Raw genomic sequence first — 44,362 nt, forward strand, 5'->3', positions numbered from 1 at the left:
GAGGTTCCTTCGGGGTTCGCGTTCCAGGCATCTTAAATGACTGCCCACGCTAGCTTGACACTGACCACTCTTGCGGCAAGCTTGTCTAAATACGTATAAAGATGGTATATTTAATGTTAATATTCGGATTTTAACTTAAAATGCCGACTTGTTGAGTAAACGGTCAGAGGTGTGTCATGAAAAAATTAAAACGCAGTGCAAGATTAGTGGAGATGACGCAATACTTGCTGTACCGGCCTCATTCCTTGATTCCGTTAACCACTTTTGCTGAGCGTTATCAAGCGGCCAAGTCCTCCATCAGCGAAGATTTGGCGATCATTAAGGAAGTGTTTGAAGCGGAGGGCTTCGGTGAACTGCAGACTTTGGCAGGGGCGGCCGGGGGTGTAATATTCATCCCCAAATACCCGAAAACGGCCTCTTTGGAATTGATCCGCAAGCTGTGCGGAATGCTGGAACAACCGGAACGGATCCTTCCGGGAGAATATTTATATATGTCCGATCTTTTGGGTAAGCCGGCGATTATGAATGAAATCGGCAAAATTTTCGCCACGGCGTTCGCCGACCGTGATATTGATGTGGTGATGACGGTAGAGACCAAAGGAATCCCTCTAGCCTATGCGACCGCGACTTTCCTTAATTTGCCGGTCGTTATTGTGCGCAGAGACAGTCAGGTCACGGAGGGGTCGACCGTAAGCATCAATTACGTATCGGGCTCCAACCGGAGGATTCAGACTATGTCATTGGCAAGACGCGCATTGAAGGAGCAATCCAAGGTGCTGATCATCGATGATTTCATGAGAGCCGGCGGGACGATCCAGGGAATGATGGACCTTCTTCAGGAGTTTAAAGCGACTGTGCAAGGCGTTGGAGTGTTGGTTGAATCGGAAGATGTGCGGGAACGACTCGTTACCGACTATGTGTCGCTAGCCAGACTGTCCGTCGATTCGAAAGCGAGAAGTCTGACTGCTGTTCCCGGTAATTATTTTGACTAGAAGGAAGTGATGGAATGAAACCGATCCAAATTGCAACGGAGAAAGCACCGGCCGCCATCGGCCCCTATTCTCAGGCCGTTCAGTTCGGGAATGTACTTTTTACATCCGGACAAATTCCCCTAGGGCTGGACGGCAAGATTGTAGAGGGTGGAATCCGGGAACAAACCCATCAGGTCTTCCGGAATCTTAAAGAAATCCTTGGCGAGGTGGGAGCCGATTTCCAGCATGTGTTGAAGGCGACCGTCTATTTGAAGGACATGGGTATGTTCTCTGAGGTCAATGAAATTTATGCCGAATATTTCGGCAACCACAAACCGGCGCGTTCCACCGTCGAGGTGGCAAGGCTTCCCAAGGATGTTCTTGTCGAAATCGAATTGATTGTAGCGATTGGTGTCGAATAATAACAACTCGGGAAAATATTTTAGAAAATGCCATTTTTTTATCATTGAAAAGAAGGATTTTCCAACAAAATGTGGAAGTCTATACCAAGTCTTTTTGATGATAAAAGGTGGTGAACTTGAGTGCAAATTACAGATGTAAGACTCCGCCGAGTCAACACAGAAGGAAGAATGAAGGCGATTGCATCCATTACGATTGACAACGAATTTGTCGTTCACGATATTCGTGTCATCGACGGGAACAACGGGATGTTCGTAGCTATGCCTAGCAAGCGTACGCCCGATGGAGAGTTCCGCGATATCGCCCATCCGATTTCTTCGACCACTCGCGAAAAAATTCAGGTGGCTGTACTGGCCGAGTATGAAAGAGCCGCTATTGAGGAAGAGCAAGTAATAGAAGAAGGGGCGTAATGCATTTCAGCCCCGCGAAGAGAGCCCGGAATGGGCTCTCTTTTCTTTTTGCAGAAAGTGAGCTATATTCTATAGTGAACCTTATATTAGCTTGGAGTGGTCTGATTTGCAGATAAACAGCATCATATTGGCTGCCGGCTTGGGGAAGCGGATGAAATCTAAGCTGTACAAGATGCTTCATCCGGTTTGCGGAAAGCCGATGGTCGGTCACGTCCTGGATTTGTTGGAAAAGATCGAAACAAAGCGCAAAGTCGCTATCGTAGGCAACGGAGCGGATGAAATTAAAGCCTACTTGGGAGACCGGGCAGAATATGCGTTTCAGGCCGAGCAGCTAGGCACTGGACATGCAGTGCTACAAGCCAAGCCCCTTCTTGAGAATGAACAAGGAGTCACCATTGTAATATGCGGGGATACCCCTTTGGTTAGAGAAGAAACTCTGAGGGAGATGATCCGTCTTCATCAGGAGAGCGGAGCGGCGGCAACGATCTTGACCGCGGAAATGGAGAACCCCCACGGATACGGCCGGATCACAAGAGACGAACAAGGGCTTGTGACCGGAATTATCGAGCAGAAGGACTGTAACGAGTCCCAGCAATTAATCAAGGAAATCAACGCGGGGACTTATTTGTTCGATAACCACAAGCTGTTCAAAGCTTTGGACCGCGTGACTAATCATAATGCTCAGAACGAATACTATTTGACTGATGTCATAGGTATTATGAAAGCCGATGGCGACCGGGTAATCGGTTATTGCACCCCCGATCCTTCGGAAGCGGCCGGAATTAACGACCGCATTGGACTGGCGGAAGCGGAGAAGCTTATGAGAGATCGAATTCTCCGGAAGCATATGATTAACGGCGTTACGATTCAAGATCCGGCTCAAACCTATATCGAACCGGATGTGGAGATAGGCCAGGACACGGTACTGCTGCCCGGAACCGTTTTGAAAGGGAAGACCGTCATTGGTGAAGACTGTATTATAGGGCCTTATTCTGAAATTATCGATTCCACCATAGAGCATGGCGGGACGGTCAAGCAGTCCGTGCTGCAGGAAGCGACGGTAGGAGAGCATTCCCATGTCGGCCCGTTCGCCTATTTGCGTCCGGGAGCCCGATTGGGAAGAGACGTTAAGGTCGGCGATTTTGTCGAGATCAAAAATTCAACGCTTGGCGACAACACCAAAGTATCTCATTTGAGCTATGTGGGCGACGCAAAGGTTGGAAAAGATGTCAATATTGGCTGCGGTGCCATTACGGTAAATTATGATGGCTATAAGAAGCACCTGACCGAGGTGGAAGACGGAGCTTTTATCGGCAGCAATGTCAACCTGATTGCTCCTGTCAAAATCGGCAAGGGCGCTTATGTGGTGGCCGGTTCCACTATTACCCATCCCGTAGAGGAAGGGGACCTCGCCATTGCCAGGGAACGACAAACCAACAAACCCGGGTACGCTCAGTTATTGCGCAACCGAATCAAAGCCAGAAACAGTAAAAAAGACTAGCACCGATCTGCCAAGGAGGAACGGCTGGAAATGCCATATTGCGATTCAAAACTTAAAGTGTTTACCTGTAACTCCAATCCTCAGTTAGCCCAGGAAATTGCCGACTATATAGATGTTCCGCTCGGAAGCGCGGATATTGTGCGGTTCAGCGATGGAGAAATCCAAATTAAGCTGAATGAGAGTGTCCGGGGCTCTAATGTATTTCTAATCCAGTCCACATGCAGCCCGGTTAACGACCATCTGATGGAAGTGCTGGTGATGACCGATGCTCTCAAGCGGGCATCGGCCAGAAGCATTAATGTCGTTATTCCGTATTACGGCTATGCACGACAGGACCGCAAGGCAAGATCCCGTGATCCGATCACGGCCAAGCTGGTAGCGAATTTGATTGAGACGGCCGGAGCTCATCGGGTCATTACTATGGATTTGCATGCGATGCAGATTCAAGGATTTTTCGATATTCCGGTCGATCATTTGCTCGGAGTTCCCATATTGGGACAATATTATCGGGATAAAGAATTAAGCAATGTGGTCGTTGTATCTCCAGACCACGGCGGAGTGGTTCGGGCGAGAAGGCTTGCGGACTATCTTAAAGCGCCGTTGGCTATTATCGATAAGAGAAGGCCGGAGCCCAATGTCAGTGAAGTGATGAATATCATTGGAGACATTGAAGGGAAGACCGCCATTCTGATAGACGATATTATCGATACTGCCGGTACGATGACTTTGGCTGCCAACGCACTGATGGAGTATGGCGCCAAGGAAGTTTTCGCTTGCGGAACCCATGCGGTTCTGTCGGGTCCGGCTATGCAGCGGATCGAAGAATCTCCGATTCGCGAGCTGCTGGTAACCAACACCATTCCGATTTCTCATCGCGAGCCATCCCCCAAGATCAAGGCGCTTTCGGTTGCGCCGCTGATGGGAGAGGCCATTATTCGTGTGCACGAAGAACAGTCGATAAGTAATTTATTTGAATAGTTTTGGTTTTGAACCTCCAATATATGGGTAAAGTAACGAGTGAGTATTCTTTCACAAGGTGGTGCTGAGAGTTCTTCTGGGCGGAGCAATCTCCCCATAAGGACTCTGCTATCGCCTCCTTCAGAGAGTCTGCGGTACTCGCTCGCTCTTAAACCTATGCTTGGAGGTATTTGATTATGACCGCTACATTGATAGTGAAGGAACGCCCGGAATTAACGAAGTCTGGACGAAAGCAAGTAAGGAAGGAAGGTTTCGTGCCGGGAAGTGTATATGGCAAGACTATAGGCAGCGTATCGGTCCTGGTGGATAACAAGGAAATTGGGCAGCTTCTAAGGACAAACCCTCATGGAGTCATTGAGATGTCCATGCCTGACGGAGGGAAGCAGCCGGTGATGATCCAGCAGGTGCAGAAGGACCCGCTTTCCGGGGAGCTGCTGCACATCGATTTTCACCTCATCCGCATGGACGAGCCTGTCCGTTCCATGATTCCGGTAGAAATTACCGGAGAGGCGATTGGAGTCAAGGAAGGCGGAATTTTGCAGATAAGGGCTCATGAAGTGGAGGTTAAGTGCCTTCCACAGCATCTTCCCCCGACCATTTCCGTAGACGTATCGAGATTGGGAGTAGGGGAGAATTTGACGGTCTCCGAAATAACCGTACCGTCTGAGCTGGAGATTATTTCAGACCCCCATGAAGTAGTGGTAACTATACTGGCTCCTCAGAAGGAAGAGGCTCCCGATGATACGGAGGCCGAGGAGACAGCCGGAGAAGCACCTGGGCAGCAGGGTGAGGAATAAGATTTCAATTAGGGACACGCCTGATCCGATTCACGAGGCGTGTTTTTTGTCGTTTGATATCATTGCGATATAGTCGGCAGGTGCTATTCTGCCATTAAAAATCCGCCGACCCAAAGGCTTTCCGGCCTTGCCGATTTGATCTTGCGCAAGTTCCCGATTAAAATAGTAAGATAATCATTTATTTACGAAGGTGGATATACGGCTATGAAATGTTTTGTCGGTCTCGGCAATCCCGGAAGGTCCTACGAAAACACCAGGCATAACATCGGTTTTATGGCGATCGATTGGTTTGCCCGTGAGTGGGGAATTCCCATCAAGCAAAATAAGTGCAAAGCGATGATCGGGGAAGGTGTCGTTCAAGGGACTAAAGTATGGCTGATTAAGCCGACGACCTATATGAATCTGTCCGGCGAATCGGTGCGGGCTTTTCTGGATTATTATAAAGCGGAGTTGGAGGATGTTACAGTATTGTATGACGATCTGGATACGGCCTTCGGCAAATTTCGCCTTCGTTATCAGGGAAGCTCGGGTGGACATAACGGAATCAAATCCATCATTCAGCATACGGGGACACAGACCTTCGACCGAATAAGAATCGGAATTTCGCGTCCCGCCCCGGGTTCGGATATTGCCGATTATGTGCTTTCCTCTTTCACCAAGGAAGAATTTAAGCAGCTTCCCGATATATTGGACCGCGTGAGCGAAGCGATGCTTTATTCGATAAGCCATACCTTTGAACAAACGATGGCGAAATTTAACGGTTAGTTACATAATGCCGTCGCCATGGATGGCGTTTGGTCATAATTTTGAATTAAGACCCCGCCAGGCTGACTGGTCAATAACAAACAGTGTGCCCCAACGGTTATCCTATGCTTAATTGCTGCAGAATTGGGCATAATAAGTTGGTATAGGATGACTCCGGGAGGCATAGATATGTCAATACTTTACATTTGCAGGCACTGCCGCAGCCATGTCGGGCAGATTGATAGGGATACGGTGGACGAAGCCCGCCTCGGGTTTCAATTCTTGACCCCCGGCGAGCGCAGAGATATAATATCGTATAACCCGGATGGCAATGTTATTGTCAAGGTTACATGTGATTACTGCCGGGAAGCGCTGGAAGCCAATCCTGAGCTGTCCTTGCTGAGCAATCCGCTGCAATAATCGGAATATGTCAATATATAGAGCGTCTATTACTAAGGAATGTTAATGGCCTTGGCAGTTCCGCCGAGGCTTCTTTTTGATGGTCGAGAGGAGTGAATTCATTGCGATCGCTAATACAAGCGCTGTCTCAAGACACCGATTTTCAAACCGTTATATCCGGATTGAAGTCCGGAATGAAGGAACAATTAATAGCTGGTCTGGCCGGTTCTTCGCGTCAGGTGTTGATCGCAGCATTGGCCGATGAGCTTAAGCAGCCGATCCTTGTTGTAACCCACAATATGTTTGCGGCACAGAAAATTGTAGAAGATTTATCCGAGTTCCTTCCTCCGGAGGATGTGCTGTTGTTCCCGGCCCAGGAGCTGATGGCTGCAGAAACCGCTGTGTCCAGCCCGGAGACTCTTGCTCAGCGGATTGATGCGTTAACCCGCTTATCAACCGGATTCAGAGGGGTTCTCGTCACTCCCTACGCCGGCTTGAGGAAGCTGCAGCCGTTGAAGTCCGTATTTGCCGAAGCTCAAGTAACGGTTAGCGTGGGTGAAGCGCTCGAACTGGAAGCCTTCCTGACCCGGATGACGGAGATGGGCTACGAGCGTGTGGATCAAGTAGAGAAGAAGGGCGAGATGAGCGTCAGGGGCGGAATTATCGATATCTTTCCGCTGACATCGCCAAATCCTTACCGAATAGAGCTGTTTGATGTCGAAGTAGACTCAATCCGAACATTTGACGTTGCCAATCAACGATCGATAGACAAAATAAATAAACTGATTATTCCTCCAGGTAAAGAGATTATTGCCGAAGGAAAGCGTTTCCAAAATGCGGCCGAACATGCCTTCGACCTGCTGCAGAAGCAACTGGCAAAAATGACGGACCGTCAAGCCAAGGAGAAGCTGGAAGAGGAGATTCGCAGCGACATAGAACGGCTCAGACAGCAGCAGTCGTTCCCGGGAATCTATAAATATATTTCTTTGCTGTATCCCGAGAGACATACTCTGGCTGATTATATGGACAAAGACACACTGCTGATTCTCGATGAGCCATCCCGTTTGCTGGAAACCGCCAAACAACTGGAAAGAGACGAGGCGGAATGGGTGACCGGGCTGCTGCAGGAAGGTAAAACTCTGCCGGCTTTTGTGCTGTCCAAGACATACGACGTCTTGTTGTACCGACAGCCGTTTCCTACTCTATATGTCTCCTTATTCCTTCGCCAGGTTCCGCAGACCCAGCCGCAGAATATTGTTAACTTCATGAGCCGGGCCATGCAAAATTTCCATGGTCAAATGAATCTGCTCAAAGCGGAAACCGACCGTTGGAAAAAAAGCGGCTATAAAGTGGTTATGCTCGCCAGCGGCGAGGAGCGGATGGAGCGGGTCCGCCGGGTGCTTCATGATTACAAGATTGAAGAGCCGATTTTGCTTGATGGAAATTTACAGAGCGGATTTGAATTGCCTTCGGTTCATTTGGTCGTGCTGACGGAGGGAGAGATGTTCTCCCAGAAGCAGCGCAAGGCCCGTAAAGTAGACAAGAAAATAGAAAATGCGGAACGGATTAAAAACTATCAGGAGCTTAGAGTGGGCGACTATGTCGTCCATGTTAATCACGGGATCGGGAAATATGTGGGCATTGGAACCCTGGAAATCAATGGGATCCATAAAGACTATTTGCATATTCTCTATGCCGGCGGAGACAAGCTGTCAGTTCCTATTGACCAGATAGAGCTCATCCAGAAATATGTAGGCTCTGAAGAGAAGGAGCCCAAGATCTATAAGCTGGGCGGTACGGAATGGAACCGAGTTAAGAGCAAGGTGCGCTCCTCCGTTAAAGATATTGCCGATGATTTAATCAAGCTCTATGCAGACAGGCAGTCCACGCCGGGATATCCTTTCTCCAAGGATACGCCGTACCAGCAGGAATTCGAGAGTCTCTTCCCCTACGATGAGACCCCCGATCAGATACGGGCCATCGAGGAAATCAAGATGGATATGGAGAAGCCTCGGCCGATGGACCGGCTGCTATGCGGTGACGTAGGCTACGGTAAAACCGAGGTCGCTATTCGTGCTGCCTTCAAGGCGGCAATCGACGGCAAGCAAGTGGCCGTACTGGTGCCGACAACGATACTGGCCCAACAGCACTATGAAACGTTCAGGGAAAGATTCTCGGAATATCCGTTCAATATTCAGGTGCTCAGCCGTTTCCGCTCCAAGAAGGAACAGAACGAAACGATTAAAGGAATCAAAACCGGTACGGTTGATATTGTTATCGGGACCCATCGGTTATTGTCCGCCGATATCGTCTTTAAAGAGCTGGGTCTTCTTATAGTGGATGAGGAGCAGAGATTCGGGGTTTCCCATAAAGAGAAGCTAAAGAGGCTTAAAACAAACGTGGATGTTCTTACATTGACGGCTACTCCTATTCCACGGACACTGCATATGTCGATGCTCGGTGTCCGGGATTTGTCGGTCATCGAAACCCCTCCGGAGAATCGCTTCCCGGTTCAAACCTATGTGGTAGAGCATAGCAACACTCTTGTGCGGGAAGCCATTGAGCGGGAATTGGCGAGAGAGGGACAAGTGTATTATTTATATAACCGGGTGCAGGGCATTCAGCAAATGGCCGATCAGATCTCCATGCTGGTGCCGGACGCCAAGGTGGCCGTCGCTCATGGTCAAATGTCGGAGCAGGAGCTGGAGAGGACGATTCTCGACTTCCTGGACGGGGAATACGATGTGCTGGTTAGCACAAGCATCATAGAAACCGGAGTAGACATTCCCAACGTCAACACTCTGATCGTTCATGATGCCGATAAAATGGGGCTCTCCCAGCTGTATCAGCTTCGGGGTAGAGTTGGCCGCTCCAACCGGATAGCTTATGCCTATTTTACTTATCAGCGGGATAAGGTACTTACGGAAGTGGCTGAAAAACGGCTGCAGGCGATTAAAGAGTTCACAGAGCTCGGTTCCGGCTTTAAAATTGCGATGAGAGATTTGGCCATCCGCGGAGCGGGTAATTTGTTAGGAGCGGAGCAGCACGGCTTCATTGCGTCTGTCGGCTTCGATCTGTATTCCCAGATGCTGGGGGAAGAGATCGCCAAGCGGAAGCAGGAGCTGGATGGCGAGGATAAGACCGAGCCCGAATTCTGGAGTACCCAGTTGGATCTTCATATTGACGCCTACCTACCGTCCGATTACATCTATGACAGCATTCAGAAGATCGAAATTTATAAAAAAGTAGCCAATGTGACTACGCTGGAAGAGGCGGGAGATCTTCATGAGGAGCTGGTAGATCGTTTCGGCGATTTGCCGCCGGCAGTCGAAAATTTATTGGCGGTGGCGAGACTAAAAGTTTACGGTTCCATGTATGGGATAGAATCGATTGTGCAGAAGGGAGACGATTATATCCTCAAGATCGATCCCAAGCGGAACAAAGCACTGGAAGGCAAGAAGCTTGTGGCTCTGGCCAAAGAATTTGAAGGCCGTCTGAAGGTTAATCCCGGGGCGCATATCGAGATCGTCGTCAAATGCAAGGGTCTCAAACCAGAACAATCCATAGCATTGTTAGAGCAGTTTTTGGTACAATACAGGGAGGCTTATAAAGAGAAGGGAGAATTGCAAAATGCTGCTAAATAAACCACGCAAGACTAGAGCGCTTATCATAAGCCTCGTCCTGATCGTGATTGTAGCCATGCTGAGCGCCTGTGGGGATAAGAACAAGTCCGGAGCGCAAGGGGAAGTCCTGGCCACTTACAAGGATGGCTCCATTACTCAAAGCGAGTTTGACAAATTTTTCAATACCGTTTCTTTCTTTAATGCCCAGTTCGCCGCAGCCAAAGACATTCCGGGATTCCAGGAATATTTGCTGAAGCAAATGGCCGCACTCGATTTGATGCTTGGACAAGTTTCTGATGAGAGCAAGAAGAATGCGGAAGAGGAAGTCAAGAAGCAGATGGATGAAATCAAAGCCTATTATGAATCTAAAGGGAAAAGCGCTTTGAAGGATCATCTGAAAGAGCTTAACATTACGGAGAAGGACCTGGAGGATTACATTCGTAACAGTCTGGTTGTCATGACGGATTTGGACAGCAAGGTAACCGACGAACAAATCCAGCAATATTACGATAATCTGGTCAATGAGAAAGTATTGGACGTTGTTACGGTGAGCCACATTCTCATCGGAATCAAAGATATGGAAGGTAAGGATCTTCGCACTAAAGAAGAGGCTCTGACTATCGCCAACGAAGTTAAGGGCAAGCTGGACAGCGGAGCGGATTTCGCCGAGCTGGCCAAGGAATATTCCGATGATCCCGGTTCCAAAGATAACGGCGGTAAGTATGAAAATGAGCCGCTATCTGCCAAGAGGTGGGTTCCTCAGTTCCAGCAGGCGGCCGAAGAGCTTCCGTTGAACACCATCAGCGAACCGATCGAAACGGATTATGGATATCATATCATGAGGGTTGATTTCAGAGGCCCGCGTCCATTGGATGATGTAAAGACCAACATTCGCGAAGCCATTACTTCAGAGCAAATTGGCGAGTTTATCGAGTCGGAGCTACCTAATTACGACTTCAAAACCAATCTGCCTGAACCGGAGCCGTCCGAAGCCCCGGATTCTACCGGTACCCCTGAATCCACGGATACGCCGGAATCGGACAAGCCTGCCGATGCCAATGCGGAAACTCCTTCCGAGTCTCCTGCTCCTTCAGCATCGCCGGCCGCTGAATAATATCGATAAACAAGCACTCTCTTCAAGGGAGTGCTTTTGTTTTTTAAAATATAAGAAAGTATAAGTTTTCATCTATACCTGTTCTTATATTTCATCGGTAAACGCGCCCGTCCTAAGGACGGCGATAGCCGTTTATCCTTGGGAGAGAAATAGCGCTATTGGTCCGTCCAGACTAGAAAATTCGAGGGTTCCTGCAATGGAGATTCAAACCCATGTTACTAAGTCACCGTTATTCGTGCGCTCTGTCGAGACTGGCGAAAACATGGAATTGCCCCGGCTTACTAATGTATAAGTTTTTGGAAATCGAAGAATACTTTAAATACACTTTTACTCCAGTGAATCTGATTTCATCAAAGGAAAGAGAGGCATCAGAGACTTATGAAAGCAACTGGAATCGTTCGTCGAATAGACGATTTAGGCCGAGTGGTCATCCCGAAAGAAATACGCCGTACCCTTAGAATCCGGGAAGGAGATCCGTTAGAAATTTTTGTAGATCGGGATGGAGAAGTTATTCTCAAGAAATATTCCCCGATCGGCGAGCTCGGCGATTTCGCTAAGGAATATGCGGAATCATTGTACGAAAGCACTAACCACATCATTCTTATCTCCGACAGAGATACCATTATCGCCGTATCCGGAGCCTCCAAGAAAGATTATATGGAGAAGCAAATCGGTGCATTGGTCGAGAGCTCCATGGAGGGCCGGAAGTCGGTGTTGGAAACCAATCCGGGGCAGCACGACATCTGTAAAGATGTCAAGGAAAGCTACAGTTCTTACGTAATTTCCCCTATCGTTGCAGGAGGGGATCCGATTGGAGCTGTAATTATAACCAGCAAGGATGAGTCTGCCAAGATGGGGCAAATGGAGCTTAAGATGGCTGAGACAGCGGCAGGGTTTCTCGCTAAACAGATGGAGCAGTAATCACGGTTTCAATCATACTCACAGCTTCCTTAAGGCAAGGTGCTCTCACCTTCTGTACAGGAGGCTTTTTCATTTTGCAGTTTGATCAGTTATAATAAGGTCATCCGTTTTATGGAAATGGCATGGAAGTTGGTAATTGTATGGATGACTCTCGCAAACCGTCCTCTTCTGGCCACAGTCTGCTTAAGGGGGCCGCAGTCCTCGGGATAGCTGCGGTCATTTCGAAGCTGCTGGGAACCCTGCAGAAAATTCCGCTGCAAAATATGGCCGGGGACGGAGTATTTGGAATTTATAATGCTGTCTACCCGTTGTATATTCTCATACTGACCATTGCAACCGCCGGTATTCCGATAGCGGTATCCAAATTCGTCTCCGAGCAAACCGTCATGGGGCGTCCCGCGGAAGCAAGAAGAATCCTTAAGCTGGCCAGCGGGGTATTGACTTTGACGGGATTGCTCTGTTTCATTGCCCTGTATGCCGGGGCCGGCGTGATTGCCGGCTGGATGGGAGTTGGGCAGACCGAGAAGGCGATTCGCAGTGTTTCCTTCGCCCTCCTGCTGGTCCCCGTAATGGCCGCGCTAAGGGGCTATTTCCAGGGGATTCAGAATATGATACCCACCGCCGTCTCCCAAGTAGTCGAGCAGCTGGTCAGAGTCGCAACCATGATCGGATTGCTGCTGTATTTCATCGCCCTCGGCATGAGCGAAGAATGGATTGCCGCCGGCGCAACGTTCGGCTCGGTCGCTGGAGCAGGGGCCGGATTGGTCGTCATGCTTCTCTATTGGTGGAAACGAAAAGAGCCCGCTCTGCCTGCAGCCGGGTCGGGAAATCCTTCTTCGCCGGAACCGGCGGCTGCGGGAGATACAGTGCGGAGTGCCGTGGCGGGTAGAATGGATGACGTCGGGGGACAAGCAGCTCGGGCTCGGGAGATGCCTCCGGAACCGGCGCTATCGCTGATCCGACGGTTTTTGCGCTATGCCCTGCCGATATGTTTGGGATCGTTAGTCGTACCGCTGCTGACGCTAGTTGATACGTTTACGATGCCCCGACTGCTGATTTACGGCGGCTTGGACGAAGCCGGGTCCATGTATGCCTTCGGTTTATATAACCACGGGCTGCCGCTCGTGCAGCTCGTATCCATGATCGCGACATCGATGTCCACCGCCCTGATTCCGGCCATAGCGGCAGCGAAAATACGCAACGAGCCCGAAATTATACGAGTTCGCTCGGAATTGGCGATTCGGTTCACCTGGCTGGTCGGTCTGGCCGCTTCCTTCGGTCTGGCGGTGACCGCCGTTCCGCTAAATATCATGTTCTTCAAATCCGCCGAAGGCTGGGAGGCCATGTCTTTGCTGGCCTTCACCGCCGCATTCAGCACGGTAAATATTGTTACATCGAGCATTCTGCAAGGTCTGGGAGCCGTTAAGGTTCCGGTCATTCATCTTTTGATCGGTGTCGTGTTGAAAATAGGCTTCAATCTGCTTCTGATGCCGTTGTGGGGAATTCAAGGCGCGGCTGTGGCGGCAGTGATTGCTTATGGGACCGCCAGCGGCTTGAATTATCGCTACCTGCGCAAGAATATCGGGGTACGAATCACTTTCCGCTCGGGATTGTTTAAGCCGCTGCTGGCAGTAGTATGTATGTGTGCAGGAATTCTGGTTCTTTACTTAGGGCTGGAGCTTGCATTAGATTATCTGGCCCCCGGATTATCGTCGAGAATTCGCTACTCGATTATCGGATTAGCTACAGTCGCCGTTGGAGGATTGATTTACCCTCTGGCCTTGTTGAGGACGGGAGCTGTCAGCCGCTCGGAATTGGCGGCCGTACCGAGCTTCGGGAAAAAAATCGAGCCTTGGTTGGTCCGAATCGGTTTATGGAAGTAAAATTGGTTTAATAGACAAAGGAGGGATGCCCGTGTCCGCTCAAATCACAGTTGTAGGATTGGGAACAGGGGACGAAAACCAGATGACCTTGGGCATCTGGAATAAGCTTCAGACAGCAGCGAGAATATTTTTGCGTACAGAGGAGCATCCGGTTGCGGGGTACATACGCAAAAAAGGAATAGCTTACGAATCCTTTGATGAGATCTACAAGCAATCGCCCACTTTCGAAGAAGTCTATGGCCAGATCGCTGCCCTGCTTATGGAAGAAGCAGTCCGGAGCGGGGAAGAAATCGTCTATGCATTGCCGGGCCATCCTTCGGTTGCCGAGCGAACGACCCAGATATTGAGAGAACGCTGCCCTGACGCGGGAATCGGACTGGAAATTCTGGGCGGTGAGAGCTTCCTCGACCAGGCTTTCCTGCGGTTCGGCTTCGATCCGATTGAAGGCTTCCAGCTGCTCGATGGTACGGCTCTGGATTCCGCTCAGCTGAATCCGATGCTGCATACGGTTGTTGCTCAGGTCTACGACTCCTTCACCGCATCGGATGTGAAGCTCACTCTAATGGAGCTCTATCCGGATGATTATAAAGTCTATGTCGGACATGCCCTCGGAATTGCCGGTGAAGAATCGATTCATGAGATCCCTTTGTTCGAACTGGACCGCCTGAACGGATACGGGAATTTGTCTCTGGTTTGGGTTCCCAAAGCGGAGACGAATGAGCTGGCTAACCGCACCTTCGCCCGGCTGAAGGAAATCGTAGCCATTCTCCGCAGTCCCGAAGGTTGTCCATGGGACCGCGAACAGACACATGCGAGCATTCGCAGCAATCTTATTGAGGAAACCTACGAAGTACTGGAAGCCATTGACGATGATGACCCCGTAGGAATGTGTGAAGAGCTTGGGGATCTGCTGCTGCAGGTAGTCATGCACGCGCAGATGGAGGACGAGGCCGGTTCGTTCACTATTGTCGATGTCATTCAAGGCTTGAACGAGAAGCTTATTCGCCGCCATCCTCATGTATTCGGCGAAAGATCCGCACAAGATGCCGAAGAGGCTCTGTCCAATTGGCAGCAGATCAAGCAGGAGGAGAAGCGGAAACGGGGAGAAGCTCCTGGTCAGCAATCTGTATTGTCGGGTGTCCCCAGAGACCTTCCTGCATTATACAAAGCGGTCAAGCTGCAGAAGAAAGCAGCCAAGGTCGGATTTGATTGGCCGGACCTGCAGGGGGTTTATGACAAAATAACAGAGGAATTGCAAGAGCTGAAAGAGGCGCATAATCAGGATAGCGAGGCCCTGAAATCGGAGTTGGGCGATTTATTGTTTGCGGTTGTTAATCTGGCCAGATTCATGAAGATCGATCCGGAGGAAGCCCTCACGGCAACCAACCGAAAATTCGTGCAAAGATTTGAATACATCGAGAATCAACTGCGTTTAAATGGAAAAACTTTTGACCAAACTGATTTACAAGAGATGGAAGCCTATTGGCAAGAAGCGAAAAAAGTTTAATAAATTGGGTTTTGTCAGCAGGATTTTCCGTTTCCACAAAGAATAACTTATGGCATATCCTTATATGCACTATGTAATTACAGGAGGTAACAACCATGAATAAAACCGATTTGGTAAATAACATTGCACAAAAAAGCGGACTGTCCAAGAAAGACGTGGAGTCTGTATTAAACGGACTTCTGGGTGAAATCACCGACGCACTTTCCAGCGGCGATAAGGTTCAACTGATCGGGTTCGGTACTTTCGAAACCCGTAAGCGCTCCGGCAGAGTAGGCCGCAATCCGCAAACCGGTAAAGAAATCACCATTCCTGAATCTGTCGTTCCGGCCTTCAAAGCAGGTAACAAGCTTAAAGAAGCCGTGAAGTAATGCGACTGGACAAGTACTTGAAGGTTTCCCGTCTGATTAAGAGACGCACTGTCGCCAAAGACGTTTCGGAACAAGGAAGAGTGTGGATCAACGGACGGGAAGCCAAGCCAAGCAGCACCGTTCAGGTAGGTGACGAGCTGACCATTCAATTCGGTCAGAAGTATGTGGTTGTGAGGGTGGACCAGCTCTCGGAATCAACCCGTAAAGAAGATGCTGCTCTTATGTATACTTTATTGCGGGAAGAAGCCCGAACGAATGGTTGAGAGAAAGATTAAGAGACTAACCACAGTTTAGTCTCTTTTTCTACCTTTGCGGTTTCCATTATTTAACCGTATAGGAAGGAACAAGTCCGTGGCAAGGTAAGGTCATTTTCCATAAGATGTATTGGGTCCTGCCAATTAGTGTACCCCTCCGGTTGGCCTCCGATAAACACTCTGTACGTTTTTTTTAAGGCAATCTATCTTTTCCCCGGTTCTAAAATCGGACATCCCTCCATAATGTAGTGTTAGAAGGAGGGGTACATGCCATGGTGGAACAGGGAAAAGTGAAACGTCAGGAAGTCAAGATGCTGAATCGGAAGCTGTTGGAAATCTCCGGTGTGCTGAATGTGGAAAGCTTTGACAGCGAAGAGTTTCTACTCGAAACCGAATGCGGATTTCTTACGATCAAAGGCCAGAATCTGCATATTAAAAATCTCAGTTTGGAGCAAGGCCTTGTAGCGATTGAAGGCTTGGTCCATGCACTAGCTTATTTAGATTCAGGAACCCAGGGAAAATCTAAAGGTTTGTTCGGTAAACTGTTCAAGTGACACTGCACGTCCAGTTTCTCACCATGGGTATGATGTTTGCCAGCGGAGTCGGTATGGGTATTCTATTTGAAACCTATCGCGTGCTGACTGGGCAGCTGCGCGCACCGCGCTGGCTTATTTCCATCCTTGACTTGGTCTATTGGAGCGTTATGACCGTACTGGTCTTTCGTGCCTTATATTTCAGCAATCAGGGTCAGCTTAGGCTGTTCGTATTCATCGGCCTGCTGGCAGGCGGCAGCTTCTATTGGGCCTTCTTGAGGGAAGGGACCGTATGGGTTATCCGTGCATTAATTCGATCGGTTCTATGGCTGGCCGGTTTGATTCGCAGACTGGTTGAGCTTATGATTGTCAAGCCGATTCAACTGCTTTATAAATGTTTAATGATGGTTATCGGGTTTCTTATAGCAGTAGCTATATTCCTCTACAAAATTGTGGTAAAATTACTTTACCCTGTCCTGTTTATATTTATTCGTCCGTTGCTGTTTATTTGGAAGAAGATTCGTTGGCCGCAGTGGATAGCTAACGGTTGGCGAATCATCCGGCAGTTGTTTCAAAAATGGTTCCGAAAATCATAGGAGGAACATTATTCCATGGTACAGGCAAAAAATACAACTAAGAAGAATACTTCCACAATCGGCGCTCGTCGGCGGATTCGTCTGTTGATGATCGTTGTTTGCTGTGTATTGTTGTGGGCAGGCATAACGATCTTGGACCAATCGGATAAACTGGCTGAGAATTCAGCTAAACTTGTGACGCTCGAAACCAAACTGGCGGAAGTAGAGAAAATAAACGAGGAATCCAGAATGGAATTGGACCGTTTGAACGATCCGGAATACCAGGAAGAGAAGGCTCGTAAGGATCTTCAGGTTGCCCGAGAAGGCGAGACCGTATTTGATGTTGTGAAACCGGCCCCCTAGACCTTTGCCTTGTTGACCTCTAATTCCGCTTCATGTATAATCTCCATAGCCAGTCTTTTGAATTTTTTAAGGGAGGAACTTAATCATTTATGGCAATTGAAGTGGGCACCAAGTTAGAAGGAAAGGTGACAGGGATAACTCACTTTGGAGCTTTCGTCGAGCTACCAGAAGGAGGGACCGGCCTCGTTCACATCTCGGAGATAGCCGATAACTACGTCAAGGACGTTAACGATCATTTAAAGCTGGACGATAAAGTCCTCGTTAAGGTGATTAATGTCGATAAGGACGGCAAAATCGGTCTATCCATTAAGCAAGCTGTTGATAAGCCCCTGGCAGCTGAAAGGCCCGCTCGACCTGAACGACATGGTGGGGGATCGTACGGGGATCGAAGAGAAGGCGGCGGAGGGTACCGCGGTCATGACCGAGGCGGACGCCCATTTAAACCTCCCATTGGCAAATCTTCCTTCGAGGATAAAATGATCAAATTTCTTAAAGATAGCGAAGAACGCATCTCGTCTCTTAAGAAGAACACGGAATCGAAGCGTGGAGGGAGAGGCGCAAGACGCGATTAATATACGAAATTATGTCCGCAAGCCTGATTTATCGGGCTTGCGGTCTTGTCTATTCGGGAGTTTCCCGAATTAAAATTATAAGTTGTCACTACCGCTTGACTTCCATATACATCTTGGTATATAGTATTGCTTGTTATGGCGGCGTAGCTCAGCTGGCTAGAGCGTACGGTTCATACCCGTGAGGTCGGGGGTTCGATCCCCTCCGCCGCTATTGTTATTACTCCATTCCGACAGTATGGAGACCATTAATTAAAGAATAGAGGCATCCGTGAGGATGCTTCTCTTTTTTACCATTTTCTACCACAAAGGAATCTTTAAGTTCTTACCGTTTTAATACGATGAAGAACAAGGATTCCTATTGGCATAGAAAGCTACCTTTAAAACCGGGTTATTCGACTTCGAAAAGGCTTCGTTTTAGAAGCTTTTTTTATTTTTTTCAATGCGAAGACTTCGACACGAACGCTCGGCAAGTTCGGCACCATCCCTCGCCTAAAAATGGCAAAGGCTACTATGAACCCGCAGGATTAGGGAAAGCCGACGCTGTTTTTTTGCACAAAACGGGATAGGTCGGGAAGGTTTTTGTCGGAAATTTTTTTGAATCTACCTTCTCATTCTGACAAACTTCCTGATAGATTCTTTCTATAATAGAGGACACAAGAAAACCGGTTAGGTGGTGTCCGATCTATGCAAAAGCAATCTGGTGTACAAGGGGTGAAGGGCCATTGCTCTTCATGGGTGAAGCAGGTTAAAGAAAACACAGGCAAGAGATTGGCCGATAGCCGTATCATTCAGGCCTGGATGGTGAAACGATGGGCCGTGCTGCTTGTCGTCATTGCTTTCTTGTTGGGAAGAGCGACGATTCTCGATGAACTTTCTCCTTTCGCCCTTGCTTATTTCGCCGTCTTCTATTATCTCCGCAAAGATTTGCTTCATTGGGTCGGAGTGGCGTTATGCGCGGGAAGCTTATTATCCGCACACGGCAGCGCAGGATACATCGTGGCCCAGATGCTGGTATTTCTCCTTATTCAAAAAGGGCTGGAGAAATATGAGAAAGCCGAGCTTTCTTATGTACCGCTATTGGTATTTATGACCGGGTTCTCCGTCAAATTGTTCAGCCATCTGGTAGCGGCCAATCTATCTTGGTATACGTTGATGATGACCGGAATTGAATCGACATTAAGCTTGATTCTTACGCTTATATTCATCCAGGCGGTTCCCGTGTTTACGATTGCGAGAAAGAAGCATGGGCTCAAGACGGATGAAATAATTTGTCTGATCATACTGCTCGCATCCGTCATGACGGGAACGGTGGGCTGGGTAATTGGAAACGTAACGGTAGAGCATGTCCTGTCAAGATACTTGATCTTGTTGTTTGCTCTGGTGGGAGGAGCGCCCCTGGGGGCTTCTGTCGGTGTGGTAACTGGCCTCATTCTCAGCTTGGCGAATGTAAACGCTATTTACCAGATGAGTTTGCTTGCTTTCGCAGGAATGCTTGCCGGGCTCATGAAGGAAGGCGGGCGCTTGGCCGTGGCGCTGGGCATGCTCATTGGTTCGTCCATTCTTTCCATCTACATCGGGGACCAGACAGCTTTTCTCCAATCCACCTGGGAATCCGCGGCGGCGGTCGTTCTGTTCTTGCTCACGCCTAAGAGTATCGTCTATACATTGGCAACTTATATTCCGGGAACCCAGGAAAATATGAAGTCCCATTATGATTATGCCAGAAGGGTCCGGGATATTACGGCCGAAAGGGTGCAGCAGTTCTCCGAAGTATTCCGCCAGCTGTCCCGCAGCTTTAAACAGCTGACGACAGAAGGCTATTCGGCTAACCGTGAAGGGGAAGTGGAGCATTTCATGAGTGCCGTATCGCAGAAATTTTGTACCAATTGCGGCAAGCGGGATGCTTGCTGGAGCCGTGATTTTGCCAAAACCTATACATTTATGACGGAAATGATGACCGCCATTGATAAGAATGAAGCCCCTGCCAAGCGGGATATCCCGAAGGAATGGACTCGCGCCTGCATTAAAACGGAGCGGGTGCTGAACACAATGCTTCATGAATATCAGCTCTACAAAAATAATTTGCACTGGAAAAAACAAATACTGGAGAGCCGGCAGCTTGTAGCGGATCAATTAACAGGCGTATCTCAGGTCATGGAAGATTTGGCCAAGGAAATCAAAAGGGAGGGTCAGGAGCTATTTTTGCAGGAGGAGCAGATCCGCAGCGCTTTGGAAGAACTGGGGTTGTCGATTCACAGTATTGATATTATAAATCTTGAGGAAGGAAATGTTGAAATTGAGGTGGTGCATCAATATTTAAAAGGCTATGATGAATGCCGCAAGATTGTCGCTCCTCTATTATCAGACATTATTGGCGAAAATATAGCGGTTAAGAGAGAAAGACCGTCCGAAAGGGGAGAAGGCTACTATACGGTTATGTTCGGGTCCGCCAAGGAATATGAAGTCGAGACGGGTATTGCCGGAGCGGCCAAAGGAGGGGATTTGCTGTCCGGGGACAGCTTCAGCACCGTGGAGTTGGGAAATGGAAAGTTTGCGGTTGCTCTAAGCGATGGAATGGGCAACGGCGAGCGGGCCCGGGCGGAGAGCAGCACGGCTCTCAATATTTTGCAGCAGCTTCTGCAGTCGGGCATGGACGAGAAGCTGGCGATCAAATCGGTCAATTCGGTCTTGATGCTTCGCTCGCCGGACGAAATTTTCGCTACGGTGGACATGGCTTTGATCGATTTGTACAGCGCGCAAACGACATTTATGAAGATAGGCTCGACCCCCAGCTTTATTAAGCGGGATAATGAAGTGATTTCCATCATGGCAAACAATCTGCCGGTAGGAATTTTGCAGGAAATTGATGTCGATCTCGTCAGCGTTCAGCTGAAGCCGGGTGACGTTCTAATTATGATGACGGATGGTATTTATGATGCTCCCGGATATGCGGTTAACAAGGAGCTATGGATGAAACGGGTCATTCAGGAGATGGATTTGTCCGATCCGCAGGAATTTGCAGATTGCCTGCTGGAGAGAATCGTACGCTATCAGCAAGGGGACATTGCCGATGACATGACGGTTATCGTTGCCAAAATAGAGCGCTTCCAGCCGGAGTGGGCTACCTTTAGCTGGCCCGGTGTTTCCCGCATCGAGCGCCCCAAGGTGGTGAGTTAATAAAGGAGAGACTCAAGTAATCATGCTGAACGAAAGACCTGCAAATCGGCAGGTCTTTCGTCATTTTAAAAAAAGAGAGATCTACTCCCTATTTTTTTATCCTGCCTCCTATATTTACTTACATTAGATATGAGCTTGCTTTAACCCCTCTCCGTATAAAGTCTAGCAAACGGGCAACACTGGTTAATAGGTTGGTAGAAGCAGCCATTCTACTTTATTCAAATCAGGGGAGGGGCATGATGAAACAGATTATTTTGATCACGGACGGTTGCTCGAATGTTGGTATAAGCCCTGTCGCAGCAGCGGCCAGAGCTTTGGCCGAGGGGATCGTGGTGAATGTTATCGGAGTGATTGACGAAGGGGAAACCGGTCATTACGGAATAGAAGAAATCAACGACATCGCCCGGGCTGGAGGGGGCTTAAGCCGTATGGTCGTGCCAAGTATGGTGGCTCAGACGATGCAGATGATGACCCGCAAGACGATGCTGCATACGATTCACGATGCCGTCAATCATGAGCTCAAGCAGATTGTCGGACCCGGAGCCGCTTTGGAAAAGCTGCATCCCGAACAGCGCTCCCAGGTTGTGCAGGTGATCGACGACCTCGCGGAAACGTCGGAGATGAAGGTGGCGCTGTTGGTGGATGCCAGCGCCAGCATGAAGCCCAAGCTGGAGACGGTAAGAGAAGCGATCGGCGATCTTATGCTAAGTATGCAGGCTCGTAAAGGGAAAAGCGAAATCGCCGTGTTTCATTTTCCGGATGCGAAAGGACAGAGGGAAGTGTGCATGGACATGGATTGGACCACCCGGCTTGCAAATGTACGCGATTTATTTTATAAAATAAACATGAAAGGTACGACTCCCACCGGCCCCGCCCTGCTCCATGTTATCCGTTTTCTGTCTGGAGAGCGTAACGGCGAAATGGATGGTGGAGAACCGGCTGCGGGAATAACCCATTCCCGGCAGCCGGGCAAGGACGGGATGCTGAGTGACTACGTCGTCTGAGATGGAGTTTATACAAGGGACGCCGATCATTGGCAAGTGGAAGCGAAATACGTACGTGGTGGAGAGAAAGCTCGGGGAAGGAGCGAACGGCAAGGTTTACCTGGTTCGCCGGGACCGCTGCTGGTATGCTTTGAAGCTGGGCTTCAATGCCGTTGATTTGCAATCCGAGATCAACATGATCCGGAAGCTGTCGCAGGCCCCCGGCGATTTCCGCAACTTCTTCGTCGATGCGGATGATGCCGAACATGCCGGGCAGGTCTATTCCTTCTATGTAATGAGATATGTCCGGGGAGACCCTCCGGATGTATTTCTGAAGAATTCCGGAAGGGAATGGATGCAAGTGATCGGGCTTCACCTGCTGAGGAAGCTCGTTGACCTCCATCGGCAAGGGTTTGTCTTCGGCGATTTGAAGCTGGAGAACGTGTTGGTATCCCGGTACGGTGAAGTAGAGCTGATTGATTTTGGCGGTGTAACCGTCATGGGGAACGGGGTCAAGCAGTTTACCGAGGTTTATGACCGCGGTTATTGGAACGGCGGGAGCCGGAAGGCGGATGATGGATACGACTTGTTCTCGTTCGCTATTCTTTGCATGAGATTGCTTGGAGGGCACAACAGCTGCATTACTCCCCAACTCATTCCCCAGAACCGGAACATCGATGTGCTGCTGGAAGAACTGGATAACCCTGCATATTCCGGGTACGAGGATTTCGTGCGAAGATCGCTCATCGGGGAGTTCCGCTCCTCCGAAGAAGCTTTCGCGGAGTGGAAAGCACTGCCGATTTCCGCCATGGCATCCCCGAACAAGGCCCTTGGCTTGCCTCCGGGTGCAGGACATTGGGTAGCCTGCAGCTTCGCCGCATCCCTTCTTATATTTGGATTGGCGCTATATTTTGTCTGGTCCTGACCTTCTTGCCCGCCGAAAGGAAAGAGTGCATAATGGAGCTTATCCGCAGAGTGGAAGACAAGATTAATAAGGAACGATGGTTTGATCCAGGAGAACGCATAGTTGTCGCGGTATCGGGCGGTCCCGATTCGGTCGCGCTGCTGCATCTCCTGTTTCTGCTTTCTAAGCGGCACGGCTGGAAGCTTCTGGTGGGCCATGTCAACCATCAGTTTCGCGAAGAATCGGAGGAAGAAGCTGAATTTGTCCAAGAGTGGGCGGCTTCACTCGGCTTGCCCTGCAAGGTTGGAGTGATCAATGTGCCCCGTTATATAGAAGAAACTGGGGATAACCCGCAGAACGCAGCCAGGGAGCAGCGCTACCGGTTTCTGACCTCCATTGCGAGGGAATTCGGGGCCCGCAAACTGGCGCTGGGACATCATGCGGACGATCAGGCGGAAACCGTGCTGATGAGGCTGATTCGCGGAACGGGTCCGTCTGGGCTTGCGGGCATACCTGCCGCCAATACGATGGATGGCGTCGAGCGGATACGCCCTCTGCTCGAAGTGTACAAGGCCGAGCTGGTGAATTACTGTACGGAGCATCATCTGACCTATTATGTCGACCGCAGCAACGAAGAACGCAAATATGCCCGGAATCGGGTCCGGTTGGACGTCATCCCGGAGCTGACGAAGTATAATCCGCAATTTGTAGAATCACTCAATCGTCTGTCCTTAATGATCCGGGAAGAGGACGATTACATGGATCGGGAAACCGCCGCGGCATATAAACGCATCGTCCGCTCCACCCCGGAAAACGGCGAAATATCATTTTCCAGAAAAGAGTTCATAAGTTTACATGTTGCTTTACAAAGGCGTTTGATTAAACTAATATTAAATTATCTCAATTTTTGTGCGGATTCCGTTGAATTTACGGGCGTGGAATTGCTGCGAGAGGCGATTTTACAGGAGCGGAGCTCCACCCTTACCTTGGAAGCAGGCGACCGGATCCGCTTTTTTAAAGAATACGACCGGATCGGGTTTGTGCGGAACTATTCACCTTCCCGCCCGTTCCATTACCCTGTAGAGCTGAACCGGAGCTCGCTGTACTTGCCCGAATCGGGCATGTCTATGGAGTATTTCATTACCCGTTCTTGTGAAGATTGTCACGGCTTTGGACAGAGGACCAGGGATTGCGCGATGTTCGACCTGGATCTGCTGGAGCTGCCGTTGACGGTCCGAAGCCGGCTAGCCGGCGACAGGATGCAGGTTCTTGGTTTAAACGGTTCTAAAAAGGTAAAAGATATTTTCATCGATGCTAAAATTTCTCCAAGGGAACGGGATCGTGTTCCTTTAGTCGTCGATGGGGCCGGTCGGATTATATGGATACCAGGAATTAAACGATCCGAGCATGCTGTTGTGACGAACCGGACCGCCCGATACTTATATATGAAGGTTACCCGGGAATCCACTTAATGAGATCAGTATGTACGCATTCGTTTTTTCATAGTATAAAGTAGGAGGTTTCATTGTTGCATAACGACATAAAGGAAGTGCTGTACACCGAGCAGCAGCTCGAGCAGAAGGTGCAGGAGCTTGGCCGCAAAATTAGCGAGGATTACCAGGGCCGCAACTTGTTCGTCATCTGTGTTCTGAAGGGCGCATTTATTTTTATGGCCGATCTTGTCAAACATATTACTGTACCGCTTGAGCTTGATTTCATGGCGGTGTCCAGCTACGGGCAATCGACTAAATCATCGGGGGTTGTCAAGATTATTAAAGACCTGGATGTACCGCTGGAAGGCCGTGATGTCCTCATTGTCGAAGACATTATCGATAGCGGCTTGACCCTGAGCTATCTCATCGACATTCTGGAGAGAAGAAATGCTCATTCCGTTTCGGTGGTCGCCCTGTTCGACAAGCCCGCGCGGAGAACGGTCGAGTTAACGCCGGATTATACAGGATTTACCCTGCCGGACGAATTTATAGTCGGGTACGGGTTGGATTACGCGGAGAAATACCGGAACCTGCCTTATGTCGGCATCTTAAAAGAAGAAGTATACTCTAAAGCTTAGGCTGCGAAGTCAATATTACGCTCTATTGTGAAGCCGAGACCTGCTGTGGTAAAATAAAACAAGTGTGCCGCTTGAGAGGAGGTAGGGGATGAATCGGGTCCTCCGAAATACCGGATTTTATCTAATTCTCTTTTTAGTTGTCATCGGTATTGTGCGTTTTATCAGCAATCAGAATGAAATTGAAGAGCAGATAACGTACAATCAATTCCGCGAAGAATTAAAGAATGCAGCAGCCCAAACGACGGGGGATAAGATTGAAAGAGTCATCGTCAAGCCGGAAGGCTATACCTACGTCATAAAGGGAAAGTTTGAATCGGGCAAAAGCTTCAAAACCCGTGCCCCTTTGGATGAGAGGGTTATTGTCCTGATTGAGGAAAGCGGGGTTAAAGAAGAGGTCTATGAGAAAATGGACGAAGGAAGCATATGGATCACGTTCCTGACGTCGATCATTCCTTTTGTCATTATTTTCATCCTGTTCTTCTTCTTGCTGAATCAAGCTCAGGGCGGCGGCGGCAAAGTGATGAATTTTGGCAAGAGCCGAGCCCGTTTATATAACGAAGAGAAGAAGCGGGTCACCTTCGAGGATGTGGCTGGAGCCGACGAGGAGAAACAGGAACTGGTCGAAGTGGTCGAATTTCTGAAGGATCCACGTAAATTCGCTGCTGTCGGAGCAAGAATTCCCAAGGGCGTTCTGCTTAACGGACCGCCAGGGACAGGTAAGACGCTATTGGCGAGAGCGGTAGCCGGTGAAGCGGGAGTGCCGTTCTTCAGCATAAGCGGTTCCGATTTCGTAGAGATGTTCGTCGGAGTAGGGGCTTCCCGCGTTCGCGACCTGTTCGAGAATGCTAAGAAGAACTCTCCTTGTATTATATTTATTGACGAGATTGACGCTGTTGGACGTCAGCGCGGCGCCGGTTTGGGCGGCGGGCATGACGAGCGGGAACAGACGCTTAACCAGCTGCTCGTCGAGATGGATGGCTTCGGTGCAAATGAAGGAATTATCATTATCGCCGCTACGAACCGTCCGGACATTCTGGATCCTGCGCTTCTGCGTCCGGGACGCTTCGACCGTCAGATTACGGTAGACCGTCCGGATGTTAAAGGCCGTGAAGCGGTGCTGAAGGTACATGCCCGCAACAAGCCTCTGGCCAAGGACGTTAAATTGGATGTATTGGCCAGATACACGACCGGATTTACGGGCGCGGATTTGGAGAATCTGTTGAACGAGGCTGCCTTGATCGCCGCCCGCCGCAACAGAAAAGATATCGGCATGGCTGAAGTAGAGGAAGCGTTCGACCGAGTTGTGGTCGGAACCCAGAAGAAAAGCCGTGTCATCAGCGAACGCGATAAGAAGACTCTGGCTTACCATGAAGCCGGGCATGCGATTATCGGGTACTATGCAAGAGATGCATGGATGGTTCATAAGGTCACTATCGTACCGCGGGGCCGCGCCGGAGGCTATGTCATGATGCAGCCCAAGGAAGCGGAAGATCCGCTGGTCATTACCAAATCTGAACTACTGGACCAGGTGGTCGGCCTGTTGGGCGGCCGTGTCTCCGAGGAGCTGTTCATCGGAGAGATCGGTACCGGGGCTTATGATGACTTCCAGAAGGCCACTTCCATCGTAAGACGCATGATTGTCGATTATGGAATGAGCGAGAAGCTTGGACCGATGCAGTTCGGTCACTCTCAGGGACAGGTATTCCTGGGTCGGGATTTGGGGCATGAGCAGAATTACAGTGATGCCATTGCTTACGAAATCGACCAGGAAATGCAGAGCATGATCCGTCAATGCTACGATCGTGCGAAGCAGATACTTAAGGATCATGAAGATAAAGTCCACCTGGTGGCTCAGACGCTATTGAAGAAAGAAACATTGGTTAAAGAACAGATTATTCATCTGATCGAGCATGGTACGGTAGGAGATGAAGCTCCGGGATCTGAGGGAGCAACGGAATCCGCTTATGATGCCTATAAGAAAGAAGAAGAAATGAAAATTAAAATTCAAGGTCAGGACCAGCCGAAGGATACAAATAAACCGGGTTCGGGCCAAGATAAAAATGAAAACGAAGAAGAATAAAGGGTAGGTCAACAAATCCGGGAATCGCCTGCAGAAGGCTCCCGGATTTTTGTTGTTTCCCGCCTTTTTCCGCATTGACACCTTAGTTAAGGTTGTGTAAATTAGGGTTAAACTTACACCATCCTTTAGGGGGAGAAGGGGTTGGGGGTGCCCGACCGCTTGCCGAATAAGGGGTCATGAAGGAAGGAAGGGTTGGGATGGAGGCTCTCGCGTTAGCGCGGAAGGAAGAGCAGAACCAACAGTTGAAGGAACGGATTCTTCAATTGAAGAAAGAGAAGAACGCCATCATACTTGCTCATTATTATCAGAGAGACGAAATACAAGAGGTTGCCGATTTTCGCGGGGATTCTTTCCTGCTGGCTCAGAAGGCGGCGACTACGGATGCCGAAGTCATAGTATTCTGCGGAGTTCATTTCATGGGCGAAAGTGCCAAGATATTGGCGCCGAACAAGACGGTCGTCATTCCCGACGAAAGAGCGGGATGTCCGATGGCCGACATGGTGAATGTGGACGGTTTGCGCGCTTTGAAGAAGCAGCATCCCAATGCCAAAGTAGTAGCTTATATCAACACCTCGGCCGAGGTGAAGGCGGAAACCGATATTTGCTGCACCTCATCCAATGCGATCAAGGTGATTGAATCGGTGGATTCCGAGGAAATTATCTGGGTTCCGGATAAAAATTTGGGCGACTATGTGTCTAAATTCACAGATAAGAAAATGATCATTTGGGAAGGTTACTGCAACACTCACGACATGCTTACCGTGAAGGATGTCGAAGAGATGAGGGCCAAATACCCCAATGCAGAATTTGTCGTTCATCCGGAATGCCGGCCGGAGGTCGTTAAGCTGGCCGATTTCGTTGGCAGTACGACAGCGATCATCCAGTATTGTAAGGAGTCGGATAAGCAAGAGTTCATCGTTGGAACAGAGGATGGAACGGGATACCAGCTTCGCAAGGACAGTCCTGATAAGACCTTCCATTTCGCTACGAAATACTTGGTTTGCCCCAACATGAAAGTAAACAACTTGAAGAAGGTGGCCAAATGCTTGGAGACGTTATCTCCGCAAATTTATGTGCCGCCTCATGTTGCGGATCAAGCGAGAGCTTCGTTAGAGCGCATGCTGCAGGTGAAGTAGCATGCGCTACTTCCTTTGTATGAGAAAAAGGTGAGAGAATGATTCCCCGCTATTTAGTTGATATAGATCTGTCTGCCGCCTCTGTCAAGCAAGCAGAGGTTATTGTGATCGGGGCCGGGATTGCCGGGCTGTTCACTGCCATTCGGGCGGCGGAAACCGATAAAGTACTGTTGATTACGAAGAAATCCCTGCTCGAAAGCAACACGCGTTACGCCCAAGGGGGAATCGCTGCGGTCATTTCGGAGAAGGATTCTCCGGAGTACCATAGACAGGATACTCTGATCGCCGGAGCCGGATTATGCGATCCGGAAGCGGTCAATGTTCTGGTGCATGAAGGTCCCGAGGGGGTCAGAGATTTGATCCGCATGGGGACCCAATTTGATTTGGAAAACGGGGAACTGGCCTTAACGAAGGAAGGGGCCCATAGTCAGAGAAGAATTCTTCATGCCAATGGGGATGCTACCGGATATGAGATTGTGCGCGCTCTATCTGACAAAGCCCTCCAGCATCCCAATATTGAGGTTTGGGATGATCATTTCGTCATTGACTTAATTACCCAGGATGGGGAATGCTATGGGGTATGGGTGCAGAAACCGGACGGCAGCAAAGTCTATGTTCAGGGAAAGGCTACCGTCCTGTGCACCGGCGGAACCGGACAGCTGTATCGCTACACAACGAATCCGGTCATTGCTACTGGAGACGGGATTGCTATAGCATACCGTGCAGGAGCCGTTATTCGGGATATGGAGTTCATCCAGTTTCATCCTACGGCGCTTGTTTATCCGGGGGCTCCCCGTTTTCTGATCTCGGAAGCGGTTCGGGGAGAAGGTGCAGTGCTTCGCAATATTAACGGCGAAAGATTTATGGAGCGGTATCATCATCAGTTGGAGCTGGCTCCAAGGGATATCGTCGCCCGTGCGATTGTCAGCGAGATTGAGAAGACGAATTCGACCTTCGTCTTTCTGGATTTTACCCACGAATCCGAGGAGAAAGTGAAGGCGCGGTTTCCAACGATTTATGAGTTTTGTCTTAATTATGGCCTGGACTTGTCTTCGGACTGGATCCCGGTAGCCCCGGCCGCACATTATATGATGGGCGGGGTTAAGACGGATTTGCACGGGGAGACATCGGTCAAGCGGTTATTTGCATGCGGGGAGGTTTCCTCAACGGGAGTTCACGGCGCCAATCGATTAGCCAGCAATTCCTTGTCGGAGGCTATCGTCTTCGGCCGCAGGATCGTAGAGAGAATCAAGGAGCTGGAGCCGGTCAACCGAATCCCCGATGTGCGGTTCGCTAACCCGGACAGGGAATTGCCGATCCGGCCATTCATTGAAAGGCGACTGAAGCTGCAGAAGATTATGCTCCGATACGCAGGTGTCACTCGGACATCTACGGGACTGCAGAAAGGTTATGAGGAATTATCGAAACAAATTCATATCTTCGACTACCGCCTGACCAAAAGAGAGGAATACGAATTCGCGAATTTATTAGTCTGCTCTCTGCTCGCGACGAAAGCGGCTCTGCTCCGCGAAGAAAGCAGGGGCGGCCATTTCCGCGAAGACTTTCCGGAGAAAGATGATTTAGTATGGAGGAAGCATATTTTGTTCAGCCATACGGATGGAATTTTGGAGGAGAGAATCGGCGATGTTTAAAAAGAATGAAACTTTTCGCGAGTCATTGCGTCTTTGGTTACATGAAGATGTTGGAACGGGAGACGTGACGACGTTGTCGACAATTGCTGAAGACAGCCGTTCCACAGGAATCATTCATGCCAAAGAAGACGGAATTATAGCCGGTCTTCCGGTTGCTGAAGCGGTTTTTCTTGAAGTGGACCCGGAACTGAGGTTCACTGCACAGGTTGAAGAGGGGGCTAGCGTTCGGAAAGGCACGATTCTGGCCGAGGTTGCAGGGAGCACCCGCAGCATCCTGACCGGAGAACGGCTGGCTCTTAATCTGCTGCAGCGAATGTCGGGCATTGCAACCCGTACCCGCCAATTTGTCGAAGCGTTGGAAGGGACTGCCGTAAGGCTGGTCGATACCCGCAAGACGACACCTGGCCATCGAATGCTGGAGAAATATGCCGTCACGGTAGGAGGCGGCCATAATCACCGCTTCGGGTTGTATGATGCGGTCATGATCAAGGATAATCATATAATAGGGGCGGGCGGAATCACTCAGGCGGTCCGGGCGGCGAGAAGCCAAATTCCACATACGATGAAAATCGAGGTGGAAGTGGAAAATTTCGATCAGCTCGAAGAAGCGCTATCTGCCCAAGCAGACATTATTATGCTGGACAATATGCAGCCGGAGGAAATGGAGCTCGCCGTTACAAAGATTAAGACCCGCTACCCGTATATTTTAGTAGAGGCTTCCGGCTCCGTACAGTTGGAAACCGTGAAACGAATCGCAGAGACCGGAGTTGACGTCATTTCAGTCGGCCGTCTGACTTATTCGGTATCCGCACTGGACATCAGTCTCGACCTTAACCAGCGAAAGGGGGCGACTTCATGATTTTGGTCGTAGATGTCGGTAACACAAACATCGTCCTGGGGATTTATGAACAGGATCAGCTGCTGCACCATTGGAGGGTCAGCACCAACCGTTCCGGTACGGCTGACGAGTACGGAATGATGGTCTATAATTTTTTCCATTATGTAGGAATTAAGCTTGAAGACATTCAAGGTGTTATTATTTCCTCTGTAGTTCCTCCCCTTATGTTTGCATTAGAGCAGCTTAGCTTAAAATATATTAAGAAGACTCCGCTTATCGTTGGGCCGGGAATCAAGACCGGTCTGAACATACGTTACGAAAATCCGCGTGAGGTTGGCGCTGACCGGATTGTCAATGCCGTTGCGGGGATCGAGCTCTACGGGACCCCTCTGATTATTGTAGATTTCGGGACGGCCACTACTTACTGCTATATAGATGAGCAAGCCCAGTACATAGGAGGAGCTATCTCGCCGGGGATCGGGATTTCTACCGAGGCTCTGTATCAGAAGGCGGCCAAGCTTCCGAGAATTGAACTGGTCAAGCCGAAGAGTACGGTGGGCCGAAATCCGGTAACATCGATGCAGGCGGGGATTATCTTCGGATATGCGAGCCAGGTGGATGGAATTGTCAGCAGAATTCGCGAGGAATTCGGAACGAATCCGAAGGTGATTGCAACCGGGGGGCTGGCTGAATTGATTGCGTCGGAATCGAAAGTGATTGATGTGGTAGACCCCTTGCTCACGCTTCAGGGCTTGCGTCTTATTTATGAGCGGAATGTATAAACGAAAGAGGATCATCCATCAACGAAGGACCATTTATCGGTTACACACCCAATAACTTAAGGAATAAAGCAGGTGAACCTATGTTGGATTATTTAATTCGTGCGACCGCATTTGAAGGCAAAGTGCGGGCGCTCGCCGTTCGGACGAACGGAGTAGTTGAGGAGCTTCGCCGAAGACACGGTTTAACCCCGACGACGACCGCGGCATTGGGCCGTACGGTTTCAGCGGGGGCGATGATGGGCGCGATGCTGAAGGGTGAAGAGAAGCTAACGATCCAGGTGAAAGGCGGCGGCCCGATCGGTCAGATTGTTGTCGATGCTAATGCGGCCGGCGAAGTTAGAGGTTATGTAGACGAACCGCAAGTCGATCTGCCTCTCAATGAAATAGGCAAGCTGGATGTAGCCGGAGCTGTCGGGCGGGAGGGTTTCCTCTATGTAACGAAAGATATCGGTTTGAAGGAGCCTTACCGCGGCAGTGTTCCAATCGTATCGGGCGAGCTGGGCGAAGATTTTACTTATTATTTTGCCAAATCGGAGCAAACACCGTCTGCTGTGGCGTTGGGTGTGCTAGTAGATGTCGATCGTTCGGTTAAGGCCGCCGGAGGATTTATCATTCAATTGCTGCCGGGTTTAACCGATGAAGAAATAAGCCGAATCGAGCAAACTTTGAGCGAACTGCCTCCCATCACCACTCTGATGGATTCGGGGCAATCCCTGGAAGCTATTCTGACTTCAGCCGTAGGAGAAATCCATTTGCTGGACAAGATGGATATTCATTTCCGCTGTCACTGTTCCCGGGACCGGGTGGAGCAGACGCTCATCAGCTTGGGCAAAGAAGAGATCTCCCAAATTATACAGGAGGATGGCAAGGCAGAGGTGGTGTGCCACTTCTGCAATGAAGCTTATGAGTTCTCGGGGAAAGAACTGCAAGAAATAGCAGATAAAATCAATTAGTTATCGGATGGAGAGGAGATGAGATGAGAAATACTAAATGGTTAGTTGGTTTGAATGTCCTGCTGGCTGCTGCCGTCATTCTACTGTCCGCTTTGCTCCTGCTCCGCAATTCTTCCGTCTCTCCTTCCGACAACGGTGCCTTGCCGCCCAAGGATGATAAAATTGTGGGCAGGGTAGGCGACCAAGACATCCTATTAAGCGTGCTGGAAGATAAGTTGCTGCAGAAATACGGAGCGGAGCTGCTGAACCAAATGTTGGATCGTACAGCGATTCAATTGGAAGCGGATGAGATGGGATTGGCGGTTTCTGAAGAAGAAATAACGCATGAGCTATCCAGAATGAGTCAAGGGTACGAAAGTATGGATGCCTATTATCGCTCTATGAAGGAACAGCTTGGCCTAACTCGGGAAGAACTCAGGGATGATGTTTATTACAAGCTTCTCCTGGAGAAGCTGGCCACCTCCAACGTGAAAGTAACCGATAAGGAAATCGAGGATTACATTCAAGCTCATAAGGATGAATTCCGGGATACGGTTCATCTTCGGATTTCACAGGTCATATCCGCATCGTTAGAGCAGGCTAATAAAGTATATGAGCTGGCCTCGGGCGGTTCGGATTTTGCCCGATTGGCGGCAGAGAGATCTCTTGACACTATGTCCGCTTCGGATGGCGGCGATCTGGGTTGGATTGAAGATAATGATCCATTTGTAGATGAGAGCATACTGCAAGCGGCCCGAAGCATGGAGATAGGCGAAATTAGCCGGCCTATTCCATTGGATGGAGGATATGCCGTCATTAAGCTGACCAATCGGAAGGTTGATTCCATAGGCACGAAGGAACAAATTCATGAGATGGTAAAGAAGAGGCTGTCCTTACAGAAGGCCCCGCCTTTAAAAGAGGTAGTGGCCACCATCCGTAAGAAAAGAGAGGCTGTCATTCTGGATACATCGCTTCAATCATAAAACAGAGAAAACATATTGACAATGCACCCAATAGATTGGTAAAATCAAATAAAACCAACTGAGTTAGTCGGAAATAAACCGGGGAGGGTGTTTTTTATGGCTAAATTGGTACAGAATGTTACGGAATTAATTGGTGATACACCGTTAGTGCGCTTGAATCGGATTGTGCCGGATGATGCGGCCGAAATTTATTTGAAGCTGGAATTCCAAAATCCAGGGGCCAGTGTCAAGGACCGGATAGCGATCAGCATGGTGGAAGCGGCAGAGAAAGAAGGTCTTCTTAAACCAGGGGATACGATTATTGAGCCTACCAGCGGGAATACAGGGATAGGACTCGCCATGGTCGCCGCTGCCAAAGGCTACAAAGCTATTCTTGTCATGCCGGAGACTATGAGTATGGAACGCCGTAATTTATTGCGTGCCTATGGGGCACAGCTCGTTCTTACTCCCGGACCGGAAGGTATGAAGGGCGCTATTAAGAAGGCCGAGGAATTGCTGGAACAGAATGAAAATTACTTCATGCCGCAGCAATTCAAGAACTTCGCCAATGTCAAAGTACACCGTGAAACCACCGGTCCGGAAATTGTCGAAGCCATCCAGGGACATGACGGGAAGCTGGATGCTTTCGTCGCCGGGGTAGGTACTGGCGGAACGATCACCGGCGCCGGTGAAGTACTGAAGAAGCATTTCCCCGATATTAAGATCTATGCCGTTGAACCGGCTTCCTCTCCGGTTTTGTCTGGAGGCAAGCCGAGTCCGCATAAAATTCAAGGCTTGGGCGCCGGTTTTATACCCGACATATTAAATACCGAGATCTATGACGAAGTTATCAAGGTGGAGAACGAAGATGCCTTCGAGACTGCCCGGACTGTCGCGAAGCAAGAGGGAATTCTGGGAGGAATTTCATCTGGCGCCGCCATTTACGCTGCTATTCAGGTAGCCAAGAAGCTGGGCAAGGGCAAGCGGGTGGTGGCCGTTATTCCAAGCAACGGGGAACGCTATCTCAGCACTCCCTTGTACCAATTTGAAGATTGAGCCGATCCAGGATATCTATTGGAAGACGGTATTTAGAGTACTGTTAACGTCGATCGAATTAAGCTGCTCGGATAACAAACTAATATATTTTATGTACAGTACAACATTGAGCCCCGCTAGGGGCTCTTCTTTTCTAATTGCATGGCGGTCAAGCAGAATGGGGGATATCGGTCAATGCAAGAGAAGATGACAACATGGGAGCAATGGTTGGAGTGGTCTTCGGAAGATTACTCTATGCTTCCTTATGTCTGCAAGTATTCCCTTCCGTCCGGGTATGAACGTCCCCGGTCCTGGGAGCAGGCCTGGAGCGGTGAGAGCCCTTCAACGTTTGTGTTGGAAAGCGGGAAATCGGGAAAATATACCTTCCTTGGGCTTTCACCGCGCTCTGCGATTGAAGGAAAGGGAGAGGAAGCGACCATAACGGTCTATGCGGATGGGACAAGGGAGCGAAGGACGGGCAAGCCCCTGGCCTTAATTAAGGAGTGGATGAAACCGTATCGCGTACCTTCTGTGCCCGGGGCTCCGAAGTTTATCGGAGGATGTGTCGGATATCTCGGTTACGATGTCATGCGCTCGCTGGAGAAGCTGCCCGAAGCGGCTGATGACGATCTGCCGGTTCCCGAATATGTCATGACTCAATTCAACGAATTGTGGATCGTCGATCAAGAGAGCGGCGAGCTTTACTGTGCGGTTCATCTGGATCTGCCGGAACAGGCTAGAGATCAGACAAGCAATAGCCTGTTGAGAGAGCTTTATCAGGAAGCGGAGAGACGCGTGGAGAGGATGAAGCGGCAATGGGACGCCATTATAGAAACCCGGGGGGAACAGCTAGAGGCTGAGCAATCCCGGCGGTTGGAATGGCTTAAGCAGCAGTCTCAAGAGATCGATGTATCTTCTATTAGGGGGATAGAATCCTCTTTTCCCATGAATGACTTTATTGAAGCCGTCAGACGAATTCAGAGTTATATTGCCGCCGGGGACGTTTTCCAGGTTAATTTGTCCGTCAGACAGAGCAAGGAGCTTCGGGCCCGCCCGGAGACAGTTTACGAATGGCTGCGGTTGATCAATCCTTCCCCTTATATGGGGATGCTGCGCTACCCCGAGTTCCAGCTTGTATCGGGTTCTCCCGAGCTTCTTGTGCAGCTGGAGGATCGGAAGGTCAGAACACGGCCTATTGCCGGGACCAGGCCCCGGGGAGCCGACTGTGAAGAGGACGGGCTTCTCGCCGCCGAGTTAATCCATAACGATAAGGAACGTGCCGAGCATGTCATGCTCGTTGATTTGCTTCGCAATGATCTGGGGAGAATCTCCAGCTATGGGACCGTGCGGGTGGATGATTTCATGGTCGTAGAGAAATATTCCCATGTTATGCATATTGTGTCCGAGGTCCAGGGAGAGCTTGCTTCCGGCAAGGATGCCTACGATGTAATTGCTGCCGTATTCCCGGGAGGTACGATAACGGGGGCGCCCAAAATCCGGACGATGGAAATTATCGAGGAGCTGGAACCGGTCAGACGGGGCCCCTATACCGGAGCGATCGGCTGGATTGACTACAACGGCAATATGGAATTTAATATTATTATACGTACGTTGCTTGTCACGCAAGGAGTCGGTTATGTTCAAGCCGGAGCGGGTATTGTGATCGATTCGGTTCCGGAGAAGGAGTATACCGAGTCGATTAATAAGGCGAAAGCGCTATGGAAAGCGATTGAGTGCAGCGAATCGGCGGCGGTCGCGACGGATTAACTATTCTATATGGAGTTGGACACGAGGAGGTCTATTTGTGATTTTAGTCATTGATAATTATGATTCCTTTACTTATAATTTAGTCCAATATTTAGGCGAGCTTGGAGAGGAAATAGAAGTACGGAGAAATGACGAAATCGATCTGAACGGAGTAGCCTCTCTTCGCCCCGATTATTTGTTGATCTCCCCGGGTCCGTGCACTCCCAATGAGGCTGGAATCAGTCTGGCATTAATCGAACGGTTTAAAGGAGAGATTCCGATCCTTGGAGTCTGTCTCGGGCACCAATCGATCGGACAGGCTTTCGGAGCCGAGGTCGTCCGGGCGGATAAATTGATGCATGGCAAAACATCTTCTATTTTGCATGACGGCAAAACTATCTTTACAGGAATACCCAGCTCTTTCACCGCTACTCGTTATCATTCTTTAATCGTTAAGAGGGATACCCTCCCGGCGGAATTGGAAATCAGTGCGGAAACGGAAGAGGGAGAGATTATGGGGATACGCCATAAGGAGTACCCTATAGAAGGTGTTCAATTTCATCCGGAATCAATATTGACCGATCATGGCCTGCAATTGCTGCGCAATTTTATCGAAACCTATAGAGGTTGGAAAGAACGGACAGCTTCTTGATTTCGTTAGTGTGGAATATCAGGACGAGACGGGCTTAATGGTCTTGTTTTACAGTTCGGGAAAGCTGATGGATAAAGGATGGAGCAAGGCATGATCCTATACATGAACGGTCAATGGATAGAACATCATCAAGCCGTGGTCTCCGCATACGATCACGGCTTTCTTTACGGGATCGGTTTGTTTGAGACGTTCAGAACCTATAACGGCCGTCCCTTCTTGCTGGACGAGCATTTGTCACGGTTGGAGAAGGATTGCGGAGAGCTGGGAATTCGATATCAGCCTGACCGGTCAAGCATTATGCAGATTATTCGCGAATTATTGGCCCGTAACGGTCTGGACGATGCCTACATCCGGTTATCCGTATCGGCAGGGATTGGGGAAATCGGGCTGCCCTCGGCAGATTACGATTCTCCCTCGGTTATTTTTTATGCCAAATCTCTTCCTCCGCGCCCCAATTGGGAAGCATCCGCCCGCCCTTTGCAGCGGTTGAAGCTCAGGCGGAACAGTCCGGAAGCCGGATGGAGAATGAAATCTTTTCATTATATGAATAATATATTGGCGAAAAGGGAATTGCTTCAGTATCCATGGCTGGCCGGAGTCCATGCGGAGGGATTGTTTCTCAGTTCGTCAGGTCATCTGGCGGAAGGAATGGTCAGTAATTTGTTCTTTGTATCTGCCGGAGAGTGTTTTACCCCTTCCCTGGACACAGGCATTTTGCCCGGCATTACCCGTCAATTCGTTATCCGCTTATGCGAGAGCAGGTCCATTCCGGTCCATTCCGGGCATTACCGTTGGGAAATGCTATTGGAAGCAGACGAAGTGTTCATAACGAATTCGATTCAGGAAATCGTCCCGATTTCCGTTTTATTTGACGAGGATGGCCAATGCCGCCGGATTGGCGCCGGAGGACCAGGCCCGATCGCAGCGAAATTACATGAGGATTATCAGAGCTATTGTTGGAATAAATAAACCGATACATTAAACTCTATCGGGCTAATTCGCATGAATGTAAGCGTGGTGTTGACTGTTCAGCCGAACGCACAGTAATTGTAGAAATCAGCGAGCAGTTGACGAATATTCAACTAAAGGAGGGATCAAGATGGGAGAGCAGGAGACAGGATGGTTGGGCGGCCCTGACCGGAAAGACGGCGGAGCCGGATACAAGCAGCTTGTCTGCCGAAATCATTCCTTGATATTGGGCAAGAGAACTTTGGTCATGGGGATTCTGAATGTTACGCCCGATTCCTTCTCTGATGGAGGGCGTTATAATACCGTAGAAGCGGCCGTAGAACGTGCCGGGCAAATGGCCGAGGATGGGGCGGATATTATCGATATCGGCGGAGAATCGACCCGGCCCGGATCTAAAGTGCTGTCACTGGATGAAGAGCTGGAGAGGGTCATACCGGCTATAGAAGCGGTCAGCCGGGCGATGAATCTGCCGATTTCCGTCGATACGTATAAGGCGGAAGTGGCAAGGCAAGCTCTGGAGGCCGGAGCACATATTATTAATGACGTATGGGGCGGCCAGGCCGACTTCGGGATGGCTTCCGTAGCGGCCCAGTATGACTGTCCGATCATTCTGATGCACAATAGAAGCAATACCGATTACAAGCATTTTATGGACGATGTGTTAAACGATCTGAGGATAATGATCCGGTCGGCGAAAGAAGCGGGAGTACAGGATCATCAAATTGTGTTGGATCCGGGAATAGGGTTCGCCAAAAATTATGAACAAAACCTGATTGCGATGAAATTTTTGTCTGAATTTGGCGAGCTTGGTTATCCTGTGTTATTGGGTACCTCCCGCAAAACGTTCATCCGGAATACTTTGAACTTACCGGCGGATCAAGTTCTGGAAGGTACAGCTGCTACCGTAATATGGGGGATCGCCCAAGGAGTCGACATTGTCCGGGTTCATGATGTCAAGGAAATAAAGCGCGCGGTGACGATGGCCGATGCTATCATTCGTTCTCCGTGGAATCGGGAGGGTGTGTAGATGGATAAGATCGTTCTGTCGCGAATGGAATTTTACGGTTACCATGGCGTCTACCCGGAGGAAAATCAGCTGGGTCAAAGATTTTATGTGGATGTGGAGCTGTTTTTGCCGCTTCGGCAGGCAGGAACTACGGACCAATTGGAATATACCGTTAACTATGCGGAAGTGTATGCTACCGTCAAGGAACAGGTAGAGGGTCGGAAATTCCAATTAATAGAAGCTTTGGCCGAAAGCATTGCATCTGAAGTGCTGCAAACTTATACTAGTATCAATGAAATTACGGTCAGGGTCATTAAGCCTCATCCTCCGTTCAATATTGTCTTTGATGGAGTCACCGTGGAAATAAACAGAAAGCGGGACTGAATAATGAATGCAGTTGCAGTTAACAATACGGCCTATATTGGACTGGGTTCTAATCTGGGCGACCGTGAGCAATACTTACAGAAAGCATTACAGAGATTAGACGAGCATCGTCTTATTCAAGTCGTCCGGTGTTCAAGTATTTACGAAACTGAGCCGGTAGGATATGAGGAGCAGGGATCCTTCTTAAACATGGCTGCGATGCTGAGGACTGGGCTTGAGCCCCGGCTTTTACTGGAGGAACTGCTTAGGGTAGAGTCTTCTTTGGGAAGAGTTAGACAAATCCGTTATGGCCCGCGAACCATTGATCTGGATCTTCTGATGTTCGAGGATGCAGTGATGGATACCGGGTCATTAACCTTGCCACACCCGCGTATGCATGAGCGGGCTTTTGTTCTTGTCCCTCTAATGGAGATCGTTGAAGAGGAATTCCCTGGCTTCTCCCTTATAACCGAATGGGCGGTATCGGCACAAGGAAAGGAAGGGGTTAAGCTGTGGAAACAAACGAATTGGCAGCCCGGATCCGGGCATTTCGCAAATTAAAGGGGCTTACCCAGATCGAGCTTGCGGAGTCCATGGGAATCTCCGTATCGATCATAGGCTCTATTGAACGAGGCACCCGGAAAGCGGATGTCAAGACGATCCATCAGATTGCTGAAGTGTTGGGTATAGAACAGGAGGAGCTTGAGAGCTCCAATGCCCACAGGAAGGGGTTGTTATAATGTTGAAAATAGGCAATGTCGTCGCTAAAAACAAAGTTGTTCTGGCGCCTATGGCCGGAGTGTGCAATCCTGCATTCCGGTTGATTGCCAAAGAGTTCGGCTGCGGGCTCGTGTGCGCGGAGATGGTCAGCGACAAAGCGATCGTGCATGGGAATGAACGGACGATGCAAATGCTGTATGTGGATGAACGGGAGAAGCCGCTCAGCTTGCAAATCTTCGGCGGAGACACCGAAACGCTGGTTCAGGCGGCCAAAGTTGTAGATCAATATACGAATGCCGATATTATCGATATCAATATGGGCTGCCCGGTTCCCAAGATTACGAAATGTGATGCCGGGGCAAGATGGTTATTGGATCCGTCACGCATCGAGCAGATGATTTCCACCGTCGTCAAGGCAGTGTCCAAGCCGGTTACCGTGAAGATGAGAATCGGCTGGGATGAAGATCACATTTATGCCGTGCAGAATGCCAAAGCGGTAGAGAACGGCGGTGGCCAGGCCGTATCCGTACATGGACGGACTCGGGTGCAGATGTATAGCGGGCACGCCAATTGGGATATCATTAAGGAAGTTAAAGAATCCGTGTCCATTCCGGTTATCGGAAACGGAGATGTATTCACTCCCGAGGATGCCCAAAGGATGCTGGATCACACCGGCTGCGACGGAGTGATGATCGGCAGAGGCGCACTCGGAAACCCATTTATGCTGTATAGAACCGTTAAATACCTTACAGATGGAGAGCTTCTGCCGGACCCGACCCCGCGGGAGAAAATCCGCATTGCCATTATTCACCTGGATAGGCTTATTGCCTTGAAAGGAGAGGAAGTGGCGGTTAAAGAGATGCGTAAGCATATGGCCTGGTATCTGAAAGGTATTCCGGGCGCGGCCCGTGTCAAAGACAAGATCATGGAATTGCTGGACCGCAATACATTGGTCGAAATCCTGGAGCAGTTCGTCTCTCAGTTTGAGGAAGAAGGGCCTTCCCTGGCCACTCCCGAAGGCGCATTGGCGCTGTAATTCGGGATTATGGGGGCAATTCCCTTTGATTGACATTTCTGTAGGGTTGCAATATAATCAGTCAATAACCAAATTAACAAAACCTAAATATCAGTCATTTTGATCGATATGAGCAATATATTATTTATTGGATCAGGTCATTACAGATACGTGTCGAACCGATTCAAGGCGCCATTCGGCAAGCTTGCTACATGTGTTTTTTACGTAACCATCAGTGGAGGTAAGACCGTTTCGTATGACAATTTTCACAATGACAGGAGATATATGAAGAATGAGTGAAAAAGAAGTAATTCTTACCCAGGAAGGTCTAAAGAAACTGGAAGAAGAACTGGAAAATCTTAAATCGGTCAAGCGCCGCGAGGTGGCGGAACGGATTAAAATTGCAATCGGCTACGGAGATATCAGCGAGAATTCCGAGTATGAGGATGCCAAGAATGAGCAAGCCTTCATTGAGGGTCGGATCATCACCCTTGAGAAAATGCTTCGAAATGCCCGTATCATCAACAATGATGAAGTAGACACGGATACGGTGAGCATCGGTTCCATCGTCACGCTGAAGGACATTGAGTTCAACGACACGTTCGAGTATACGATCGTCGGTACGGCTGAATCCGATCCATCGCAAAACAAAATATCCAACGAAAGTCCGGTAGGTAAAGCGATTCTCGGCAAGAAGAAGGGTGCTGTTGTTGATGTCAACGTTCCTGCAGGCATCATTCAATATGAGATCATCGATATAAAAAAATAAGCGCTTGCATCAGCCGCTAACATTTTGTGGATGAAAAAAGCTTCCTGGGGAAGCTTTTTTCATTGGATTCCAAGGAGAAGTTTCTATACTTGTAAAGCAGTTAAAGATTTTTATGTGGTAAAATAGGACTAATGATTGAAGGAGATGATTGGATGAGCCAGGAGCTGGAGCTTAATGAACTGTTAACCATTCGCCGCAACAAGCTGAACGAGCTGCGCGATTTAGGTGTCGATCCGTTCGGGCACAAATATGAGCGGACTCATATGGCAAATGACATTTTGAAAGTTTATGGGGAATACTCCAAAGAACAGCTTGCGGAAATGAACGTTGAAGTCAGCATCGCCGGACGGATTATGCAAAAGAGAGGGATGGGCAAAGCGTCTTTCGCGCACCTTCAAGATATAACGGGTAAAATTCAGATTTATGTACGTAAAGATTCGGTAGAGGAAACGGAATATTCGGCATTCGACATCCTGGACATCGGGGATATTGTCGGCGTGGTGGGAACCGTATTTAAAACACAAACGGGTGAAACCTCCGTTAAAGCCAAATCTGTAAAGGTACTGACCAAATCCTTATACCCTCTTCCCGATAAATTTCACGGGTTGAAGGACGTTGAGCTTCGTTACCGTCAGCGTTATGTCGATCTCATCATGAGTGAAGAGGTCAAGGAAACGTTTATTTTGCGTTCGAAAATTATTCAGTCGATGCGCCGTTATTTAGATGCTAAAGGCTATCTCGAAGTAGAGACTCCGACGCTTCACGCTATTCCGGGAGGGGCCGCCGCCCGTCCGTTCATTACGCATCATAATGCGCTGGATATGGAGCTCTATATGAGAATAGCTATAGAGCTGCACTTGAAACGGCTAATTGTAGGCGGTTTGGAGAAGGTTTATGAAATTGGCAGGGTATATCGGAATGAAGGAATTTCCACCCGCCATAATCCCGAATTTACTATGATTGAGCTTTATGAAGCTTACGCAGACTATAAAGACATTATGAAATTGACAGAAGAGCTGATTGCGCATATTGCCCAGGAAGTGCTCGGAACGACCACCATTCAATACCAGGGGCATGAGGTGGATCTCGGTTCTCCATGGAAACGAATTTCTATGGTCGATGCGGTCAAAGAGGTGGTTGGCGTAGATTTCAGCAAGCAGATGTCGGATGAGGAAGCTTTGGCTTTGGCTAAGGAGCATAACGTTCCGGTCGAGCCCGGCATGACTTTCGGCCATGTAGTTAACCAATTCTTCGAGACTCTAGTAGAGGAAACTTTGATTCAACCCACCTTCGTTACAGGCCATCCTGTGGAGATCTCTCCTTTGGCCAAGAAAAACGAGGAGGACCCGAGATTTACGGATCGTTTTGAATTGTTCATAGTGGCTAGGGAACATGCCAATGCCTTTACTGAGCTGAACGATCCGATCGATCAGCGCGAGCGGTTTGAAGCCCAGCTTAAAGAGCGTGAGATGGGCAACGATGAAGCGCATAGGATGGATGAAGATTTCATTCATGCTTTGGAATACGGGATGCCTCCAACTGGGGGATTGGGTATCGGTGTAGATCGCTTGGTAATGCTTCTGACCAATGCTCCTTCCATTCGGGATGTCCTTCTATTTCCCCATATGCGGGACAAGCACTAACCATGATCAACGCCCCACGCCGGGGCGTTTTTTCTTTTGCAGTTTAGAATTTTTAACTTGACTTTCGCAGCTTGAAATTGCTCAATAACCCTTGACGTTATTAGGAAAATTGTCTGTTCATTTCCCGGCTTTTATGCTGAACCTTTGCCGACTTGGATGCTATCTCGAAAATCTTGAAAATCCGTCTATTTTCATTTCCTGCTGGTGCCGTGGTAAACGGAATGGCGCGTCTAGCTGGATTTTATACAGCTAGTTTGCTCCTCTGGAGCAAAAGATGGAAACTACCTTGAAAATCCGTCTATTTTACCTTCTGCAGGCATCGTTGCAAGCGGAGCGGCACATCTAACTGTATTTTGTACAGGTAGATTCAAGCGAATGGGCGAAAAAGATCAAACTAACTGGATAAACTACAGTTAAAATGGGCAACTTTGGGCGAAACGGCTGTTTTGGCGCAAACTAGCTGTAGGTTTTCCAGTTAGTTTCCATATTTCTTCCGAATATAGAAATCTAACTGTATGAAATCCATTTAGTTTTCAAATTTCACACTAATGAAGCAATTCAACTCTATTCTACCTTGAAAATCCATCCATTTTCATCATCTGATGGTGCCGCGGTCAGCGGCATGGGGGTCTAAATGGAAAAACTGCAGTAATTTTTGCAAAAAGGGCGATTTCAGCAAAAAATCTCGATTCTAACTGCTGTTTTTCCATTTAATTTTATCGCTTTGTACCATTCGCTTGAATTTACCTGCATAAATTACAGCTAGACCGACGACCTATGGAAGCGGTGGTTTTCTATTTGTGCAATATCTATGTCCAACCTTACATTTTCTTCAGTTACATCAAACCCTTGGACCGATTTTCACTCTACGAAAGTTGAGTTTTTTTAGCCCGGGGCTGCGCGAAAAATATATAATGCTTTGTTTATTATTAACTCAACTTTCGCACCTGAAATTCTTGCCTGATGCCAAGTATGACAAGGAGTTAACGGTATA

At 49.1% G+C, this 44,362-nt stretch carries 42 protein-coding genes and 1 tRNA gene; all 43 read left to right on the top strand.

Translation table 11 applies throughout. From position 1 onward, the window contains the following. Nucleotides 1-176: 176 nt before the first annotated feature. The 43 genes from purR to lysS all read left to right on the top strand — a co-directional run bounded on the left by purR (nt 177) and on the right by lysS (nt 43,368). Nucleotides 177-992 (top strand): pur operon repressor, encoded by an 816-nt coding sequence (gene purR / locus ACFQ03_RS10675; protein ID WP_379288053.1) that lies wholly within the window; start codon nt 177-179, stop codon nt 990-992. A 14-nt stretch (nt 993-1,006) separates the two neighbouring features. Then, nucleotides 1,007-1,393, top strand: a complete 387-nt coding sequence (locus ACFQ03_RS10680; protein WP_144936720.1) for a RidA family protein — start codon at nt 1,007-1,009, stop codon at nt 1,391-1,393. 120 nt (nt 1,394-1,513) lie between these two features. Further along, nucleotides 1,514-1,801: a septation regulator SpoVG gene (gene spoVG, locus ACFQ03_RS10685; RefSeq protein ID WP_144936723.1), complete on the top strand. Its 288-nt coding sequence runs from the start codon at nt 1,514-1,516 to the stop codon at nt 1,799-1,801. Between the two features lie 106 nt (nt 1,802-1,907). Further along, entirely contained in the window at nt 1,908-3,302 is a 1,395-nt protein-coding gene (gene glmU, locus ACFQ03_RS10690) for a bifunctional UDP-N-acetylglucosamine diphosphorylase/glucosamine-1-phosphate N-acetyltransferase GlmU (protein ID WP_150960560.1), read from the top strand. 30 nt (nt 3,303-3,332) lie between these two features. Continuing rightward, on the top strand, nt 3,333-4,280 hold the full coding sequence (locus ACFQ03_RS10695; RefSeq protein WP_144936730.1) for a ribose-phosphate diphosphokinase: 948 nt from the start codon (nt 3,333-3,335) through the stop codon (nt 4,278-4,280). A 176-nt stretch (nt 4,281-4,456) separates the two neighbouring features. After that, the gene (locus tag ACFQ03_RS10700) at nt 4,457-5,077 is read left to right on the top strand and encodes a 50S ribosomal protein L25 (protein WP_144936733.1); all 621 of its coding nucleotides are present in this window, start codon (nt 4,457-4,459) and stop codon (nt 5,075-5,077) included. Between the two features lie 204 nt (nt 5,078-5,281). Further along, entirely contained in the window at nt 5,282-5,842 is a 561-nt protein-coding gene (gene pth, locus ACFQ03_RS10705; protein WP_144936736.1) for an aminoacyl-tRNA hydrolase, read from the top strand. 168 nt (nt 5,843-6,010) lie between these two features. Further along, nucleotides 6,011-6,241 carry an anti-sigma-F factor Fin family protein gene (locus ACFQ03_RS10710; RefSeq protein WP_144936740.1) on the top strand — a complete coding sequence of 77 codons (231 nt, stop codon included), beginning with the start codon at nt 6,011-6,013 and terminating at the stop codon, nt 6,239-6,241. A 101-nt stretch (nt 6,242-6,342) separates the two neighbouring features. Continuing rightward, a complete protein-coding gene (mfd, locus tag ACFQ03_RS10715; protein ID WP_379288058.1) occupies nt 6,343-9,864 on the top strand; it encodes a transcription-repair coupling factor in 3,522 nt (1,173 codons plus the stop codon). Beyond that, on the top strand, nt 9,851-10,957 hold the full coding sequence (locus ACFQ03_RS10720; protein WP_379288060.1) for a peptidylprolyl isomerase: 1,107 nt from the start codon (nt 9,851-9,853) through the stop codon (nt 10,955-10,957). Before mfd ends, ACFQ03_RS10720 begins: the two co-directional genes overlap by 14 nt. 378 nt (nt 10,958-11,335) lie before the next feature. Further along, complete coding sequence (spoVT, locus tag ACFQ03_RS10725; protein WP_144936749.1) at nt 11,336-11,878, top strand: stage V sporulation protein T; 543 nt, start codon at nt 11,336-11,338, stop codon at nt 11,876-11,878. Between the two features lie 140 nt (nt 11,879-12,018). Beyond that, the gene (locus tag ACFQ03_RS10730) at nt 12,019-13,761 is read left to right on the top strand and encodes a putative polysaccharide biosynthesis protein (protein ID WP_379288062.1); all 1,743 of its coding nucleotides are present in this window, start codon (nt 12,019-12,021) and stop codon (nt 13,759-13,761) included. Nucleotides 13,762-13,786: 25 nt separating this feature from the next. Then, nucleotides 13,787-15,268 (top strand): bifunctional methyltransferase/pyrophosphohydrolase YabN, encoded by a 1,482-nt coding sequence (locus ACFQ03_RS10735; protein WP_379288064.1) that lies wholly within the window; start codon nt 13,787-13,789, stop codon nt 15,266-15,268. A 95-nt stretch (nt 15,269-15,363) separates the two neighbouring features. Continuing rightward, nucleotides 15,364-15,636: an HU family DNA-binding protein gene (locus ACFQ03_RS10740; RefSeq protein ID WP_144936758.1), complete on the top strand. Its 273-nt coding sequence runs from the start codon at nt 15,364-15,366 to the stop codon at nt 15,634-15,636. After that, nucleotides 15,636-15,899, top strand: a complete 264-nt coding sequence (locus tag ACFQ03_RS10745; protein WP_150960554.1) for an RNA-binding S4 domain-containing protein — start codon at nt 15,636-15,638, stop codon at nt 15,897-15,899. Before ACFQ03_RS10740 ends, ACFQ03_RS10745 begins: the two co-directional genes overlap by 1 nt. Nucleotides 15,900-16,162: 263 nt before the next feature. Beyond that, the gene (gene yabP, locus ACFQ03_RS10750; RefSeq protein ID WP_144936764.1) at nt 16,163-16,444 is read left to right on the top strand and encodes a sporulation protein YabP; all 282 of its coding nucleotides are present in this window, start codon (nt 16,163-16,165) and stop codon (nt 16,442-16,444) included. Continuing rightward, nucleotides 16,441-17,019: a spore cortex biosynthesis protein YabQ gene (gene yabQ, locus ACFQ03_RS10755; RefSeq protein WP_144936767.1), complete on the top strand. Its 579-nt coding sequence runs from the start codon at nt 16,441-16,443 to the stop codon at nt 17,017-17,019. The genes yabP and yabQ overlap by 4 nt, the downstream gene beginning before the upstream one ends. A gap of 15 nt (nt 17,020-17,034) precedes the next feature. Continuing rightward, nucleotides 17,035-17,361, top strand: coding sequence for an FtsB family cell division protein (locus ACFQ03_RS10760; protein ID WP_150960552.1), 327 nt, complete (start codon nt 17,035-17,037; stop codon nt 17,359-17,361). A gap of 89 nt (nt 17,362-17,450) precedes the next feature. Then, nucleotides 17,451-17,933 carry a S1 domain-containing RNA-binding protein gene (locus ACFQ03_RS10765; protein WP_144936773.1) on the top strand — a complete coding sequence of 161 codons (483 nt, stop codon included), beginning with the start codon at nt 17,451-17,453 and terminating at the stop codon, nt 17,931-17,933. Nucleotides 17,934-18,070: 137 nt separating this feature from the next. Continuing rightward, nucleotides 18,071-18,144 (top strand) — tRNA-Met (locus tag ACFQ03_RS10770). 473 nt (nt 18,145-18,617) lie between these two features. Continuing rightward, entirely contained in the window at nt 18,618-21,110 is a 2,493-nt protein-coding gene (spoIIE, locus tag ACFQ03_RS10775) for a stage II sporulation protein E (protein ID WP_144936776.1), read from the top strand. Between the two features lie 239 nt (nt 21,111-21,349). After that, nucleotides 21,350-22,114, top strand: coding sequence for a vWA domain-containing protein (locus ACFQ03_RS10780; protein WP_313960582.1), 765 nt, complete (start codon nt 21,350-21,352; stop codon nt 22,112-22,114). Next, nucleotides 22,098-23,018, top strand: a complete 921-nt coding sequence (locus ACFQ03_RS10785) for a protein kinase domain-containing protein (protein ID WP_144936781.1) — start codon at nt 22,098-22,100, stop codon at nt 23,016-23,018. Before ACFQ03_RS10780 ends, ACFQ03_RS10785 begins: the two co-directional genes overlap by 17 nt. Nucleotides 23,019-23,050: 32 nt before the next feature. After that, nucleotides 23,051-24,469: a tRNA lysidine(34) synthetase TilS gene (gene tilS, locus ACFQ03_RS10790; RefSeq protein WP_144936784.1), complete on the top strand. Its 1,419-nt coding sequence runs from the start codon at nt 23,051-23,053 to the stop codon at nt 24,467-24,469. Nucleotides 24,470-24,525: 56 nt separating this feature from the next. Then, the gene (hpt, locus tag ACFQ03_RS10795) at nt 24,526-25,068 is read left to right on the top strand and encodes a hypoxanthine phosphoribosyltransferase (protein ID WP_150960550.1); all 543 of its coding nucleotides are present in this window, start codon (nt 24,526-24,528) and stop codon (nt 25,066-25,068) included. Between the two features lie 88 nt (nt 25,069-25,156). After that, a complete protein-coding gene (ftsH, locus tag ACFQ03_RS10800; protein WP_144936790.1) occupies nt 25,157-27,148 on the top strand; it encodes an ATP-dependent zinc metalloprotease FtsH in 1,992 nt (663 codons plus the stop codon). A 197-nt stretch (nt 27,149-27,345) separates the two neighbouring features. Further along, entirely contained in the window at nt 27,346-28,284 is a 939-nt protein-coding gene (gene nadA, locus ACFQ03_RS10805) for a quinolinate synthase NadA (protein WP_144936793.1), read from the top strand. 38 nt (nt 28,285-28,322) lie between these two features. Further along, on the top strand, nt 28,323-29,936 hold the full coding sequence (nadB, locus tag ACFQ03_RS10810) for an L-aspartate oxidase (protein WP_379288072.1): 1,614 nt from the start codon (nt 28,323-28,325) through the stop codon (nt 29,934-29,936). Continuing rightward, nucleotides 29,929-30,795, top strand: coding sequence for a carboxylating nicotinate-nucleotide diphosphorylase (gene nadC / locus ACFQ03_RS10815; protein ID WP_379288074.1), 867 nt, complete (start codon nt 29,929-29,931; stop codon nt 30,793-30,795). Before nadB ends, nadC begins: the two co-directional genes overlap by 8 nt. After that, nucleotides 30,792-31,556 carry a type III pantothenate kinase gene (locus ACFQ03_RS10820; protein WP_144936802.1) on the top strand — a complete coding sequence of 255 codons (765 nt, stop codon included), beginning with the start codon at nt 30,792-30,794 and terminating at the stop codon, nt 31,554-31,556. The genes nadC and ACFQ03_RS10820 overlap by 4 nt, the downstream gene beginning before the upstream one ends. Before the next feature lie 80 nt (nt 31,557-31,636). After that, nucleotides 31,637-32,509, top strand: coding sequence for an Hsp33 family molecular chaperone HslO (hslO, locus tag ACFQ03_RS10825; RefSeq protein ID WP_144936805.1), 873 nt, complete (start codon nt 31,637-31,639; stop codon nt 32,507-32,509). Nucleotides 32,510-32,532: 23 nt separating this feature from the next. Continuing rightward, nucleotides 32,533-33,471, top strand: a complete 939-nt coding sequence (locus ACFQ03_RS10830) for a peptidylprolyl isomerase (RefSeq protein ID WP_144936809.1) — start codon at nt 32,533-32,535, stop codon at nt 33,469-33,471. Between the two features lie 96 nt (nt 33,472-33,567). Next, complete coding sequence (gene cysK, locus ACFQ03_RS10835) at nt 33,568-34,506, top strand: cysteine synthase A (RefSeq protein WP_144936812.1); 939 nt, start codon at nt 33,568-33,570, stop codon at nt 34,504-34,506. A gap of 174 nt (nt 34,507-34,680) precedes the next feature. Next, on the top strand, nt 34,681-36,252 hold the full coding sequence (locus ACFQ03_RS10840) for an anthranilate synthase component I family protein (protein WP_379288077.1): 1,572 nt from the start codon (nt 34,681-34,683) through the stop codon (nt 36,250-36,252). A 37-nt stretch (nt 36,253-36,289) separates the two neighbouring features. Continuing rightward, nucleotides 36,290-36,883 carry an aminodeoxychorismate/anthranilate synthase component II gene (gene pabA / locus ACFQ03_RS10845; protein WP_379288079.1) on the top strand — a complete coding sequence of 198 codons (594 nt, stop codon included), beginning with the start codon at nt 36,290-36,292 and terminating at the stop codon, nt 36,881-36,883. A 90-nt stretch (nt 36,884-36,973) separates the two neighbouring features. Continuing rightward, entirely contained in the window at nt 36,974-37,852 is an 879-nt protein-coding gene (gene pabC, locus ACFQ03_RS10850) for an aminodeoxychorismate lyase (protein WP_379288081.1), read from the top strand. 247 nt (nt 37,853-38,099) lie between these two features. Beyond that, on the top strand, nt 38,100-38,879 hold the full coding sequence (gene folP, locus ACFQ03_RS10855; RefSeq protein ID WP_379288092.1) for a dihydropteroate synthase: 780 nt from the start codon (nt 38,100-38,102) through the stop codon (nt 38,877-38,879). Continuing rightward, a complete protein-coding gene (folB, locus tag ACFQ03_RS10860) occupies nt 38,880-39,242 on the top strand; it encodes a dihydroneopterin aldolase (protein WP_379288083.1) in 363 nt (120 codons plus the stop codon). Between the two features lie 3 nt (nt 39,243-39,245). Beyond that, nucleotides 39,246-39,782, top strand: a complete 537-nt coding sequence (folK, locus tag ACFQ03_RS10865) for a 2-amino-4-hydroxy-6-hydroxymethyldihydropteridine diphosphokinase (RefSeq protein WP_379288085.1) — start codon at nt 39,246-39,248, stop codon at nt 39,780-39,782. Beyond that, complete coding sequence (locus ACFQ03_RS10870; protein WP_379288087.1) at nt 39,734-39,961, top strand: helix-turn-helix domain-containing protein; 228 nt, start codon at nt 39,734-39,736, stop codon at nt 39,959-39,961. The genes folK and ACFQ03_RS10870 overlap by 49 nt, the downstream gene beginning before the upstream one ends. Then, nucleotides 39,961-40,977: a tRNA dihydrouridine synthase DusB gene (dusB, locus tag ACFQ03_RS10875; RefSeq protein WP_144936835.1), complete on the top strand. Its 1,017-nt coding sequence runs from the start codon at nt 39,961-39,963 to the stop codon at nt 40,975-40,977. Before ACFQ03_RS10870 ends, dusB begins: the two co-directional genes overlap by 1 nt. A 271-nt stretch (nt 40,978-41,248) precedes the next feature. Further along, nucleotides 41,249-41,725: a transcription elongation factor GreA gene (gene greA / locus ACFQ03_RS10880; protein ID WP_144936838.1), complete on the top strand. Its 477-nt coding sequence runs from the start codon at nt 41,249-41,251 to the stop codon at nt 41,723-41,725. Nucleotides 41,726-41,877: 152 nt separating this feature from the next. After that, nucleotides 41,878-43,368, top strand: a complete 1,491-nt coding sequence (gene lysS / locus ACFQ03_RS10885; protein WP_379288090.1) for a lysine--tRNA ligase — start codon at nt 41,878-41,880, stop codon at nt 43,366-43,368. The last annotated feature ends 994 nt before the right edge of the window (nt 43,369-44,362 follow it).

The sequence above is a fragment of the Paenibacillus residui genome (assembly GCF_042677205.1).
GTDB lineage: Bacteria > Bacillota > Bacilli > Paenibacillales > NBRC-103111 > Paenibacillus_L > Paenibacillus_L residui.

Coding starts and splice junctions, on each gene's coding strand:
- purR (WP_379288053.1), top strand. CDS start 177: ATGAAAAAATTAAAACGCAGTGCAAGATTAGTGGAGATGACGCAATAC.
- ACFQ03_RS10680 (WP_144936720.1), top strand. CDS start 1,007: ATGAAACCGATCCAAATTGCAACGGAGAAAGCACCGGCCGCCATCGGC.
- ACFQ03_RS10695 (WP_144936730.1), top strand. CDS start 3,333: ATGCCATATTGCGATTCAAAACTTAAAGTGTTTACCTGTAACTCCAAT.
- ACFQ03_RS10700 (WP_144936733.1), top strand. CDS start 4,457: ATGACCGCTACATTGATAGTGAAGGAACGCCCGGAATTAACGAAGTCT.
- pth (WP_144936736.1), top strand. CDS start 5,282: ATGAAATGTTTTGTCGGTCTCGGCAATCCCGGAAGGTCCTACGAAAAC.
- ACFQ03_RS10710 (WP_144936740.1), top strand. CDS start 6,011: ATGTCAATACTTTACATTTGCAGGCACTGCCGCAGCCATGTCGGGCAG.
- ACFQ03_RS10720 (WP_379288060.1), top strand. CDS start 9,851: ATGCTGCTAAATAAACCACGCAAGACTAGAGCGCTTATCATAAGCCTC.
- spoVT (WP_144936749.1), top strand. CDS start 11,336: ATGAAAGCAACTGGAATCGTTCGTCGAATAGACGATTTAGGCCGAGTG.
- ACFQ03_RS10730 (WP_379288062.1), top strand. CDS start 12,019: ATGGATGACTCTCGCAAACCGTCCTCTTCTGGCCACAGTCTGCTTAAG.
- ACFQ03_RS10735 (WP_379288064.1), top strand. CDS start 13,787: ATGCCCGTGTCCGCTCAAATCACAGTTGTAGGATTGGGAACAGGGGAC.
- ACFQ03_RS10740 (WP_144936758.1), top strand. CDS start 15,364: ATGAATAAAACCGATTTGGTAAATAACATTGCACAAAAAAGCGGACTG.
- ACFQ03_RS10745 (WP_150960554.1), top strand. CDS start 15,636: ATGCGACTGGACAAGTACTTGAAGGTTTCCCGTCTGATTAAGAGACGC.
- yabP (WP_144936764.1), top strand. CDS start 16,163: ATGGTGGAACAGGGAAAAGTGAAACGTCAGGAAGTCAAGATGCTGAAT.
- ACFQ03_RS10760 (WP_150960552.1), top strand. CDS start 17,035: ATGGTACAGGCAAAAAATACAACTAAGAAGAATACTTCCACAATCGGC.
- ACFQ03_RS10765 (WP_144936773.1), top strand. CDS start 17,451: ATGGCAATTGAAGTGGGCACCAAGTTAGAAGGAAAGGTGACAGGGATA.
- spoIIE (WP_144936776.1), top strand. CDS start 18,618: ATGCAAAAGCAATCTGGTGTACAAGGGGTGAAGGGCCATTGCTCTTCA.
- ACFQ03_RS10780 (WP_313960582.1), top strand. CDS start 21,350: ATGAAACAGATTATTTTGATCACGGACGGTTGCTCGAATGTTGGTATA.
- tilS (WP_144936784.1), top strand. CDS start 23,051: ATGGAGCTTATCCGCAGAGTGGAAGACAAGATTAATAAGGAACGATGG.
- ftsH (WP_144936790.1), top strand. CDS start 25,157: ATGAATCGGGTCCTCCGAAATACCGGATTTTATCTAATTCTCTTTTTA.
- nadA (WP_144936793.1), top strand. CDS start 27,346: ATGGAGGCTCTCGCGTTAGCGCGGAAGGAAGAGCAGAACCAACAGTTG.
- nadB (WP_379288072.1), top strand. CDS start 28,323: ATGATTCCCCGCTATTTAGTTGATATAGATCTGTCTGCCGCCTCTGTC.
- nadC (WP_379288074.1), top strand. CDS start 29,929: ATGTTTAAAAAGAATGAAACTTTTCGCGAGTCATTGCGTCTTTGGTTA.
- ACFQ03_RS10820 (WP_144936802.1), top strand. CDS start 30,792: ATGATTTTGGTCGTAGATGTCGGTAACACAAACATCGTCCTGGGGATT.
- hslO (WP_144936805.1), top strand. CDS start 31,637: ATGTTGGATTATTTAATTCGTGCGACCGCATTTGAAGGCAAAGTGCGG.
- ACFQ03_RS10830 (WP_144936809.1), top strand. CDS start 32,533: ATGAGAAATACTAAATGGTTAGTTGGTTTGAATGTCCTGCTGGCTGCT.
- cysK (WP_144936812.1), top strand. CDS start 33,568: ATGGCTAAATTGGTACAGAATGTTACGGAATTAATTGGTGATACACCG.
- ACFQ03_RS10840 (WP_379288077.1), top strand. CDS start 34,681: ATGCAAGAGAAGATGACAACATGGGAGCAATGGTTGGAGTGGTCTTCG.
- pabC (WP_379288081.1), top strand. CDS start 36,974: ATGATCCTATACATGAACGGTCAATGGATAGAACATCATCAAGCCGTG.
- folP (WP_379288092.1), top strand. CDS start 38,100: ATGGGGATTCTGAATGTTACGCCCGATTCCTTCTCTGATGGAGGGCGT.
- folB (WP_379288083.1), top strand. CDS start 38,880: ATGGATAAGATCGTTCTGTCGCGAATGGAATTTTACGGTTACCATGGC.
- folK (WP_379288085.1), top strand. CDS start 39,246: ATGAATGCAGTTGCAGTTAACAATACGGCCTATATTGGACTGGGTTCT.
- dusB (WP_144936835.1), top strand. CDS start 39,961: ATGTTGAAAATAGGCAATGTCGTCGCTAAAAACAAAGTTGTTCTGGCG.
- greA (WP_144936838.1), top strand. CDS start 41,249: ATGAGTGAAAAAGAAGTAATTCTTACCCAGGAAGGTCTAAAGAAACTG.
- lysS (WP_379288090.1), top strand. CDS start 41,878: ATGAGCCAGGAGCTGGAGCTTAATGAACTGTTAACCATTCGCCGCAAC.